Annotated in this window: 61 protein-coding genes and 4 tRNA genes (1 of these 65 only partly in view); 27 read left to right on the top strand and 38 right to left on the bottom strand. The window is 66.8% G+C overall.

Going from position 1 to position 53,515, the window contains the following annotated elements; genetic code table 11:
- Positions 1-226: the beginning of a phosphohexomutase domain-containing protein gene (locus tag ACRYA2_RS12065; protein ID WP_433628213.1), read on the bottom strand. Its footprint begins 1,133 nt before the window's first position; only the first 226 of its 1,359 coding nucleotides appear in the window; the start codon lies at positions 224-226; the stop codon falls past the left edge of the window.
- A 92-nt stretch (positions 227-318) separates the two neighbouring features.
- On the opposite strand from ACRYA2_RS12065, the gene ACRYA2_RS12060 reads away from it, so the two are divergent.
- Positions 319-450, top strand: a complete 132-nt coding sequence (locus tag ACRYA2_RS12060; protein WP_433628210.1) for a hypothetical protein — start codon at positions 319-321, stop codon at positions 448-450.
- A gap of 153 nt (positions 451-603) precedes the next feature.
- On the opposite strand, the gene ACRYA2_RS12055 is transcribed toward ACRYA2_RS12060, so the two are convergent.
- Complete coding sequence (locus ACRYA2_RS12055) at positions 604-1,077, bottom strand: DUF5793 family protein (protein ID WP_113277417.1); 474 nt, start codon at positions 1,075-1,077, stop codon at positions 604-606.
- 273 nt (positions 1,078-1,350) lie between these two features.
- Here ACRYA2_RS12055 and hisF point away from each other — a divergent pair, with 273 nt between their 5' ends.
- A complete protein-coding gene (hisF, locus tag ACRYA2_RS12050; RefSeq protein ID WP_433628206.1) occupies positions 1,351-2,166 on the top strand; it encodes an imidazole glycerol phosphate synthase subunit HisF in 816 nt (271 codons plus the stop codon).
- Between the two features lie 104 nt (positions 2,167-2,270).
- Here the strand turns inward: hisF and ACRYA2_RS12045 are convergent, their stop codons facing one another.
- From ACRYA2_RS12045 to ACRYA2_RS12030, 4 genes are all read right to left on the bottom strand, one after another.
- Positions 2,271-3,308: a lysylphosphatidylglycerol synthase transmembrane domain-containing protein gene (locus tag ACRYA2_RS12045; RefSeq protein WP_433628203.1), complete on the bottom strand. Its 1,038-nt coding sequence runs from the start codon at positions 3,306-3,308 to the stop codon at positions 2,271-2,273.
- A 155-nt stretch (positions 3,309-3,463) separates the two neighbouring features.
- A complete protein-coding gene (locus tag ACRYA2_RS12040; protein ID WP_113277420.1) occupies positions 3,464-3,745 on the bottom strand; it encodes a DNA-directed RNA polymerase subunit L in 282 nt (93 codons plus the stop codon).
- A gap of 66 nt (positions 3,746-3,811) precedes the next feature.
- Positions 3,812-5,701: a type II secretion system F family protein gene (locus ACRYA2_RS12035; RefSeq protein WP_433628200.1), complete on the bottom strand. Its 1,890-nt coding sequence runs from the start codon at positions 5,699-5,701 to the stop codon at positions 3,812-3,814.
- A gap of 222 nt (positions 5,702-5,923) precedes the next feature.
- Positions 5,924-7,570, bottom strand: coding sequence for a type II/IV secretion system ATPase subunit (locus ACRYA2_RS12030; RefSeq protein WP_433628197.1), 1,647 nt, complete (start codon positions 7,568-7,570; stop codon positions 5,924-5,926).
- A gap of 224 nt (positions 7,571-7,794) precedes the next feature.
- Here ACRYA2_RS12030 and ACRYA2_RS12025 point away from each other — a divergent pair, with 224 nt between their 5' ends.
- Both ACRYA2_RS12025 and ACRYA2_RS12020 read left to right on the top strand, forming a co-directional pair.
- The gene (locus tag ACRYA2_RS12025; protein ID WP_433628194.1) at positions 7,795-9,006 is read left to right on the top strand and encodes an arylsulfotransferase family protein; all 1,212 of its coding nucleotides are present in this window, start codon (positions 7,795-7,797) and stop codon (positions 9,004-9,006) included.
- A 54-nt stretch (positions 9,007-9,060) separates the two neighbouring features.
- On the top strand, positions 9,061-9,660 hold the full coding sequence (locus ACRYA2_RS12020) for a hypothetical protein (RefSeq protein ID WP_433628191.1): 600 nt from the start codon (positions 9,061-9,063) through the stop codon (positions 9,658-9,660).
- Positions 9,661-9,687: 27 nt separating this feature from the next.
- Here ACRYA2_RS12020 and ACRYA2_RS12015 read toward each other — a convergent pair whose 3' ends face one another.
- The 5 genes from ACRYA2_RS12015 to ACRYA2_RS11995 form a co-directional block, all read right to left on the bottom strand.
- Positions 9,688-10,743, bottom strand: coding sequence for an ArsA family ATPase (locus ACRYA2_RS12015; protein WP_433628188.1), 1,056 nt, complete (start codon positions 10,741-10,743; stop codon positions 9,688-9,690).
- Positions 10,744-10,858: 115 nt separating this feature from the next.
- Entirely contained in the window at positions 10,859-12,223 is a 1,365-nt protein-coding gene (thiD, locus tag ACRYA2_RS12010; protein WP_433628185.1) for a bifunctional hydroxymethylpyrimidine kinase/phosphomethylpyrimidine kinase, read from the bottom strand.
- Positions 12,220-13,320, bottom strand: a complete 1,101-nt coding sequence (locus ACRYA2_RS12005) for an AIR synthase family protein (RefSeq protein WP_433628182.1) — start codon at positions 13,318-13,320, stop codon at positions 12,220-12,222. Before ACRYA2_RS12005 ends, thiD begins: the two co-directional genes overlap by 4 nt.
- Positions 13,321-13,472: 152 nt before the next feature.
- On the bottom strand, positions 13,473-14,867 hold the full coding sequence (locus ACRYA2_RS12000; RefSeq protein ID WP_433628180.1) for a GntP family permease: 1,395 nt from the start codon (positions 14,865-14,867) through the stop codon (positions 13,473-13,475).
- 311 nt (positions 14,868-15,178) lie between these two features.
- Positions 15,179-16,234: an AIR synthase family protein gene (locus ACRYA2_RS11995; protein WP_433628177.1), complete on the bottom strand. Its 1,056-nt coding sequence runs from the start codon at positions 16,232-16,234 to the stop codon at positions 15,179-15,181.
- A 122-nt stretch (positions 16,235-16,356) separates the two neighbouring features.
- On the opposite strand from ACRYA2_RS11995, the gene ACRYA2_RS11990 reads away from it, so the two are divergent.
- From ACRYA2_RS11990 to ACRYA2_RS11950, 9 genes are all read left to right on the top strand, one after another.
- On the top strand, positions 16,357-17,130 hold the full coding sequence (locus ACRYA2_RS11990) for an NAD-dependent epimerase/dehydratase family protein (protein WP_433628175.1): 774 nt from the start codon (positions 16,357-16,359) through the stop codon (positions 17,128-17,130).
- A gap of 57 nt (positions 17,131-17,187) precedes the next feature.
- Positions 17,188-17,694, top strand: a complete 507-nt coding sequence (locus ACRYA2_RS11985; protein ID WP_433628173.1) for an LUD domain-containing protein — start codon at positions 17,188-17,190, stop codon at positions 17,692-17,694.
- Positions 17,691-19,907, top strand: coding sequence for an LUD domain-containing protein (locus ACRYA2_RS11980; RefSeq protein WP_433628171.1), 2,217 nt, complete (start codon positions 17,691-17,693; stop codon positions 19,905-19,907). The genes ACRYA2_RS11985 and ACRYA2_RS11980 overlap by 4 nt, the downstream gene beginning before the upstream one ends.
- 154 nt (positions 19,908-20,061) lie before the next feature.
- A complete protein-coding gene (locus ACRYA2_RS11975) occupies positions 20,062-20,805 on the top strand; it encodes a hypothetical protein (RefSeq protein ID WP_433628168.1) in 744 nt (247 codons plus the stop codon).
- A gap of 32 nt (positions 20,806-20,837) precedes the next feature.
- On the top strand, positions 20,838-21,023 hold the full coding sequence (locus ACRYA2_RS11970) for a DUF7333 family protein (RefSeq protein WP_433628166.1): 186 nt from the start codon (positions 20,838-20,840) through the stop codon (positions 21,021-21,023).
- An 87-nt stretch (positions 21,024-21,110) separates the two neighbouring features.
- Positions 21,111-21,764: a class I SAM-dependent methyltransferase gene (locus tag ACRYA2_RS11965; protein WP_433628164.1), complete on the top strand. Its 654-nt coding sequence runs from the start codon at positions 21,111-21,113 to the stop codon at positions 21,762-21,764.
- 61 nt (positions 21,765-21,825) lie between these two features.
- Positions 21,826-21,896 (top strand) — tRNA-Gly (locus ACRYA2_RS11960).
- 274 nt (positions 21,897-22,170) lie between these two features.
- On the top strand, positions 22,171-23,421 hold the full coding sequence (locus ACRYA2_RS11955; protein WP_433628162.1) for an MgtC/SapB family protein: 1,251 nt from the start codon (positions 22,171-22,173) through the stop codon (positions 23,419-23,421).
- A gap of 124 nt (positions 23,422-23,545) precedes the next feature.
- Positions 23,546-24,409, top strand: coding sequence for a mechanosensitive ion channel family protein (locus ACRYA2_RS11950; RefSeq protein ID WP_433628159.1), 864 nt, complete (start codon positions 23,546-23,548; stop codon positions 24,407-24,409).
- Between the two features lie 10 nt (positions 24,410-24,419).
- Here the strand turns inward: ACRYA2_RS11950 and ACRYA2_RS11945 are convergent, their stop codons facing one another.
- A complete protein-coding gene (locus tag ACRYA2_RS11945) occupies positions 24,420-26,669 on the bottom strand; it encodes a DUF2298 domain-containing protein (protein ID WP_433628156.1) in 2,250 nt (749 codons plus the stop codon).
- A gap of 142 nt (positions 26,670-26,811) precedes the next feature.
- Here ACRYA2_RS11945 and ACRYA2_RS11940 point away from each other — a divergent pair.
- The 11 genes from ACRYA2_RS11940 to ACRYA2_RS11890 all read left to right on the top strand — a co-directional run bounded on the left by ACRYA2_RS11940 (position 26,812) and on the right by ACRYA2_RS11890 (position 36,375).
- Positions 26,812-26,886: transfer RNA gene (locus ACRYA2_RS11940), tRNA-Met, on the top strand.
- A 171-nt stretch (positions 26,887-27,057) separates the two neighbouring features.
- Positions 27,058-27,750, top strand: a complete 693-nt coding sequence (locus ACRYA2_RS11935; RefSeq protein WP_433628154.1) for a type 1 glutamine amidotransferase domain-containing protein — start codon at positions 27,058-27,060, stop codon at positions 27,748-27,750.
- A gap of 112 nt (positions 27,751-27,862) precedes the next feature.
- Positions 27,863-28,138: a hypothetical protein gene (locus ACRYA2_RS11930; protein WP_113277438.1), complete on the top strand. Its 276-nt coding sequence runs from the start codon at positions 27,863-27,865 to the stop codon at positions 28,136-28,138.
- Positions 28,139-28,277: 139 nt separating this feature from the next.
- Positions 28,278-30,335, top strand: coding sequence for an ABC transporter substrate-binding protein (locus ACRYA2_RS11925; protein ID WP_433628151.1), 2,058 nt, complete (start codon positions 28,278-28,280; stop codon positions 30,333-30,335).
- Between the two features lie 163 nt (positions 30,336-30,498).
- Positions 30,499-31,488, top strand: coding sequence for an ABC transporter permease (locus ACRYA2_RS11920; protein WP_433628148.1), 990 nt, complete (start codon positions 30,499-30,501; stop codon positions 31,486-31,488).
- Positions 31,489-32,436, top strand: coding sequence for an ABC transporter permease (locus ACRYA2_RS11915; RefSeq protein ID WP_433628145.1), 948 nt, complete (start codon positions 31,489-31,491; stop codon positions 32,434-32,436).
- Positions 32,437-32,438: 2 nt separating this feature from the next.
- Positions 32,439-33,587, top strand: coding sequence for an ABC transporter ATP-binding protein (locus ACRYA2_RS11910; protein ID WP_433628142.1), 1,149 nt, complete (start codon positions 32,439-32,441; stop codon positions 33,585-33,587).
- Complete coding sequence (locus ACRYA2_RS11905; protein ID WP_433628140.1) at positions 33,560-34,933, top strand: ABC transporter ATP-binding protein; 1,374 nt, start codon at positions 33,560-33,562, stop codon at positions 34,931-34,933. The genes ACRYA2_RS11910 and ACRYA2_RS11905 overlap by 28 nt, the downstream gene beginning before the upstream one ends.
- Positions 34,934-35,142: 209 nt before the next feature.
- Complete coding sequence (locus ACRYA2_RS11900; RefSeq protein ID WP_433628137.1) at positions 35,143-35,637, top strand: hypothetical protein; 495 nt, start codon at positions 35,143-35,145, stop codon at positions 35,635-35,637.
- Positions 35,634-36,077, top strand: coding sequence for a hypothetical protein (locus ACRYA2_RS11895; protein ID WP_433628135.1), 444 nt, complete (start codon positions 35,634-35,636; stop codon positions 36,075-36,077). Before ACRYA2_RS11900 ends, ACRYA2_RS11895 begins: the two co-directional genes overlap by 4 nt.
- 40 nt (positions 36,078-36,117) lie before the next feature.
- Positions 36,118-36,375 (top strand): hypothetical protein, encoded by a 258-nt coding sequence (locus ACRYA2_RS11890; protein ID WP_433628134.1) that lies wholly within the window; start codon positions 36,118-36,120, stop codon positions 36,373-36,375.
- Here the strand turns inward: ACRYA2_RS11890 and ACRYA2_RS11885 are convergent.
- From ACRYA2_RS11885 to ACRYA2_RS11780, 22 genes are all read right to left on the bottom strand, one after another.
- Positions 36,372-36,584: a hypothetical protein gene (locus ACRYA2_RS11885; RefSeq protein WP_433628132.1), complete on the bottom strand. Its 213-nt coding sequence runs from the start codon at positions 36,582-36,584 to the stop codon at positions 36,372-36,374. The two genes, ACRYA2_RS11890 and ACRYA2_RS11885, sit on opposite strands and share 4 nt — an antisense overlap.
- 9 nt (positions 36,585-36,593) lie before the next feature.
- Positions 36,594-37,121, bottom strand: a complete 528-nt coding sequence (locus ACRYA2_RS11880; protein WP_433628130.1) for a hypothetical protein — start codon at positions 37,119-37,121, stop codon at positions 36,594-36,596.
- Position 37,122: 1 nt separating this feature from the next.
- Positions 37,123-37,374, bottom strand: coding sequence for a hypothetical protein (locus tag ACRYA2_RS11875; RefSeq protein WP_433628127.1), 252 nt, complete (start codon positions 37,372-37,374; stop codon positions 37,123-37,125).
- A gap of 82 nt (positions 37,375-37,456) precedes the next feature.
- Entirely contained in the window at positions 37,457-37,774 is a 318-nt protein-coding gene (locus tag ACRYA2_RS11870) for a hypothetical protein (RefSeq protein ID WP_433628124.1), read from the bottom strand.
- 3 nt (positions 37,775-37,777) lie between these two features.
- Positions 37,778-38,344, bottom strand: a complete 567-nt coding sequence (hpt, locus tag ACRYA2_RS11865; protein ID WP_433628121.1) for a hypoxanthine/guanine phosphoribosyltransferase — start codon at positions 38,342-38,344, stop codon at positions 37,778-37,780.
- An 80-nt stretch (positions 38,345-38,424) separates the two neighbouring features.
- Complete coding sequence (locus tag ACRYA2_RS11860) at positions 38,425-39,159, bottom strand: isopentenyl phosphate kinase (protein ID WP_433628119.1); 735 nt, start codon at positions 39,157-39,159, stop codon at positions 38,425-38,427.
- A complete protein-coding gene (gene mvk / locus ACRYA2_RS11855; RefSeq protein ID WP_433628116.1) occupies positions 39,156-40,145 on the bottom strand; it encodes a mevalonate kinase in 990 nt (329 codons plus the stop codon). Before mvk ends, ACRYA2_RS11860 begins: the two co-directional genes overlap by 4 nt.
- Positions 40,146-40,248: 103 nt before the next feature.
- A complete protein-coding gene (gene rpsB / locus ACRYA2_RS11850; RefSeq protein WP_433628113.1) occupies positions 40,249-41,037 on the bottom strand; it encodes a 30S ribosomal protein S2 in 789 nt (262 codons plus the stop codon).
- Positions 41,034-42,239: a phosphopyruvate hydratase gene (eno, locus tag ACRYA2_RS11845; protein WP_433628110.1), complete on the bottom strand. Its 1,206-nt coding sequence runs from the start codon at positions 42,237-42,239 to the stop codon at positions 41,034-41,036. The genes rpsB and eno overlap by 4 nt, the downstream gene beginning before the upstream one ends.
- Positions 42,236-42,415, bottom strand: a complete 180-nt coding sequence (locus tag ACRYA2_RS11840; protein WP_113277456.1) for a DNA-directed RNA polymerase subunit K — start codon at positions 42,413-42,415, stop codon at positions 42,236-42,238. The genes eno and ACRYA2_RS11840 overlap by 4 nt, the downstream gene beginning before the upstream one ends.
- Positions 42,415-42,615: a DNA-directed RNA polymerase subunit N gene (locus tag ACRYA2_RS11835; RefSeq protein WP_433628107.1), complete on the bottom strand. Its 201-nt coding sequence runs from the start codon at positions 42,613-42,615 to the stop codon at positions 42,415-42,417. Before ACRYA2_RS11835 ends, ACRYA2_RS11840 begins: the two co-directional genes overlap by 1 nt.
- A gap of 12 nt (positions 42,616-42,627) precedes the next feature.
- Positions 42,628-43,023 (bottom strand): 30S ribosomal protein S9, encoded by a 396-nt coding sequence (locus tag ACRYA2_RS11830; RefSeq protein WP_113277458.1) that lies wholly within the window; start codon positions 43,021-43,023, stop codon positions 42,628-42,630.
- Entirely contained in the window at positions 43,017-43,454 is a 438-nt protein-coding gene (locus ACRYA2_RS11825; RefSeq protein ID WP_113277459.1) for a 50S ribosomal protein L13, read from the bottom strand. The genes ACRYA2_RS11830 and ACRYA2_RS11825 overlap by 7 nt, the downstream gene beginning before the upstream one ends.
- On the bottom strand, positions 43,451-43,804 hold the full coding sequence (locus ACRYA2_RS11820) for a 50S ribosomal protein L18e (RefSeq protein WP_113277460.1): 354 nt from the start codon (positions 43,802-43,804) through the stop codon (positions 43,451-43,453). Before ACRYA2_RS11820 ends, ACRYA2_RS11825 begins: the two co-directional genes overlap by 4 nt.
- Positions 43,805-43,834: 30 nt before the next feature.
- A tRNA-Leu gene (locus ACRYA2_RS11815) sits at positions 43,835-43,919 on the bottom strand.
- 171 nt (positions 43,920-44,090) lie between these two features.
- Positions 44,091-44,837, bottom strand: coding sequence for a DNA-directed RNA polymerase subunit D (locus ACRYA2_RS11810; protein WP_433628103.1), 747 nt, complete (start codon positions 44,835-44,837; stop codon positions 44,091-44,093).
- A 3-nt stretch (positions 44,838-44,840) separates the two neighbouring features.
- Entirely contained in the window at positions 44,841-45,230 is a 390-nt protein-coding gene (locus ACRYA2_RS11805) for a 30S ribosomal protein S11 (protein WP_113277462.1), read from the bottom strand.
- Positions 45,227-45,748, bottom strand: coding sequence for a 30S ribosomal protein S4 (locus tag ACRYA2_RS11800; RefSeq protein ID WP_433628099.1), 522 nt, complete (start codon positions 45,746-45,748; stop codon positions 45,227-45,229). The genes ACRYA2_RS11805 and ACRYA2_RS11800 overlap by 4 nt, the downstream gene beginning before the upstream one ends.
- Positions 45,748-46,263 (bottom strand): 30S ribosomal protein S13, encoded by a 516-nt coding sequence (locus ACRYA2_RS11795; protein ID WP_113277464.1) that lies wholly within the window; start codon positions 46,261-46,263, stop codon positions 45,748-45,750. The genes ACRYA2_RS11800 and ACRYA2_RS11795 overlap by 1 nt, the downstream gene beginning before the upstream one ends.
- Positions 46,264-46,290: 27 nt before the next feature.
- Positions 46,291-46,375, bottom strand: a tRNA-Ser gene (locus tag ACRYA2_RS11790).
- A 149-nt stretch (positions 46,376-46,524) separates the two neighbouring features.
- A complete protein-coding gene (locus tag ACRYA2_RS11785; RefSeq protein WP_433628096.1) occupies positions 46,525-47,406 on the bottom strand; it encodes a mechanosensitive ion channel family protein in 882 nt (293 codons plus the stop codon).
- Entirely contained in the window at positions 47,406-47,651 is a 246-nt protein-coding gene (locus tag ACRYA2_RS11780; protein ID WP_113277466.1) for a YhbY family RNA-binding protein, read from the bottom strand. The genes ACRYA2_RS11785 and ACRYA2_RS11780 overlap by 1 nt, the downstream gene beginning before the upstream one ends.
- An 84-nt stretch (positions 47,652-47,735) precedes the next feature.
- Between ACRYA2_RS11780 and ACRYA2_RS11775 the strand changes: the two genes are divergently transcribed.
- The gene (locus ACRYA2_RS11775) at positions 47,736-48,221 is read left to right on the top strand and encodes an SRPBCC family protein (protein WP_433628092.1); all 486 of its coding nucleotides are present in this window, start codon (positions 47,736-47,738) and stop codon (positions 48,219-48,221) included.
- 159 nt (positions 48,222-48,380) lie between these two features.
- Here the strand turns inward: ACRYA2_RS11775 and ACRYA2_RS11770 are convergent, their stop codons facing one another.
- Both ACRYA2_RS11770 and ACRYA2_RS11765 read right to left on the bottom strand, forming a co-directional pair.
- Positions 48,381-48,950, bottom strand: coding sequence for a plastocyanin/azurin family copper-binding protein (locus tag ACRYA2_RS11770; protein WP_433628089.1), 570 nt, complete (start codon positions 48,948-48,950; stop codon positions 48,381-48,383).
- 150 nt (positions 48,951-49,100) lie between these two features.
- Complete coding sequence (locus ACRYA2_RS11765) at positions 49,101-50,156, bottom strand: M42 family metallopeptidase (RefSeq protein ID WP_433628086.1); 1,056 nt, start codon at positions 50,154-50,156, stop codon at positions 49,101-49,103.
- A gap of 113 nt (positions 50,157-50,269) precedes the next feature.
- Here ACRYA2_RS11765 and ACRYA2_RS11760 point away from each other — a divergent pair, with 113 nt between their 5' ends.
- Positions 50,270-50,527, top strand: a complete 258-nt coding sequence (locus tag ACRYA2_RS11760) for an MTH865 family protein (protein ID WP_433628082.1) — start codon at positions 50,270-50,272, stop codon at positions 50,525-50,527.
- On the opposite strand, the gene ACRYA2_RS11755 is transcribed toward ACRYA2_RS11760, so the two are convergent.
- The gene (locus ACRYA2_RS11755) at positions 50,528-50,770 is read right to left on the bottom strand and encodes a hypothetical protein (RefSeq protein WP_433628080.1); all 243 of its coding nucleotides are present in this window, start codon (positions 50,768-50,770) and stop codon (positions 50,528-50,530) included.
- A gap of 91 nt (positions 50,771-50,861) precedes the next feature.
- Positions 50,862-51,923, bottom strand: a complete 1,062-nt coding sequence (gene pdhA / locus ACRYA2_RS11750) for a pyruvate dehydrogenase (acetyl-transferring) E1 component subunit alpha (protein ID WP_433628077.1) — start codon at positions 51,921-51,923, stop codon at positions 50,862-50,864.
- A gap of 212 nt (positions 51,924-52,135) precedes the next feature.
- Between pdhA and ACRYA2_RS11745 the strand changes: the two genes are divergently transcribed.
- Positions 52,136-53,446, top strand: coding sequence for a M20/M25/M40 family metallo-hydrolase (locus tag ACRYA2_RS11745; RefSeq protein WP_433628074.1), 1,311 nt, complete (start codon positions 52,136-52,138; stop codon positions 53,444-53,446).
- Positions 53,447-53,515 lie beyond the last annotated feature (69 nt).

Below are 53,515 nucleotides of genomic sequence, written 5' to 3'. Positions count from 1 at the left end.
CGAGCGCCGGCGTCGGGAGCTGCCCGGCGCGACGGACGTCAGCCCCCGCGCTCTCCAGGCCCGCCTCCATCGCGGCGGCGAGCGCTGCTCCCGTCTCGCGCCCGTCCCGGGCCAGCACGAACTCCGCGCCCGACTCCCCCGCGGCGCGTCCGACGGCGAGTGCGAGTTCGGGCGTCACTCGCTCGACAACGTCTCCGCGGATACCCGCGGTTCCGAAGAGGTCCATATTCGAGAGTTCTACCCGGGACACTTAGGTCCCCTCGATTCTTCGCCGACTGTCTCACAAAAGATAAGCCCCGGTCCTGCGTAGGCGGGGATATGAGCCTGCCAAGCCTGACGACACCGCAAGGCGCGTTCGACTACCTGATCGGCCTCATCATCTTCCTCGCCGGAGTCGGCACCCTGTACATGGTCGCCATCGCGTTCGGCGTCATCAATCCGCTGTTCTGAGAGCGACGGCGACCGGTCGTGGTGCGTCGAATCGCCGCATTTCGTCGGAACTACCGCTCGACAGTACGTTCCTCGGTGAGACGACGTCGACTCGCGAACTTCCGTGCCGACGCCTCGAAGTGAGAAGAGCGAACGATGGAGCGTGCTGTCCGCTCAGAGTTCGACGCCGCTGGGGATGAGACTGTGCTGGCGGAGGAGGTTCCCTTCGTCGTTGTAGACGAGGAACGTACTCTTGTCGTACTCGACCTCGTCGTCGCCGTTGATGGCGATTTCGACGTGATAGCGGCCGTCGGTGTCGCTCGTCTTCTGTCCGTAGGTGCGGGCGGCACGGATGAACTTGAGGACGTCCTCGGCCTCTTCGTTCAGTTCGAGGATGAAATCGCCCGTCGTCCGGTTCGTGACGCTGACCACTCCGGTCGCGTCCGGTTCGTCCACGCTCTCCTGGAGACGAAAGGTGACGTCGGTCTCGTCAGCGGTGAGCAAGTCGCCGTCGGGACCGGAGAGGCGCTCGCGAAGGGTCGAGGACGGCCCCTCGAAATCGATGATTACCGTCGGCTTGCTGGGGGAACCGTCCTCGTCGACCCAATCGATGTTTTCGACGTCCAGTGTGAAGTAGTCGCGCCTCATTCCGTGCTACCGTCTACGTTCTCGCGTGTCATGAACGTAACGCCACGGTACGAGACGAGAGACTTTTCCGACCGGGTCCTCCGGGCCGACGACGTATCACCGAACTGTCGTCTCGCGGTTCCGGCGACCCCCCGCGTGCGGGGTCCGGAACCACCGTCGGACTCACCGCGGAACGGACCGTCCTCGCGTCGGGCCGACACGTCCGGGCGTCGCGGCAAGCGTCCGTCCAATCAGACGGCTTTTGACGACAGGTCACCAAGGTTCGGTCACCGAATGACCCTCACGAAGCGCATCATCCCGTGCATCGACGTGGACGTGGACGAGAACGGCGACGCGGCGGTGTACACGGGCGTCAACTTCGAAAACCTGCGGCACACGGGCGACCCCGTGGAGATGGCCCGCGAGTACAACGAGGCGGGGGCAGACGAGTTCGTCTTCCTCGACATCACGGCCAGCGCCGAGGGTCGGGAGACGATGCTCGACACCGTCTCGGCGGTCGCGGACGAGGTGTTCATCCCCCTGACGGTCGGCGGCGGCATCCGAACGCGCGAGGACATCAAGGAAACGCTGCGGGCCGGCGCGGACAAGGTCTCCATCAACACCGGCGCGCTGGAGCGCCCCGAACTCATCACGGAAGGCGCGGCGGCGTTCGGCAGCCAGTGCATCGTCATCAGCATCGACGCCAAACGCCGCTTCGGCGAGGGCGGCGAACACTACGCCCAGGTCGACGGCGAGTCCTGCTGGTTCGAGTGCACCGTCAAGGGCGGCCGCGAGGGGACCGGCGTCGACGTGGTCGAGTGGGCGCAGGAGGCCGAGCGCCGCGGTGCGGGGGAACTGTTCGTCAACTCCATCGACGCCGACGGAACCGAGGAGGGCTACGACATCCCACTGACGAAGGCGGTCTGCGACGCCGTCTCGACGCCGGTCATTGCCTCCTCCGGCTGTGGCGGCCCCGAGGACATGCACGAGGTGTTCACCGACGCGGGCGCGGACGCCGCGCTCGCGGCCTCCATCTTCCACTTCGACGAGTACACCATCCGCGAGGTCAAGGAGTACCTCGACGAGCAGGGACTGCCCATCCGGCTGTAATCCTTCGACAGGTAACTGAAGCCAAAATTTCGAACGACTCTTGATTTTTCGTACGTCTGATGTAGACGAGCAGTAACGTTCCGTTGAAACCGGGCGTTTCGCTCTCACGCGCGATACGTCTCGTACAGCGCAGCGAGTCCGCCGGCGGCGAGCACGAACCAGTAGCTCGCGACGCGGTAGACGAGCGCGATGACGCCTGCAGTGCCCCAGGAGACGGCGGCTCCGCCGGCAGTCAGGGCGACGATCAGCGCCACGACGGCGAACTCGACGCCGCCGAGACCGCCCGGGGTCGGGGTGAGTCCGGCGACGGTGCTCGCGGGAACGACGAAGAAGACGACGAAGGGGTCCAGGTGAACCCCGAACGTGAGGCCGGCGAAGTACAATGGCAGCGCGAAGAAGAGCCAGCCGAGGAACGCGTACGGGAGCGTTCGCTTGACGGCGTCCGGATGGGTCGCTATCTCCTCGACGCCCTGGAAGAACTCCCGGACGCGGCCGCGAATCGAGGTCACCTCGACGCGGGAGGTGCGGGCCGCGACGGGCGAGACGACCGTGACGACGAGCGTCTCGACGAACCCCTGGTTTCGCCAGCCGGCGTACACGAGCGCCGGGACGAGGATTGCCATCCCGGCCAGCCCCCAGACGAGGTACCGCGCCTGGCCGGTGATGTCGCTCCGGAACGCGAGCGCGAGGCCGCCGATAGCGGCGAACGCGAAGAAGGGGACGAGGTTCAGGAGTTCGGCCATCAGCACGCCCGCCAGACTCTCCTCGTAGGTCGCCCGGTCGTCCGTCGAGAGCACGAACGCGACGAACGGGCTGCCGCCCGCCTTCCCGAACGGCGTCACGTAGTCGCCGAACGTCGCCGCGAAGTAGGTGACGACGAGCGACCGCAGCGGGATGTCGATGCCGAACACCGAGAGGATGACGTCCCAGGCCTTCGACCAGAAGACGAGGCTGACGACCGTCGAGGCACAGGCGACGACGACCCACTTCGGGTCCGCGTCGGCGAGCGCGGCCTGGAGTTCGCTCCAGCCGATGACGCGCCCGAACAGGTACAGTATAGCGCCGGCGACGGCGAACCCGACGAGTACCTTCGCGACTGTGCTACGGTCGACCCCCTCGCTACGTTTCTCGGTCGTTGACATGGCTCGTTCGCGCGAAACGGCAGTGGTGGTTCGTAGTTGCAGACCCTGGTAGCCGATAACTGGTGGCAGGTCGCCGGTTCGGCACACCGACCGTTCGCCTTGCGAGGGTACGTCCCGCTGACTGTTGTGTCTGCTGGCGGGCGTCGGCGAGAGAATCAGGCCGCAGTCGCGAACGCGTCGCGGAAGTTGGACGTCTTCTCCTTGACGCGACCGACGGCGGCTTCGAGCGCGTCGAGGGGGTCGTCGCCGTCCGTCTTGACCGTGAGGATGGGGTCGGTCTGGCCGCCCGACTGCTCGGGGTTCACGTCGTAGGTCGCGGCCGCGACGCTCTCGGTCTCCAGGAGCGCGCCCTTCAGCACGTTCATGAACGTGTGGTCCTCGCCTCCGATCTCTATCTCGAGTTCGGTGTCGGTCTTGTCGATGACCCGCAGTTCCATACTCCCGGATTCGCCACTCTCGCGTTTCAATCTTGCGAAGCGTAGGTTTTCGAACGCACCGACGAGTCACGGCAGTGCCAGGAAGACGACGTAGGCGACGGTCACGAGAACGGCGGCGTGTTTCGCGCCGTCGCGGACGCTCCCCTCGCCCATCTTCCCGGCGACCACGCCCGAGAACAGCCCCTGTATCAGTGCAGTGTGGAAGAAGACGAGGGTGTAAGCGTCGACGGACACCGACGAGACGCCGCCGGTGCCGGGGACCGCGGCCGAAGCGCTCCCCCCGGTTTCGGTCTGCGGGACCTGCTCCAGCGCCGGGATGAGGATGCTGTTCAGCGCCGCGACGATTATCAGGAAGACGAGGAAGGCGAGGTAGACGATGACGAGGTAGGTCAGCATCTCCTGGCGGCGCTGTCGGCGCAGTCGCCGGGTCGCCTGGGCGTCGTCGGCGGCGATGCGGAGCACGCGGCCGATGTCGTCGCTGGCGTGCATTGCGTTCGTCACGAGCGTGACGATTCGCGTGACGGTGGGGCTGTCGATGCGGTCTTCGAAGCGGTAGAGCGCGGTCGCGGCGTCCGTCCCCCACTCGATGTCGCGCCACGTTCGCCGTATCTCCGCGTCGAGCACGCCGAGGTCGCTGTCGGCCACCTGTTCTATGCTCTCGACGACCGTCATCCCGGCCTCGTTGACGCTGGCGAGGCGGTCGAGCAGGTCCGGGGCCGCCGCCTCGATGGACATCAGTCGCCGTCGCCGCAGTTCCTGGACGACGGCGAACGTCGCGAGCACGAACAGCGCCGCCTGGACGACGGCGTCGTCGACGGAGCGGGGGGTGGCGGTGCCGGCCGCGACGGCGGGGCCGACGCGCACGACCAGCGAGACGACCGCCAGCGGCACCGTCGCGTACAGGACGACGAACGGGTCGGCGAGCACGGTCCGGACGGGGTTCTCCAGCCCCGACCGGAGGTCCCGGAAGCGGTCGTACAGCGCCAGTCGTTCGGCGTTGGCGAGCCGGTCGTCCCGGGACGCGCTCGCCGCGACGCCGCCGTCGCCGAGCACGGACCGGGCCGCGTCGGGGTCGCCGGCCCGCCGGACGTCGGCGATGGTCGGGTCGTCGACGTCGCGGTCCCGTCCCCCGGCGGTGAGAGATTCGGTGATGCTGTCGAGGTAGACGACGAAGCCGACGTTGCCCAGCGGCACGAGCAGGTACGTCATCAGGTGCAGGAACTCCAGCGTCTCGGCGATGCCCATCAGGCCGACGATGACCAGCAGGGTGACGAGTAGCAGGGGACCGACGACGAACAGCGAGACGTACCCCTCCGCCAGCGTCGCGAGCAGTTCGAGGAACGCCTCCTGTTCCGCCTCCGCGTCCTCCTGGTACCGCTCGTACTGGTCGTGGAGGTACGAGGGGAGGCTCTGGCCGCTCTGGAGAACGCTCGTGAGGTTCTCGGCGAAATCCTCGAACTTCTCGCTCGGCGACTGCTGGGCCATCTGCTGGATGGCGGTCAGCATGTCCAGTCCGAACAGGTCCATCGCCTTCACCGCGACTTCGACCTCCTCGGCCGCCTCGCCGTACACCGCCCGGTTTCGCGCCAGCGTCCGCAGTATCTCCGGAAACGCCATCCCGCTCCGGGAGAGGGCGTAGACGAACGCGACCGTCCGCGCGAGGCTCGCGTCTATCCGGCGCTCCCGGACGTCCGCGCGGTGGGACAGCGTCGCCCACCGCAGCCAGTAGGTGAGCCCACCGGCGGCGAGGCCGAGCGTCGCGCTGCTGAACAGGAGGGTGACGAACAGCTCCGACATCGACAGCGTCGGTACGGCGTGGAGGTTCGCGAGGAAGCCGAGCCGCGAGGGCAGGGTCTCCCGGAGCGTCGCCGACGAGACGGAGAGGACCGCGAGCACGAGACCGACGAGGTAGACCCCGACGACGCTGCCGGCGACGGCGGCGAGTCCAGCGTACACCCACGTCTTCGAAGCGTACAGCCGGTAGGTCGCCGACGTGCGCGGCCCGGAGCAGGCGCCGTCGACGGGCCCGCCGCCGGCCGCTCTCGCGGACGTACCGGCCGAACACCGAGAGTGAGACGCGCGTGACGACCCGGTTCGCCCTCGTGCTGACCGGCGACAGCGCGACCGGCGCGAGCAGCGCCAGCGCACACAGGAGCGGCAGGAAGTTCAGCAGGGACATCAGTCGAACTCCGAGACGGTCGACTCGATGTCGTCGGACACCCGCTCGACGACGCGCTCGGGGTCGGCGTAGTACTCGTTGACCATCGCGGTGAACCGGCGGTAGTCGGTGACGTCGTTCTCCCGGAGGTACTGGAGGACGAGCTTGCGGTCCCGCAGCTCTTCGAGCAGTTCCGACCGCGACCAGCCGTGACTCTCCCGAATCTCGTCGAGCACCTCGCTGTCGCGCTTGCGGAACGTGTCCTCGCCGGGGTTCCACGAGAACGTCGTCGAGTAGTCCAGGTCGCCCGTCCGCTGGTCGATGCCCTCTATCTCGGCGATCACCTTGTTCCGGCGAACCCGCTCGTCGCCGACGTGGGTGAGCGTCTGGATGGAGAGGATGTCGAGGCTCTGTATCATCGCCCGCGGCACGTTGATGGGGTCGTTCTCCAGGCGGTTGATGACCGTCTGCACGCTGTCCGCGTGCATGGTCGAGTACGTCGTGTGACCGGTGTTCATCGCCTGGAACAGCGTCATCGCCTCCTCGCCGCGCACCTCGCCGACGGCGATGTACTCGGGGCGGTGGCGCAGCGCCGACCGCAGCAGGTCGTACATCGTGATGTCCGCGCCATCGTCGAGGCGGTCCCGGGTGACCGACGAGAGCCAGTTGTCGTGATAGAGGGTCAGCTCGCGGGTGTCCTCGATGGTGAGTATCTTCGAGCGCGGCGGGACGAACATCGAGATGGCGTTCAGGGAAGTGGTCTTGCCGGACGCCGTCCCGCCGGCGAAGATGAGCGACTTGTTGTTCTCGATGGCGAGCCAGAGGTACGCCATCTGATCGAGCGAGAAGGTGCCGTAGTCGACGAGGTCGACCGGCGTGAACGGTTCGTCGGCGTACTTCCGGATGGTGAACGCCGACCCGCGCGGCGTGACCTCCCGGCCGAGCGCGAGTTCCGCCCGAGAACCGTCGGGTAGCGTCGCCTCGACGACGGGCTCGCCGACGCTGACGTGCTGGCCGGACCGCTGGGCGAGTCGCACGACGAGGTTGTCGAGTTCGTCCTCGCCGTAGACGACGTTCGTCTCCACGTCGTCGTACTCGTCGTGGTAGACGAAGATGGGCAGGTCGTACCCGTCGCAGGAGACGTCCTCGATGCGCGGGTCGCACATCAGCGGGTCGAGTTTCCCGTACCCGCGGAAGGCCCGGTAGAGGTAGTAGAACAGCCGGTAGAACGTCGCCATGTCGACCTCCACGCCGTACACCTCGAGCAGTTCGCGCAACTCGTCTTTCAGCACTCCCTCTGGCGGTTCGTCGCCCATCTCGCGGCGGTAGATGAGCGACTGGCGGATGTCGGCGAACAGCTTGTCGAGCAGTTCGCTCTCCAGTTCGTCGAGTTCCGGCTCGACGACGTAGTAGAGGTGTTCGTTCGCCGACGGGTCGTAGTTGACCGAGACGAAGGCGAAGGGGGCGTTCACCCAGTAGCGGTCCACCTCGCGGTAGTCCGACAGCCCCGTGAAGCTGATGAGCGAGCCGTGCTCGTCGGGGTCGTAGTTCTCGACCGATATCGTCGACCCCCGGAGCATCTCGGCGGCGCGGCTGAGCGTCCGCCGGAACTCCCGGATGCGGATAGAGACGTCGTCGGCTAGCTCGTCTATCTGGAGACTCGACATGGGTCGTGTCGTCGTACCGCCGCGGTGCGCCCGGCCGCCGGTCCTCCGGCCGCGACGGCGTTCCTCGTCCCGGCAATTGCAGTCAGGATACTTAAATCAATGGCCGGACAGTTTCACGGAGCGCGGTCGGCCCCGACCGGCACGGTTTAGTTCGGCCCCGCCGTCGATTTTCGCAGATGCTCTCCGGTCTCGACGTCTCCCGCAGGTCCCTCGGAGCTGCGCTGATGACCGGCTCCGTCCTCGTCGTCACTGTCGCGCTCGTCGCCAGCGCGGCCCTGGCCCCTCCCATCGCGTCCACGCCGGCGTCGAACGGTTCGGCGACGACGCTGGTCGGCGTCCAGTCCACGACGACCGACGGCCGAGTCGCCGCGCTCGGCCCCAGGGGCGGGGAACGCTGGTCGTACGCCAACGCCGCGAGCTACCACGACGTAACGCCGCTCCCGAACGGCACCGTGCTGGCGACGTTCGTCGCCCACGACGCCCGGCCTTGCGGCCCCTACGAGGCGCCCTGCTCGCGGACCGGCGTTCGCATCGTCGACCCGAAGCCGGAACCGCACGTCGTCTTCGAGTGGGCGTTCCCCGTCCGGACCAGCAAGAACAGCGAGGTCCACGACGCCGAACTGCTGCCGTCCGGCGAACTGCTCGTCGCGGACATGGACCGCGAGCGCGTGTTCACGGTCGCGCCGAACGGCACCGTCACGTGGCAGTGGTCGGCGAGTTCGTTCTACGACGCGCCGCCCGACCCCACGAAGACCGACTGGCTCCACATCAACGACGTGGACCGCGTGGCGGAGGGCCGATATCTCGTCAGCGTCAGGAACGCGAACCAGCTGGTCGTCGTCGAGCGCGGCGAGGGCGTCGTCGACGTCATCAACGAGGACGGCGACCCGCGCGTGCTGAACAAGCAGCACAACCCCCAGATGCTCGGACCGGACGCCGTCCTGGTCGCGGACAGCGAGAACGACCGCGTGGTCGAACTGCACGAGCGGAACGGCGAGTGGGAGGTTGCCTGGCAGGTCGACTCGGCGGGCGGCGTCCGGTTCGACTGGCCGCGGGACGCCGACCGCCTGCCGAACGGCAACACGCTCGTCACCGACAGCCGGAACAACCGGGTCGTGGAGCTGAACGCCTCCGGCGACGCGGTCTGGAGCGCGCGCGTGCCGACGGTCCCCTACGAGGCCGACCGACCGCCCGGCGAGTACCCTGCAGGCGACCCCTACGAGAGCGACGGCTCGACCGGCGTCGGCGCGGAGGGTGCCGGCTCCGCCGGAGGCCCGCTCGGAAGCGGCGACCTCCCCGTGTTCTCCTACCTCGTCGACAGCGCGCGCCACGTCGTCGCGCTCCCGTACTGGCTCTCGGGGTGGCACCTCGCGCTCGGGTCGGGAGCCTCCGTGGCGTTTCTCGCGGGACTGGTGCTGTTCGTCCGCAGCGAGTGACCGGGGCCGCCCGGTCCCGGTAACCTGATGGTTCCGGGGTTTCCTGTCCGAACTATGACTGGCGGCAGCGACGCGGGTGGCGGAGACGACCCCGACGGAGAGGACGAGAGCGACGTTCACGACGGCGCTGACTGCGGAGAGGGCGACCACGACGCGGGCGTCGAGGAGGGTAGCCACGCCGAGGAGGACGGCCACGGCGACGACGAGGACGCCGGAGGCCACGGCGCGCTCCCGCCGGAGGATCTCCGCTATCCGGAGTTCGTCTTCGAGTCGGGCGACGTCGCGTCGGACGGAGCGTTCGACCTCCGGCGGGATCTCGACCGGGAGGAGATGGCGGACTGGCTCCAGGACCTCGCGGGCGGACTGGCCAGCCACGACGTGGCGGTCGAGTCGCCGGACGGGTACGTCACGTTCGGCGTCGGTGCAGAAGACGTGGCGATGTCGTTCGACCCGGGCGAGGACGTCGGCGAACTGTCGGTGACGTTCTCCCTCCGCGCGAAGCCGATGTTCGTGGCGGACGACCCCGACGGTCGGAAGGTCGGCGCGCGCGGCGGTCGCGGGTTCGTCCCGGTCGAGATGCTGACGGGCGAGCGCGAGACGTTCCGCTGTTACAACTGGATAGACGACCCCGACGCCGAGGGTGACGAGGGCTGACCGGGGAGCCGGCGTCGAAGGTGCGACCTACTCCAGGCAGGCGGCGACGACGCGCAGCATGGCTTCGCCGCGGACCTCCTCGGCGAAGAGGGGGACGCGCTTGATGTCGTGGCCGCGGAACACGTCCTGGGCCTCCCGGAGGGCGGACTGCTGGACCTCCCAGCGCTGCTGGCAGAACTCACAGGCGTCGAGGTTCGGGGTGACGAACTGGTCGGAGTCGACGGCCGGCGTCACGTCCGCGAGGTCCTCCATCACCTTGTTGACGACGACGGTGCCGACCGGGATGTCGAACTCCGAGAGCTGTGCGAGCAGGCGCTTCGACTCGAAGACGCTCATCTCTTCTGGAACCATCACGACCCGGAAGTCGGTCTTGCCGGGGTCGCGCAGGGTGGCTCGCAGGCGTTCGATGCGCTCGCGGAGCACGTCGAGGTCGTCGACGCCCTCCTCGGCACCGTCGTCGTCGCCGCCGAACACGCCCTTCACGCCGTCCATCATGCCCTGGAAGCGCTGGCGAAGGGTGGCGATGCGACCGACCATCGTGTCCATGATCTCGGGGAGTTCGAGCAGCCGGAGGGTGTGGCCCGTCGGCGCGGTGTCGACGACGACGCGGTCGAAGCGGTCGTCGTCCAGGAACTCGAGCAGCTTCTGCATCGCCGCGGCCTCGTCGGCGCCCGGCATCGCGCCGCCGAGCAGCGACGACATCGGCCCCTCTCCGTCCTCGCCGAGCATGGCTCCGAGGCCGCCCAGCGGGTTCTCGCCGCCCTGGCCGAAGACGCCCGCCTGCGCCTCCAGTTCGGCGTCGGGGTCTATCTCGGACCCGAACAGCGGGACGTCCTCGCGGATGCGGGTCGGCTCCGCCGGCACGTCGGTCTCGAAGGTGTCGGACAGCGAGTGGGCGGGGTCGGTCGAGACGACCAGCGTCGCCGTGCCGTCGCGGGCGCTCGCCAGCGCCGTCGCGGCCGCCATCGTCGTCTTCCCCACGCCGCCTTTGCCGCCGTAGAGGACGTACTCCGGCGCGTCGACGCCCGTCGGAACCGCCGCCTCGTCGATGCTCTCGACAGTCTCCACGTCCAGTTCGGTCATGCCCCTGGGTTGCCGACGGGCGCTTGTGTACCCGTCGGTCCCGCGTTACGCGGTCGCCGTCGATGACGGGTTCCACCGCCGCCGACGGTGAGCGGCCGCATCGCGCCGGGAGCCGTCACCGTTCGAGCGCGTCGAGCACGGCGAAAGTGCGGTCGCGGAGCGTCGCTCCGTCCGCGGCGAGCAGTTTCACGATGGCCTCCTTGCCGACCTCGCCCCGGTCGACGACGGCGGCGGGCGTCTCGCCTGCCGACTCGAACGCCCGCTTCGCACCCCACTGCATCGTACTGCCTTCCTCGGCCTTCACGCTCTCCGGTTCGGCCGCCCGGTCGAACTCCGCGACCGGACCGTCGAGCGCCGCGAGGGCGGCCTCCACGCTCCCGTCGAACCGGCAGTTCACCGCGAACCGGAGGGTCGGGTCGAACTCGCGTGCGGCGAGCAGGAAGCGCGCGACGTGGCTCGACGCGCCGAAGCGAACGCCCCGGTTCGGCTCGACGCCCGACATGGTGCGGGTGATGCGTCCCTCGACGGCGGCCGTCTCGCCGACGCGCTCCGCGTAGGGGGTCGCGCCGACGACGTTCATCCCGACCTCCGGGACGAGGGGGCTCACGTCGCGCTCGACGAACGCCCGGACGACGGACTCGACGGCCTCCTGGGTCGGCTGGCGGTCCGCCCGTTCCCGGAGCGCGACCAGGTGGTGGACCGCGCCCGGCCCCTCCCCCACGTCCAGCGAGTAGCGCACCGCCCGCTCCATGAACGCCGTGCTCGCTTCCACCGCGTCCCGGAGGTCGTCGCCCCGGGCGAGTCGGGCCGCGACGGCGCTGGCGAGCGTGCATCCCGACCCGTGAGTCGCCTCGGTGTCGATTCGGGGATGCTCGAAGGTCACCGCGTCGTCGCCGGCCACGAGCACGTCCCGGACCGTCTCGCCGCCGACGTGGCCGCCCTTCACGAGCGCGGCGTCCGCACCCATCTCGACCAGTTTCTCGCCGGCCTCGCGGGCGCTCTCCTCGTCGGAGGGTTCGACGCCCGTCAGCACCGCGGCCTCGTCGGCGTTCGGCGTCACGAGCGCGGCGCGGGCGACCAGGTCCTCGTAGGCGTCCTCGCCGTCGGGGCTGAGCAGGCGGTCCCCGGACGCCGCGACCATCACGGGGTCGACGACGACCGGCGCGTCCAGTCCGGCGACCCGCTCCGCCACCGCCTCGACGACCGGTGCTTCCGCGAGCATCCCCGTCTTCGCGGCGCGCACGTCGAAGTCGTCGGTGACCGCGTCGTACTGCGCCTCGATCTCCTCGACGGGGAGCGTGAACGCGCGCTCGACACCCCGGGTGTTCTGGGCGGTGACGCTGGTGACGACGCTGGTCCCGAACGCGCCGTGGGCCTCCATCGTCTTCAGGTCGGCCTGGACGCCCGCACCCCCGCCGGAGTCGCTGCCGGCGACGGTCAGCGCGACCGGGCGTTCGACCGGCGCTGCCTCCCGGGTCATGCGTCCAGCCTCCCCATGTACTCCTCGAACGTCCCCCAGAACGGGTCCTCTTCGGGGTGTTCGACGCGGTCGCCGTCGACGTAGACGCCCTCGCCCTCGGCGACTTCGCCAACGTCGGCGGCCGGAATCCCGGCGTCGGACAGCGCCGCCAGCACGTCGGCCGCGTCCTCCGGCGCGACCGTGGCGAGGAGGGTACCTTCGCTGATGGCCGACCACGGGTCGACGTCGAAGAACTCGCAGGCTTCGCGCACCCCCGGCTGCACCGGAATCGCGTCGCGGTCGACGTCGAGGCGGACGCCCGCGGCGCGGGCCATCTCGACGAGCGCGCCGTGGACGCCCCCCTCCGTCGCGTCGTGCATCGCCGACACCTCACCCGCCCGGGCCGCCACGAGCGCGTCCTCGACCGGACTCATGTCGTAGAACCGCTTCTGGGCCGCCTCGACGGTCGCTTCCGGGAGGTCCAGCAGTTCCTCGAACTGGATGGAGAGCAGTCCGGTCGTCTCGATGGCTGGTCCCTTCGTGATAAGGAGGCGGTCGCCGGGGCGAGCGCCGTCCGGCCGCACGACGTCGTCGAGGTCTCCCACGGCCATCGCGGTCGCGCCGCCGACCATCGGGTACGTACACCCGGCGTAGCGGGCGGTGTGACCCGTGACGACGCTCACGCCGAGGTCGCGGGCCTCCGCGTCGAAGGTCTCCCAGACGGTGGCGAACTCCTCGTCGGTTATCTCCGGCGGCAGGTTGAGGTCCACCGCGAGGTGCGTGGGCGCGAGGCCGCTGACCGCCACGTCGCTCATCAGTATGTGGAACGCGAACCACGCCGCACGTTCGAACCCCAGCGACGGCATGACGAACACGGGGTCGGACGCCAGCACGAGCGCCTGTCGGTCCGTGTCGGCGCCGTCGGACTCGGCCCGACCGGCCGCCCCGAGGTCGCTGACGCCGTCAGACTCGGTCTGACGAGCCATCGCCCCGAGGTCGATGACCCCGAAGTCGACGCCGTGCTGGGGCCCCAGCGCCACGTCCGCGCGCTCGGCCCCGAGGTTCGGGTAGATGTACTCCTCGAAGAACTCGCGGTCCACCTTGCCGAGGTCAGCCATACCCGGAGGTACAATCGAGTGGTATTTGTCGATGTTGGTCGTGGGACGGCGAGAACGGACTCGGCCGTCGACGGACGCGACGAACCGTCCTCCCGAAAAAGGACCGCTCTTCGCCCCCGCGAACAGGGGGGCTCGTTCTTCCCGAGCTCCTATTAGAATGTTTTCATTATGGTCGCGAGGGTCATCGTAACGGTGATGCCCGTGACGGAGATGATGGTCGTCAGGGCGGTCCACGTCATCAGCGTCTCCTCCTGGGTCAGACCGCCGATCTCCTTGACCAGCCAGAAACCGCTGTCGTTGTACCACGAGAAGATGTTACCGCCCGCGCCGATCGCCATCACCATGAACGCCGGGTGGACGGACAGTTCCGGCACCTGGGGCGCAATGATGCCGGCGGTGGTGAGCATGGCGGCCGTCGCCGACCCCTGGGCGATGCGGACGATGGCGGCGATCAACCACGCGCTGAGCAGGAGCGGGATGCCGACCTCCGCCATCGCGCCGGTGATGTAGTCGCCGATACCGGAGGCGGCGAGCAGCGCACCGAACGCGCCGCCGGCCGCGGTGATCGCTGCGATGTTTCCGCCGCTCTTCAGGGCCTCGGTCATCTCCTCGGTCCACTCCTCCTGCGTCATGTCGTTGTGCTGGTAGAACGTCCACGCGGCCGCCAGTGCGGCGATGGTCAGCGCGACGTTCTTGTCGCCGATGAAGGCGACGTACGGCCTGAGCGCCGACAGCGCCGGGACGACTTCCTGGAAGGTGTCGACGACGGTGAAGGAGGCGACCAGCACGACGGCGAGGACGACCGGTGCAGCAGATTCGAGGACGCCCGGCAGGTCGCTCGTGTCGCGGTCTGCGAGCTCCTCCAGTTCCTCGGTGGACGTGGCCATCGCGTCACGGAGTGGAATGTCCAACCGACTGTTCAGCCAGCGTCCGTACACGATACCGGCCACGAGCGCCGCCGGGATAGCCGTCGCGACACCGAGCAGAATAGTCATGCCGAGATTGACGCCGATCTTGTCAGCGACGGCGAGCGGTCCGGGCGTCGGTGGCACGAACACGTGCGTCGTCGCCGCACCTGCGCCGACGACGACGATGAAGAGCGTGTAGTCGCGGCCGACGCGTGCCCGCATCGAGCGCGCCAGCGGCGCCATCAGGTAGAAGACGCTGTCGAAGAACACCGGAATCGACAGCACGGAACTGCTCCCCCACAACGCGTAATCGGAGTTGCCCTTGCCGAGGATGTTCTGGAACCAGCGGACGATTCGTTGCGCCGCGCCGCTCTCGAGCATTCCCTTCCCGATGACCGCGGCCATCAGGATCGGTATCCCGATGCCGGCCATCCCTTCGCCGAACGCCGTCGCGACCGCATCTGCGGCCTGCGACGCGCTGAAATCCGGCACGAACACCGTATTTATCGCTCCGACGAAGAACGCCGAGATTATCAATCCGACGAACGCCGGCAGGTCCAACACGACCAGCAGCAGTATCACTACCGCCAATGCGAGTACGAACGTCACCAGCGGACTGTGTGCGAATTCGATTGCCATTGTTTTACAAACGCCTACCCCAGGCTTACCGAAACTAAGCTTAAATATTTAATGTTTATTCGTAGTTTCTACTATGATTATACGGTATAGTACGGTGAAAGACGATGATATAAATATCCATTAAAGTATATTGGCTAGTATTTTTCAGCAGTCGAGTGCCTCCAACGCGGGTTACATAACTGTGGGTCCGCCAGTTCGTACGGAAGTCGGTGAAAGAAGTGTTCGTGCGGAGTTCGGTGAGAAGAGACGGGAGACGGGCGAGTATCGAACGCTCGAACGGACGGCGACGGTCGAAGCGACCGCCGTGCGTCTCACCCCTGACGTGACATGAACTCGGCGAAGACTTCCCAGGAGGGGTCGACTTCGGGGTGTTCGACGCGGTCGCCGTCGACGTAGACCCCTTCGCCCTCGCCGACCTCGCCGATGTCGGCGGCCGGAATCCCGGCGTCGGACAGCGCCGCCAGCACGTCGGCCGCGTCCTCCGGCGCGACCGTCGCCAGTAGCGTCCCCTCGCTCGTCGACGCCCAGGGATCGATGTCGAAGAACCTGCAGGCTTCGAACACTCCGGGGAGGACGGGAATCGCGTCGCGGTCGACGTCGAGGCGGACGCCCGCGGCGCGGGCCATCTCGACGAGCGCGCCGTGGATGCCCCCCTCCGTCGCGTCGTGCATCGCCGACACCTCACCCGCCGCAGCGGCGACCAGGGCGTCCTCGACCGGACTCATGTCGTAGAACCGCTCCTTCGCGGTCTCGACGGTCTCCGCGGGGAGGTCGACCTGGTCCTCGAACAGGGTGACCATGAACCCCGCCGCCTCGACCGCCGGTCCCTTCGTGACCAGGACGCGGTCGCCGGGGCGAGCGCCGTCCGGCCGCACGAGGTCGTCCGCGTTACCGACCGCGAGCGTCGTCGCACCGCCGACCCAGGGATACCGACAGTCGGCGTAGCGGGCGGTGTGGCCCGTGACGACGCTCACGTCGAACCGTCGGATCTCCCGGTCGAAGGTCTCCCAGACGGTGGCGAACTCCTCGTCGGTTATCTCCGGCGGCAGGTTGAGGTCCACCGCGAGGTGCGTGGGCGCGAGGCCGCTGACCGCCACGTCGCTCAGGACGACGTGGACCGCGAACCAGGCCGCGCGCTCGAAGCCGAGGCCGGGGGTCAGCGAGAGCGGGTCGGTCGCCAGCGCGACGACCGGACCGCCCTGGTCGGTGGCACCGTCCGACTCGGCCCGACCGGCCGTCCCGAGGTCGATGACCCCGAAGTCGACGCCGTGCTGGGGCCCCAGCGCCACGTCCGCGCGCTCGGCCCCGAGGTTCGGGTAGATGTACTCCTCGAAGAACTCGCGGTCCACCTTGCCCAGGTCGGCCATACCCGGGGTATCTCCGGGGCGTACTAAGCGGTGGTGGTTCCTCCCGGTCCTGGGAGGTATCGACCTCCCGTCGGCCGGGGCCGGCCACGAACTATACGGCCCGAGAGCGTCCACACCCACCCATGGCGAGGATAGCAGTCACCGGCGCGGCGGGCAACGTCGGACGGCAGGCGCTCCGGGCGCTCGACGACCACGAGGTGACGCCACTGGTCCACCACGAACAGGAGGACATCGACGGCGTCGTCACCGACGTGACCGACTACGAGTCGCTCGCGGACGCGTTCGCCGGCCACGACGTCGTCGTCCACCTCGCGGCGAACCCATCGCCGGAGGCCGACTGGAGCAGCGTCGTCGACGTGAACATCGAGGGCACGCACAACGTCTACGAGGCGGCCCGGGAGCAGGACGTCGACCGCGTGGTCTTCGCCTCCTCGAACCACGCGGTCGGGATGTACAACGCCGACGACCCGATGGAGACCGAGTCGATGACCACTGGGTTCGCCGCCCCCGTCGACCCCGACGACCCGCCGCGCGCCGACTCCTTCTACGGCGTGAGCAAGGTGACCGGCGAGGCCGTCGGCAACCTGTACGCCGACCGTCACGGCATCGAGGTCGTGAACCTCCGCATCGGTTGGCTGTTGGACGAGGAGGAACTCGCCGAGGAGCAGGACGCCGACCCCGGCCACGCCCGGTTCGCGCGGGCGATGTGGCTCAGCCCCCGGGACTGCCGGAACGTCGTCGAGGCCGCCGCGACCGCCGACCTCCCCGAGACGAGCGTCACCGCCCACGCCATCTCGCGCAACCACGACCGATTCCTCGCCCTGTCGTGGACAGAGCAGGCGCTAGGCTACCGACCGCGCGACGACGCCAGCGAAGTGCTCGCCGACGACTCCTGAGCGCCGGGCGACTGCCGCCGGCGAAACAACGATGTGGTACGAATACGCAGGGAAAGCATGGACACTGAAGTCGTCGCCGAGTTCGAGTCGTCGCTCCGTCGACTCGACGTCGGTCGGACGAAGACCACGACCGACGAGTTCGACGACGCGCTGGCGGACGTCGTCTCCCGACCGGCGGTCGGCGCACCGCTCCCGTTCGACCGCGTCTCGCTGCCGGACGAAGTGACAGTCTCTCCGACGCCCGCCGAACTGGAGGCGTCCGCGACGGGCGTCACCGCGGCGAATTTCGCCATCGCCTCGTACGGGAGCGTCGTCATCCGGGCCACGCCGGAGGGAACGGAACCAGTTAGCCTCTTCCCGGACCGGCACGTCGCCGTGGTCCGCAAGAGCGACATCGTGCCGGGGATGACCGAAGCGTTCGAGCGACTCGGCGAGGATATCCGGGCCGGGCGGGACAGTGCCGTCATCGCCACGGGGCCAAGCGCGACCGCCGACATGGGCTCGCTCGTCCGCGGTGCACACGGACCGAAGGACGTCCAGGTCGTCGTTCTCACCGACCGATGAGTTCGAAATCGCGCGAAGCCAAGGCGGAGAAGATTCGCCGCCTCATGGCGTCGGAGGGCGACGCCGTCGGCGAGAACACCCGCGGGTTCAACCAGGGTCGCTACGAGGCGGTCGCCCGCCTCGACGACTACGAGGAGCTGAAAGACGAGGCGCGCGCCATCAAGGAGGACGCCATCGAGCGCCTGCCCGACCTCGTCGAGCAACTGCGCGAGACCGTCGAGGCGAACGGTGGAACCGTGTACCTCGCCGACGACGCGGCGGACGCGAACCGGTACATCGCCGACCTCGCCGACGAGCAGGACACCGACACCGTCGTCAAGAGCAAGTCGATGACCTCCGAGGAGATCGAGGTCAACGACAGCCTCGAAGCGACGGGGGTGGACGTCGTCGAGACGGACCTCGGGGAGTGGGTGCTCCAGGTCGCCGACGACGCCCCCTCTCATCTCGTCGCGCCGGCCATCCACAAGTCCCGGGAGGGCATCGCGGAACTGTTCAACGAGCAGTTCGACCCGGAGGAGCCGCTGGAGACGGCAGAAGAGCTGACGGCGTTCGCCCGCGAGCGACTCGGCGAACGAATCGAGGACGCCGACGTGGGGATGACGGGCGCGAACTTCGTCACGGCCGACACGGGGACCATCGCGCTGGTCACCAGCGAGGGGAACGCGCGCAAGTCCACCGTCGTCCCGGATACCCACGTCGCCGTCGCAGGCGTCGAGAAGATAGTTCCGAGCGTCGAGGACCTCCAGCCGTTCGTCGAACTCATCGGTCGCTCGGGGACGGGGCAGGACATCACCTCGTACATCTCCCTGTTCACGCCGCCGGTCGACTCGCCGACCGTCGACTTCGACGACCGCGACGACCCCGGGTTCGGCCACGGCGACGACGACGGCGCGGCCGACCGCGAGTTCCACCTCGTGCTCGTCGACAACGGCCGGATGGACATGCGCGAGGACGACCAGCTCCGGGAGACGCTGTACTGCATCCGGTGTTCCGCCTGCGCGAACTCGTGTGCGAACTTCCAGCACGTCGGCGGTCACGCGTTCGGCGGCGAGACGTACACCGGCGGCATCGCCACCGGCTGGGAGGCCGGCGTCGAGGGACTGGACAGCGCCGCCGAGTTCAACGACCTCTGTACGGGCTGTTCGCGGTGCGTGAACGCCTGCCCGGTGAAGATAGACGTCCCCTGGATAAACACCGTCGTCCGGGACCGGGTCAACCGCGGCGAGGACGGCGAACTGGACTGGCTGGTCGAAGGGTTGACGCCGGACGAGGAACCCGGCGGCGTCGACCTCCAGAAGCGCCTGTTCGGCAACTTCGAGACGCTGGCGGAACTGGGCAGCGCGTTCGCCCCCGTCTCGAACTGGCTGGCCGACACCGGGCCGGCCCGCACCCTGCTGGAACGCGCGGTGGGCGTCGACCGGCGGCGCGACCTCCCCCGGTTCCGGCGCGAGACCCTCGTCGACTGGTTCGAGGACCGCGACGCCGAGGTGCGGAACCCGACCCGCGAGGCCGTCCTCTACCCCGACGTCTACACGAACCACGTCCAGGTCGAACGCGGAAAAGCCGCCGTCCGGGCGCTCGAAGCGCTCGACGTCCGGGTCCGGATTCCCGACGTGCGCTCCAGCGGGCGCGCCCCGCTCTCGCAGGGGATGATAGCGACCGCCGAGGAGCACGCCCACGACGTGTACGCGGCCCTCGCGGAACACGTCGACGCGGGCCGCGACGTCGTCGTCGTCGAACCGAGCGACCTCGCCATGTTCGACCGCGAGTACGAGAAGTTCCTCCCCGAGCGCTCCTACGAACGCCTCTCGGGCAACAGCTACGAGGTCGTGGAGTACGTCTTCGGCCTGCTGGACGAGGGGGCCGACCCCGGAGCGCTCTCGTCCGGCGACGGCGAGGAGGTCGCGTACCACAGCCACTGCCAGCAGCGGACGATGGGCCTGGACGCCCACACCGTCGCCGTGCTCGAAGACCTGGGATACGACGTGCTCCTCTCGGAGGTCGAGTGTTGCGGCATGGCCGGGAGCTTCGGCTACAAGCAGGAGTACTACGAGCTGAGCGTGGACGTCGGCGACGACCTCCGCGAGCAGTTCACAACGCCCGACGCCAGCGGCCGAACCGTCGTCGCGAGCGGAACGTCCTGTCTCGAACAGCTCGACGCCCTGCTCCGGCGACCGACGCGCCATCCGGTCGAACTCGTCGCTCCGGAGTGACGGCCGTGTCAGCGCCCGGCGAAGAAGCGGCCCGGACGTTTTCGAACTGTCCGCGACCCGGTGGAGGCGGCTATCCCCTCGAGGCCACCCCGTTATCGTCGAACCGCGATACCAAGGGGAACATTCATATCACCCCCTCGACTGGAATCAGAGTATGGCACGCGGGACGAGTCAGGGAGGCCTCGTGGGCGCGATCCGATACGACCTGCGTCGACTGCACGACGGGTGGATGGCGCTGTACTTTCCCCGACAGCGGACGGGCGAGCACTCGGTCCTCGGCAAGTGGACGCCACAGAGCACGGCCGGGACGGTCGCCTACCGCTCACTAAGGGCGCTCGGCGCGCTGGTCGTCGGCCTGCTGTACCCGTTCGTCCTCCTCGGGTTCGCGATACGCTACCAGACCCGGCGCATCGACCGCACCGCGGCGAGCCTCGGCGTCCTCGGCGTCGTCGTCCTCTCGCTGGTCGTCTGGGGCGCCCTGACCGCCGTCGCGTGGCGGCGCTTCTCCGACGCGGGGGTCATCGCCGTCGCCGCGTCCGGGGGCGTCGCGACCGTCGCGGCAGTGCTGTCCTACCTCACCAGTCGGTTCGGCGGTCGGTTCACGACCGTGCTCTTCGCGTACCCGTTCGGTATGACGGCCATCTTCCTCCCGCCGGTCGTCGCCGCGCTGTACTCGCCGGCCCTCTCGGCGGTCGTCTTCCCGAACAGCGAGTCCATCGCGGTGTGGCTCCTCGACAACGTCCTCACGTACCGGAACGTCGACGAGTATCTCCGGTCGCGTTACGACCTCGAAGGACTGGCGTACGTGGGAATGTGGTTCGGTATCGCCGTCCCGGTCGGCTGGGTCGTCGGCCTCTTCGTCTCGCTGGCGAATCTCGTTCGCCCGAAATCGGAGTAACCCTTAATCCGGTTCCGTCCTACCGTCCCCGCATGGAGTTCGACACCGCAACGACGGCGGTCGGCTTTCTCGTCCTGTTCGGTATCATCGCGGTCGGGACGTTGATGAGTCCGATGACGACCAGTACGGTGATGATGGTGCTCGGCGGCCTGGCCGTGTTCGGCCTTCTGACCCTGCTGCTCGGCGTGAAACACGGCGAGTACCGTGCGGCGCGCTGACCCACCGGCCGCCGACCCCGACGCCCGTTCTCGAACCGCCTCCGCGCTTCGACATCTCTTTGCCCCCGGACGCGCGAGTACCGTCCGATGACGGACCGCGACGGCCGTGACGCCCGCGACGTGCGCGAGACGTACGACCGCATCGCGGACCACTTCGCGAAGACGCGCGAGTACCCCTGGCCGGAGGTCGAGTCCTTTCTCGCCGACCGGGACGCCGACGTGGCGCTCGACGTCGGCTGTGCGAACGGACGCCACGCCGAACTGCTGGCCGAGCGCGCCGGGACCGTCGTCGGTATCGACGTGAGCCGCGAGTTACTGGCGGAGGCGCGGGCGCGCGCCACCGAGCGGGCGTTCGACCTCGAGTTGGTACAGGGGGACGCTGCGGCGCTCCCCGTCGCCGACGCAACGGTCGGGCTGGCGGTGTACGTCGCGACGCTCCACCACCTGCCGACTCGCGAGGCTCGCGTCGCCAGCCTGGACGAACTAGCGCGGGTGCTCGGCCCCGGCGGCGCGGCGCTCGTCAGCGCCTGGAGCACGGCCCACGACCGCTTCGACCGCGAGGAGGGGTTCGACACCCGGGTCGACTGGACGCTCCCCGGCGGTGAGACGGTCCCCCGGTTCTACCACATCTACTCGCCGGACGAGTTCCGGGCGGACGTGGACGCCAGCGCGCTGGTCCCCGCCGAGGTGTTCGTCTCCAGCGGGAACTGCTACGCCGTCGTCCGCGCCGAGAAACAGTAACACCCTTAAGCCGGGGACCGCAACGTCGGAGTGCGAATCGAGCGAGCGAAGTGAGCGAAACGCGCCGATGGTCTAGTGGTAGGACCTGAGCCTTCCAAGCTCATGGCCCGGGTTCAAATCCCGGTCGGCGCACTTCTGCGACGAACGGACGTGAGGAGCGAGCGCCTCGGAAGGATTCGAACCCTGCCAGTCGCAACGCGAGCGAAGCGAGTGTCCGTCTGGCTCCGGTTCAATCCCGGTCGGCGCATTCTGGGAGAACCCCGTTCGTAGTTCTGGCGCTCGGTTCCACGCGACGGATTGCCGCACGCTACCGTTCACCGTCGGAGCGAAGGAACGGAGGGTTCTCGAAGGCCACGGGGTTCCACGACCGAAGGTTGACAACCGAGAACGGGGAAGTCTGGACGAGATGGTTGGCCCGGCTACCGATTCGCTACTCGCGCTCGTCTTCCGCGTCTTCGTTGCGTTCGGTATCGGTGCGCTCGTCGGGCTAGAGCGAGAACAGAGCGAATCGGGCGGCACGTTCGCTGGAAGTCGTACGTTCCCGCTGTTCGGTCTCTTCGGTGCACTCGTCCAGGCGTTCTTCCCGGCGATGCTACCCGTCGCACTGATCGCCCTCACTATCCCGCTGACCGTCGCGTACGGAGGGAAAATCCTGGTCGAACGCGACATCGGACTCACGACGCTGACTGCAGCCCTCCTCACCGTCCTCCTCGGTGCGTTGACGACCCATTCGGAGCGCGGGACCGTACTCGCTATCGTCGTCGGCGGCGTCGTCACGATCCTCCTCTCCGCCAAGCGGACCATTCACGGGTTCGTCGGCCGAATCGACGAGGACGAACGCCGTGCGTCCATCAAATTCATCCTCGTCGTGGTGGTCGTCCTTCCGCTCCTGCCCGACAGGGAACTCGACGCCCTGTACGGGCTCAACCCGCAGTTCGTCTGGCTCATGGTGGTGTTCGTCACCGGGCTGAGTTTCGTCGCCTACGCCTCGAGTCGCGTCGTCGGGGCCAGGCGAGGAATCGCCCTGACCGGCGTACTGGGCGGGTTCGTCTCGTCGACGGCGACCACGGTCTCGATGGCCGAACGGGCGACGGAAGACCCGCCGCTCTACGGGATTTGTACGTTCTCGACGGTCGTGGCGGCGACCGTGATGTTTCCGCGAGCGCTCGTCGAGATAGCCGTCGTCAATCCAGCACTGTTGCCCTACGCCGTCGTCCCGCTCGGGGCGATGACGGTCACAGGAGCACTCGCCGCCGGCGTCGTGTACTGGCGGTCGACCAGGGAGGACGAGGTCGAAGCCGACATCAGGAATCCGTTCCGACTACGACCGGCGCTGTTCTTCGGTGCCGTCTTCGCCGTGGTCCTCCTCGTGTCCGAGTCCGCCAACTCGTGGTTAGGCGCGTCGGGCGTGTACGCGACGGCATTCGTCTCCGGTCTCGCCGACGTGGACGCGATCACGCTCACGCTGAGCACGCTCGCAGCCGACGGCGCGATTCCTCCGGAGGTCGCGACGACCGGTATCGTCATCGGTGCCATCGCGAACACCCTCGTGAAGGTCGGGCTCGCGTGGCTTTTGGGGACGCGACGACTCGGGCGACTGGTGACGGCAGGACTCGGAATCGTCTCGGTCGTCGGCGTGGTGTTCGTCGCGATGTGAGTGGCCGTCGAACGTCGTGACCCTCCGCGTGACAACGTTCGACGCTTCGGCACCGTTGAGTCGCGTCACGTCGGCGTTCGGGCACAGCCTTCACTACGGTACGGCCAGTAGCAATCGGACCACGATGCCCGTTCAGGAATTTCTCGACGAGTTGTTCGTCGACTCGGCGCGCCTCCTTCGCTCGGCGCTCAAGTTCGGAATCGGCTTCCTGGTCGTGTACGTCGTCGGCCGGGTGGTCGTCCGACCGGGCGTCGAGCGAGTGCTGGCGCTCCGGAAGATCGAACCGACGCTCGAACGGGCGCTACAGAAGGTCGTGGGACTGGCGGTCGTCCTCCTCGCGGTCATCGTCGGACTGGCGTTCGCCGGGTTCACTCGATTCCTAAGCGCGTCGGCGACGATAGTCGCGGCGGTCACGCTCGCGGTCGGCATCGCGGCCCAGGACCTGATAGGGAACCTGGTCAGCGGCGTGTTCATCGTCGGCGACAACCGGTTCAACATCGGCGACTGGATAGAGTGGGACGACAGGGCGGGAACCATCGACGACATCGGGTTCCGAACCACGCAGATTCGAACCGCCGACAACGGCATCGTCACCGTCCCCAACTCCGAACTGACCTCGACGGCGGTGACGAACACCGTCCTCGCGGACAGTCGTCGACTCACGTACTCCGTCGAGATCGGCTACGGCGACGACATCGAAGCGGCGAGCGAAATCCTGCGCGACTGCGCCGACGAGCGCTCCGCCGTTCTCGCGGACCCCGCACCCGAGATACGGCTGACGAACCTCGGGGACTCGGGCATCGAGCTGATGGCTATCTTCTGGATTTCCGACCCGGACGAGGCCGACGTTCTCGAACTCCGCTCGGAGTACGGCCGCGACGTCAAAGAGCGGTTCGACGCCGCGGGCGTGGAACTGAGCCCGCCGTCCCAGCACGACCTCTCCGGACGGGTACAGGTAGACGGCGCGTCGTCGGAGTACGGACGGTAGTATCCGCGGCTCACCCGCGGTCGCTGGCGTCCTCGATGGCCGACTGGTTCACCGCGTAGATGCGGACCGCGTCGAAGTGGTCGACCTTCCGGACGTGGGGGTACTTCTCGAAGTTGGTGTTCCCGTACCGGTCGCGCTCGCGCGGGCCGAGGTAGACGTAGCGCACGTCGTAGCGGTCGAGCAGACGCTTGCGCGTCTCCCAGCCGGCGGTGTACATCAACTCCACGTCTCGCTTGCGCTCGCGGTAGGCGTCCCGGCCGCGATAGATGCCTTCCTGGTACCAGCCGACGACCGTCGGAAGTCCGGTCAGCGAGGCGACGGGACTCCCCCACTGGTAGGGTTTGCCCGGCGCGGAGACGATGTGCGGTCGCCCCTCGCGCGCGTCCATCCACGCGATGGCCTCCGCCTCGGTGGGATGGTGCGTCCAGACGAACGCCTTCCCGTCGAGCGTCGGGTCGTCGGCGCGGTTGCGCTCCGAGCCGACGTGCTGGCCGAGGGCGAACGCGCCGTACACCGAGGTGGTGAGCAGGAGGACGACCGCGAGCACCGCACTGACCTGCCGGCGGGACGCCGGGACGGCGGGGACCGACCACTTCGGCCCGCGGGCGGAGAGGAGGCGGGCGAGCGCGATTCCGGCGGCGGTCCCCCAGAGCACCCACACCTGCATGTACACCTTGAACACCGTGTTGAACCGGCTCGCGACGGCGTTGTCCTTCACAAAGACGAACTCGACGAGGAGCACCAGCCCCGCGCCGCCGACTATCAGGACCGTCTCGAAGTCGAGGTCGGCCCCGGAGCGCAACAGCGCCCACCCGCCGACCAGCAGCGGACCGACGAGGACGACGGCGGCGACGTTCCCCTGCCAGCCGACGACGAGGAGCGCCGCGCCCGCGACGCCGACCGCCGTGGCTCTCTCCGTCACGGGACGTTTCGCGTGCGAACCGAGATACAGCGCGAACACGGCGAGGAACGCGCCGTGGACGACGAGCAGTCCCACGAAGCTGCTCCGGTCCGGCAGGAACCCGATGCCGCGGGAACTCGCCGCTCCCAGCAGGATGTTCACCACGAACGGGCCCGCCCAGACGAGCGCCAGCGCACCGACGACCGCGGTGACCGCCGCGGCGCTCGCGGTCCGGTCGAGTTCCCGTCCCAGCCGGTCGTCCGACTCCGGTGCGGAACGGCCCGGGACGAGCGTTCGCGGGTGTCCGTCCGCGAACGTCAGCGCGAGCCACGTGACGCCGAGCGTCGTCGGAAAGCTCCAGAAGCTGATGGTGGCGACGAGACCGCACGCGACGGGGAGCGCCCCGAAGACGAGCGCGCGCCGACGGCGGCGGTTCTCGGGGGGCGTCCGGTAGACCGCGTACGCCAGCGCGGCGACGACGAGCAGGAACGGCTGGCTCGTCATGTGGGCGTGGAGGTCGCCGTTGACGTACGCGAACAGCGGAAACTCGTTGATGGTGCCGGGGATGACGCGGCTGGCGTCCCAGTAGTGAAACTCCTTCGGGGCGAGCGCGAGCGGTTCGTCCATCTCCAGCGCGCCGGCGACGGAGGCAGCCAGCGATTCGGGGAGGACGTTCGCGACGAGTCGGGTCACCGTGAACAGGTTGCTGGCGAACGCGACGAAGAACGCGGCGAGGCCGCCCGCGAGCCGAGGAGACGCACCGCGACGGTCGGCGACGGCACCGGCGAGGCCGTAGACCGTCACGACGAGCATCCCGTAGAACCCCGCCAGCGCGAGGTTGAAGGCGAATCGCGGGGCCGTCGCGGTCAGCTTCGTGAGCACCGTCGCCATGAGGATACCGCCGTAGTAGTACAGGACCGGTTCGCCGGCCCACCACATGTCCTCCGGCGGGAGCGCCGGCGCGCGCATGAGCGACTTCATCAGTCCGAAATCGAGGAACTTCTCGCCGCCGCCGGGGACGATACCCGGGTCGACGGCCCGCACCGCGACGAGGAAGAGAAACGCCAGCGTGAACACGGCCATCGACTCGGCGTAGGCTCCGACGTCGAGGTCGTAGTCGCGTGCGAGGAACACCGACACGGCGGCGAAGACGGCGAACGCGACGGCGACGGTCAGTGTGGTGAACGCGACCTGTCCGAGCCAGTAGGTGAGAAGCGTCACGAAGCCCAGCGCGACGGGGAGCGCGTAGGTCGCCCCCCGGCCGGGGAAGCGAGCGAAGAGCGCGGCAGCGACCGGCAGTCCGACGAACGCGAGGACGTAGTAAGCCGCCAGCCACAGAGCGACGAGCGCGTACTCCATTCTGTTGGGCGTGGAGCGCCCGAGCGGTAAACGTCTTTGGGTCGTGAAACGTTACAGCGAAGTGACGAGCGGACAGGGAGATGAATTCCCACGCGGTCTTCGAATCACAACCCTTAACTGCAAAACCGCGCTACCGTGTAGTAGCGGGATGGGATAGCCAGGAGATTCCGGCGGGCTCATAACCCGCAGATCGGTAGTTCAAATCTACCTCCCGCTACTCCTGCCGCGAACGTTTTCACGCTCTCGAAACTTCCCCCGTTACTCGTCCCTGCGTATCGGCTCGAAACCTCGTTACCCGTTCTCGTCCGGCGGTTCGGACGGTACCCGGTTGCGAGCGACGCGACTGCGGCCACGCGCCTTATTGACTGTGATGGAGTAGCCAGAAGCGATGACATCCGTACTGTTCGTCGTGAGCGAGGAAGGGTACTGGGGAGAGGAGTGCGTCGACCCGCTGGAGACGCTGTCGGAGGAGGACGTCGACGTAACGGTGGCGACGCCCACCGGGGAGAAGCCGGTCCTCGACGAACGCTCCGTCGACCCCGACAGCGTCGGCGAGGAGACGGCCGAGCGGGTCCGCGACGTTCACGAGAACGACCAGCGGTTGCAGAACCCGACACAGATTGCGAGGACGTCCGCGGACATGTACGACGCGGTCGTGTTCCCCGGCGGTCACGGCACGGTGTGGGACATCAACCAGGACCGTCACGCCCGTCGACTGCTCCGGAACGTCGTCGAGCGCGACGACGGCAAGGCGCTCGTCATCTGTCACGCCGTCGGTCTGCTCGCGTTCGCCCGCGATAGCGACGGCGAGTTCCTGGTCGACGACCGCGACGTCACGGGATTCCCCAACGAGTGGGAAGCGGACATCGTCGACGAGAACGACATGATGCCCGACGGGCGGAAGCTCCCGTACTACGTCGAAGACGAGGTGAAGGCGGCGGGCGGGAACTGGGACGCGGAACTCGACGCCGACACGAGCGTGCGGATGGACGGCGACCTCCTGACGGGCCGCGGTCCGGAGTCGTCGCACGATGCAGCGGTGACGCTACTCGAAGCGCTCGGCGTTCAGACGCCCGCGTAGACCCGGGACGCCGCCCGGACCTCCGTCGAATCGCAGACGAGGGCGGCCGTCGTCGGAGGGAAGCGTTTGATTTATTCGATTGGTCCTCTCACGGACGAGAGAGGTATCCACAGTGCTAGGAACTCGCGGCGTGCTCGCGATACTGGCCGGCATCGCGATGACGTTCGGCGTCGTCGCGCTACGCACCGGACGAAAACCGCTCGGACTGTGGCTGTTGACGGCGGGGTTCGGGACCGCGAGCCTGTGGTCGGGGCTGAGCATCTTCTGGGCGAGGAACAACGCGAGCATGCTGTCCGCTGAGTCGCACCTCATGCTGGGAACGATGGCTGGCGCTGGGACCATCTACTACGGCGTCCTGGCTCGGGAAGCGGTTAGCGAAAGGGAATAACGCTTCGCACGAGAGGACGGCTCGTTTCGAGTACGCACTCGAAATTGGTCTATATCTACTCTCGTCTTCTATGAAGCCACGAAAATAAAAACCTTCTGTCAATCAGTAGTTTTAAATACATCTTGGCCAAGTCTTTGGTATGCCACGGCGACGCAATGGAAGTGGTGCAGACGACAGCCGACGGAAGTTCCTGAAGGCGAGCGGTGCTGGTGCGGTGGCGCTCTCGCTCGCTGGTTGTTCCGGTAACAACAATAACAACAACGACAACAACGGGACCGACGGTACCAGTAACAGTCCGGGCGGGACCAAGACGACGGAAGTGTCCGGGTACGACATCGGTCCAGACCAGATCGAGGCCGGCGGTACGCTTCGGTACGGGATGCACACGCCGCCGGACAGCCCGAACTACATGCTCGCAGGCAGCGTGTACTCGGCGGTCGCCCTGGACCCGGTGTACGACTTCGGTCTGACCCAGGACCCGGTCACCTTCGAGTACAAGCCGGGCGTGTTCACCGACTGGACGGCGAAGAACACCGACAAGGAGAACCCGGACATCTACGCCAACGTTCGGAAGGACGGCCTGGAGTGGAACGACGGCGAGAAGTGGAAGCCCATCGAGGACACCCTGTTCTCCTACCAGTTCCAGCTCGACAACCAGCCGGGCGAGTGGTCCGTCTGGAACTACTTCAGCAAGGTCGAAGAGGCCAGCAACGACTGGGACCTCCACATCAAGATGGCCGGGAAGATCGGAACGTGGGAGTCCTCCATCCTCGCCGGCGCCCCCATCATCCCGAAGCACGTCTGGTCGAACGTCGACTACCAGAAGTACAACCCGGTCGAAGAGCAGGACGAGGGTCCCGTCGGGACCGGTCCGGCCAAACTGGTCAAGTACAAGCCGGACACGGCGATGCAGCTCCAGACGCGACGCGACTACGTCGAGAACACGTACGCCCTCAACAGCCTCGAATGGCAGAAGAACCACGACGCGGTCATCCACGGCGGTCCCTTCCTCGACAAGGTGAACTTCAAGGTGTACGGCGGGAAGACCCCGATGACCCAGGCCTACCTGAACGGTGAGGTCGACACCCACTACGGGAGCCTCAGCGTGGAGAAGATACCGAAGGCCCGGAACAAGTCCGGTATGGGTCTCGTGAAAGGGTTCGACAGCGGGTTCACCTACCTCGGGTACAACTGTCGTCGCCAGCCACTCGACGACGTGGCGCTCCGCCAGGCGATGGCGTTCCTCTTCGACGACAAGTTCTGGGTGCAGAAACAGAAGACCAACTTCGTCATCAAGGGCGACTACGCACAGGCACCCGGATACAAGGCCGTCCGTCCGGAATCGGTCTGGGACGGCAAACTGCTCGAAGCTCCCGAGACGGAGGCGTTCAACTTCCGCAGAAAGCAGGGTAAAGAGCCCGACCTGCAGGGCATCCGGAACTTCCTGACGAACGGAAACGTCATCAGCGGCTCCGGCGACTACGTCGGACAGCAGTTCCCCGGCACGTTCTCGGGCGTCGAGGCGAGCAGGTCGAGCGCCAAGCACAACTACAGCTTCGGCTCGCCCCAGACCCAGGTCATCAGGGACCAGCAGGGAGCCGACAAGGAGATTCGCGTGAACGGCCAGACCATCCCGGAGATGATGGACGGCGACGCGATCACCGTCCTCATCGACCCGCCGGGCGAGAAGCCCAAGGAGGCGAAGGCCATCAACCAGTGGGTCACGAACCTCAAGAAGGTCGGTATTCCGGCCAAGACCAAGCCGATCGCCTTCAACACGATGAAGGCGAAGGCGTACGTTCAGGAGGACTTCGACATCTACCCGATGGGCTGGGGCGGCACCAGTCCGCTCGGGACGTCGATGCGCGTGTTCTTCCACTCGGAGAACGCCGGTGGCGACACCGAGAAGACCGCCTACAACTCCACCGGCTACGGCGTCTCCGGCGGCAGCGCCGACGACCTGCTCGACTCCGCGCAGAAGGAGATGGAACCGAAAAAGCGTAACAAGAAGTGGGCGAAGGCCATCGAGAAGGTCTACCTGGACCAGCCGTACATGGTCTGGGACTACGCGAAGTACCGCTGGCCGATGAACACCAAGAAGTTCGACGGCTACATCGAGGGCATCGTCGACCCCGGCTACGCGACCTGGGGAGACCAGTTCAACAACATCTACCTGAAGAAGAACGTGAAGAAGTAACGTCGCCGTTTTCGCTCGGCGTTCGTCTTTTTTCGCCCGATTGCGGCTGGTGACACTGCGAGAGAATCACTACATTGATAACGAATGTGTACCATGCACGTCATGGACACTCAAAAGTAAGCGATATGGAAATCAAGACAATGGAACTAATCGACGCCGAACCATGACACGTATTAGCGCACGGTATTTAGGAAAGCGGCTGGTCGTCTCCTACCTGACCCTGCTCGTGATCATGACGATCCTGTTCGTGCTCATCAGGAGCATGCCGGGGTCGATAATCACGAACATGATTACGCCCGAGATGGAACCCGCCCAAATCGACCGGCTACGGGAGCAGTGGGGACTCAACGAACCACTGTGGCGGCAGTACATCGAGTTCATGATTAACTACCAGACCGGGGACTTCGGACGGTCGCACATATACAAACAGTCGGTCTGGAGCGTCATCGTCCGGCGGTTCCCGCGGACGATCATCCTGTTCGGCGCGGGGTTTGTCATCGCGTACACCGTCGGTCCGCTCGTGGGCATGTATCTCGGCTGGTGGCGTGGGACCTTCAAGGACAAGAGCGTCTTCGCCACCGGTCTGACGATGTACTCCATGCCGGCGTTCTGGATCGCGTGGCTGTTCATCTGGCTGTTCAAGTTCGAACTGGGGTGGCTCAAGAGCACGTACATGCTCGACCAGTTCCCCAACTTCGAGTGGACGGCGGTAACAGCGATGACGAACATCTTGCACCACATCGCGTTACCGCTCTTGAGCATCTCGTTCGTCGGCTGGGTCGGCGCGATGCTGATCATGCGACCGTCGATGAACAACGTCACCAGCCAGGATTACGTGTTCCTGGCGCAGGCGAAAGGGCTCAGCGAACGGACGGTGATGATGAAACACGCGGCCCGGAACGCGCTCATTCCGGTAACGACGCAGGCCATCGTCGGTCTGGCGTTCCTCATCGACGGCAGCGTCCTCATCGAACAGGTCTTCAGCTGGCCCGGTATCGGACAGCTGATCGTCAGTGCCGTCTTCCGGCAGGACTACGCCGTCGCACAGGCGGCGTTCTTCATGCTGGCCGTGCTTATCGTCGCCGCCCGCCTGCTGACCGACATCGTCTACACGTATCTGGATCCGCGGATCAAGTTCGGGGAGGAATCATAGATGTCAACGCAATCCGAGCAGGCTTCGAGCTTCAGTTCGATAAAGGAACGCTGGGAACCGCGCATAGAACGATTCCGCCGAGGATGGGACCGGTACACCCGTCACAAGATGGGCGTCATCGGGCTGGCCATCATGGTGATGTACATCCTCTGGGCGCTGTTCCCGTCCGTCTTCGCCCCCCACCGGCCCGAGTGGCAGGCGTACATCGGGTACACCAACGGATACATGCCGTCCGACGCAGTGCTGCCCCACCCGCCGGCGTTCGGGGACCCGTTCTTCGCTCCGCTCGGGACGAACGAGGCCGGACAGGGGGTCTTCACGCTCATCGTGTACGCCACCAAGGACGCGCTGTACATCGGGTTCGCGGCGGGCCTGCTCTCCAGTCTGGTCGGCGTCCCGCTCGGACTCATCAGCGGATTCTACGGCGACACCTGGATCGACGAGGCGATCCAGCGCATCGTCGACGTGATGTACGGCATGCCGTTCCTGCCGTTCCTCATCGTCCTGGTCGCCATCCGGGGCATCAGTACGACCAACATCATCCTCGGCATCGCCATCACCTCCTGGCTGAACAACTGCATCCTCATTCGCGGAGAGACGCTCTCGCTGAAGGAACGGGCCTACGTCGAGTCCGCGCAGGTCGCGGGCGCGAGCGACACGCGCATCGTGTTCAGACACATCATGCCGAACGTCGTGCCGCTGGCGTTCGTCTACCTCGCCCAGGACGCGGCAGCGGCGATCATCGCGCAGGCGTCGCTGGCGTACCTCGGACTCGCCGATTTCACCAAGATTTCCTGGGGTACCATGATCGAGAGCGTCAAGGCACACAACATGATCTACTCCGCGCCGTGGTGGCTCATCCCGCCGGGGCTGGCGATTACGGCCCTCGCAGCGGCGTTCTACTTCATCGGGTTCTCTATCGAGGACGTCGTCAACCCACAGGACTAACCATGACACTGCTAGAGGTAAACGACCTTCACGTTCGGTACGACGCGGGCGAAAAACAGGTCCACGCCGTCGACGGCGTCGAGTTCGGCGTCGATTACGGCGAGACGTACGGTCTCGTCGGCGAGTCGGGGTGTGGAAAGACCACGCTGGCGAAATCGCTGATGCATCTCCTCGACTCGAACGGGTACGTCGAGAGCGGCGAGATATGGTTCGACGCGACGCTTCCGCAGTGGGAGAACGACCGCGGCGAACCCCGTCAGGAGATAATCGACGGCGACCGGTATCCGGTGCGCGAGGACGGGATGACCGACCTCGCCAAACTCGACGACCAGCAGATACGCGACCTCCGGTGGCGGAACATCGCGTTAATTCCCCAGAGCGCGATGAACGCCCTCAACCCGGTGTACAAGGTCGGCGACCAGATAGTCGAAGCCATCCTGCGACACGAACCGGAGACGACGCGCGAGGCGGCCGACGCCCGGGCGCGCGACCTGCTCGAACGGGTCGGCATCGAACCCGAGCGCGCGGACGACTACGCCCACCAGTTCAGCGGCGGCATGAAACAGCGGGCCGTCATCGCCATGTCGATGGCGTGCAATCCGGACCTGCTCATCGCGGACGAGCCGACGACCGCGCTGGACGTCATCATCCAGGACCGCATCCTCGAAGAGCTCGAGGAACTGCAGGAGGAGTTCGGCGTCTCCATCCTCGTCGTCAGCCACGACATCAGCGTCATGGCCGAGATCTGTGACAAGCTCGCCGTGATGTACGGGGGGAAGATAATGGAGAGCGGTCCGAAGGAGGCGGTGCTGGACGAGACTGCGAACCCCTACACGCTGGGGCTGAAGAACTCCTTCCCGACCGTGGCGGAGGCGGACCAGGACCTCATCTCGATTCCGGGGACGCCGCCGACGCTGCTCGACCCGAGCGACGGCTGCCGGTTCGCGAACCGGTGTCCGTTCGTCGTCGACGAGTGCCACACGGCCCATCCACCGATGTACGACGTCGAGCGGGCCGAAGCCGGGAGACGCAGCGAATCGGACGAAGTACGCGCGCATCGCTCGGCCTGCTACCGGGTCGACGAACTCGACGAGATGCGAGCTGACGCAGGAAAGGAGGAAACATGGGAACGAGTGACTCAGAGCCACTGATAGAAGTCGAGAACGTTTCGAAGCTGTTCGGCCTGTCCCAGGGCGTCGTCGACCAACTGCTCGGCCGCGAGCCGAATCCCGTCCGGGCGGTCGAGGACGTCGACCTCACCATCAACGAGGGAGACATCATGGGCATCGCCGGCGAGTCCGGGTGTGGGAAGACCACCCTCGGCAAACTGCTGGTGAAACTGTACGAACCCACGAAGGGGTCGGTGCGGTTCGACGGTCGGGACATCACGGAGCTGTCGAGCGAAGACGAGAATGTGTTCCGCCAGCGGGTCCAGATGATATTCCAGGACCCCTTCGAGAGCCTGAACCCACGGATGACGGTGTTCCAGTCGGTAGTCGAACCCCTGAAGATCAACGACATCGGCGACTCCTACCAGGACCGCCGGGAGCGCGTCATCGAGGTGCTCAACGACGTGGGGCTCGCACCGGCGGAGGCGTACTTGAACGAGTTCCCGAAGGAGCTGTCGGGCGGCGAGCGCCAGCGCGTCGCCATCGCCCGGGCGCTCGTCGTCAACCCGGACTTCGTCGTCTGTGACGAACCGGTCTCGATGCTCGACGTGTCCATCCGGGCGGGCGTACTGAACCTGATGAAGGAACTCCAGGACGAGTACGGCCTGACCTACGTGTTCATCAGCCACGACCTCTCGCTCATCCGGTACATGTGCAACCGGACGGCCATCATGTACCTCGGCGACATCATCGAGCAGGGACCGACCGACGACGTGGTGACGAACCCGAAGCACCCCTACACGGAGGCGCTGTTCGACGCCGTCCCGGAGGTCGACGCGTACGCGGAGCGCCAGCGGGCGAACGTCACCGGGGAGGTCCCCGACCCGCGGAACCCGCCGAGCGGCTGTCGGTTCCACCCGCGGTGTGCGAAGATAATCCCGCCGGACGACTGGACCGGGAGCCAGGAGGCGTTCCGCCGCGCGTTCCAGTTCAAGCGCCAGGTCCAGACCGGACAGCTCACGGTCGAGGACGTCGACCCCGACCCCGAGACGGCCGACCAGCGGACGGTCGTCGACGAGTTGCTCGCACACGGTCTCGCGCTGGAGGTCCCCGAGGAACACCGCGTCGCGACGGAGACGTCGACGACCATCGACGTGGACAGCCTCGAACTCCCCCGACGGGCCGAGAACGCGCTCCGGTCGGCTGCCCGCGACCTCGTCGAGGGGAACGACGAGGACGCAGGACAACAGCTCGACCGCGAGTTCCAGACGATCTGCGAACAGGAACACCCGGACCTCCGAGAGGCGGGCACCCAGCGCACCGCCTGCCACCTCTACGGTGAGTCCGCGTCGAGCGCCGAGCGCGTAGCCCCCGACCCGTCCGACTGACGGCTTCCCGGAATTTTTCGGCGGACGAAACGTTGGGACGCCGCGCGCCCGACGGAGTTTCTCCCGACGTCCGTTGTCGCCGCCAGATTCGACCCGACGGTCCCGAACTCGATGGCGACGGTAGCGGACTCTCCCTCGCCCGGTTGCGGCGGACGAATCGCCCGAAGGAAAGCCTTACCTTGTTGATAGACAAACGTTGGCTCGCCCCTATGTCAGCGAGCACTGCCCGTTCGGTCCTCCGCCCCGAGCGACCTCTCCTCGTTTTCGTCTTCGTCCTCGTGAGCCTCGTCACGGTCTGGTTGTTCGTGCCGACCATGCTGGGCCACGCAGCGGTGATGAACGCGGACAACGTCGACGTGACCGCGACCGACGCTCGGGTCACCGACGACGGTCGGACGCTCGCCGTCGCGTTCCAGATTCACAATCCGACCCACCGCGCTATCAGCGTCTCGACCGCCCTGGTGCACGTCTACGACGGCGACACGCGCGTCTCCGACGGAACGACGACGCCGTTCCAGCGGACGGTCGTTCCCGCCGGCGAAACGAGGACCGTCACCCTCGGAATCGGCATCCAGGACGGATACGAAGAGCGCGTCCGGCAGGATACCGACGACCGCGGATTCCGGTACAGCGGTAAGCTCCGCGGAACCATCGCCGACCGAACGGTCGACGTCTACGTCGACAGTGGTGAGGGGAAACGATGACCGAGAGCGCGACCGAGTGGTCGGGAGAGCACCCCGGTCGGCGGTCCTGGAGCGTCGCCGCCAGCCTGCTGAAAGGCGTCGGGACGGGCCTCGTCGCCGGGATGGCGTCGTTCGTCTACAACATGTCCGACCTGATGGCCGTGAACGTCGACCCGACGCTGCTTCTCGTCATCACGATGCTGTCCGGCGTGTTCGCCCACCTCCTGTCGAAGACCTTGCGCGAGAGCATCCGCGTCGGCCTCGTCGGCTACTTCTCCGGCGGAGCCACCATCGTCGCGGCGTGGATCGCCCCCCTGTGGATGGTGCCGTACTCGTCGGGCGCCCGTGAGATACTGCTCCCGAAGCTCGCCGGCGAGGCCGTGACTGCGGCGTTCCTCGTCTTCACCGCGACGTTCTTCGGTGCGTACCTCGCCGCGGTCATCGTCGAAGCGTACCTGTGAGACCGTGAACGTTTTATTTCGGTCCTGCTAGGCTTCCCTCGTGGCGAAAGACACTCCCCGGCGCGAGCGGTCGGTTCGCGAGCGCGGCACGTACGCGAATCACGGTGACGACCCGACGCTCGCCAGTTACGTCTCTTCGCTGTTCTACGTCCTCTCGGTCCCAACGTTGATTCTGGCGGCGTACGGCGGACACTGGTACGGTCTCTACGGAGAGACGACCATCGTCCCCGTGTTCGGCGGCCTGCTCGTCGCGAGCATCGCGGCGGCGTTCGTGGTGATGCACCTGCTCACGCGCTAAAAGGAGCTACTGCGGAGCGTGGCGTAGAAGACGACTAACATCGCCGCGACGAGGAGCACGAACTCCAGCCGCGTCGGCGAACCCGTTCCGCCCTGGAGGAACATCGCGAGGCTTCCGCCTCCGAAGAGGACGGCGACGACGAACAGTATCACGGTTCGGGTCGACTCGTCTGCGAGCCACTCGTACAGTCGCCGACGGAAATCCTCCATGCTAAGAACTCAGTACAGAATCTCTTCCCAGACGCACTCGACGGGGTCGACCGCGAGCCGCTGGGCGAGGGCGAACGTCGTCAGCGCCAGTTTCGCGTCGGCGGTGAACGACGTGTGCTCGTCGCGCCACTCGGCGACGCTCGCGCCGAGGCGGACGTGCGTGTCGTAGACGGTCATGAGCCACTCGTCGGGAATCTCTGCTTGGTCGCCCCGGTGGGTGGCTCGCAGGAGGTATTTGAACGTGTCGTCGGTTCGCCAGCTGATGTCCCCACCGGCTTCGTACTCCGGGAACTGGGGCGTTCCGAAAAGCTGGACGAGTCGGTACAGCGCGACCCCGATGTTTTCGCTCTCGCTGGCGTCGGGCCGGCCACTCAACTGGGCGACGACGTTCAGGTCCTTGCGCTCGCGAACCTCGTCTTCGACGAGCACCTCGCCGTCCGCGCGGCGGGACCGGATCTCCTCGCGCGCCACCGGTTCGACGACGATATCCTGGAGCGCGTCCCGGTCGGGAGCGTCGGGGTGGTTCCGTACGTCCATGTCAGTAGGCGAAGTAGTTGAATCCGCGCCAGCCGACGTAGCCGACAAGCAGCGAGAGAAGGCCAGTTCCGATGACGATGAAGGACTCGGTCGGGGTTATCGCCGACTTTTGCAGCGCGTTCATGTCGAAGTACAGCGTGATGCCGAACATCACGAAGATGTATCCGACGACGATACCCAGAATCGCGACGATTATCGACGCGAACCCTATCGGACCCCGTAGCCGTTTCGGAACGGAGTTTCGAAGCGCCATGGTTTGTGGTACAATGGTGCAAGCTTAAAACTTCTGCAACGTTCCCCGGACGACGGTCGGTCTGCGACCGTCGGCAGCGGTCTCACTCCTCGTCTCGTCGCTGCAGGTTGTCGAGACCCTCGTCGTCCAGCGGCGACATCCGTTCGTCGAACTCCGCCTCGGACCCGCCGGACTCGTCCCGGCCGGAGAAGTACTCCTCGACGAACGCGTCGTTGTGCGCCTTGAGCCGATAGCCGACCCCGATGAGCGCGAGACCGGGGAAAAACCGGAGGACGGCTCCGGGCGACGTGACGCCGTACTGCTGCGTGACGATGGACCCGTGGAGCGCGTCGCCGACGAGAAGCGCGCCGGCGACGAGCGTCGTCGTCGAGAGCATCGCCAGGAACTGTCTCGACAGCATCGTTCAGCCGTCGCCCTGGTCGTCCACGATGACGACCTCGCCGTCGACCACGTCGACGTTGACGAGCGTCTTCACGTCGTAGTCGGAGTCGTCGAGTTCGTTCTCGCCGACCTTCTTGATGACGGCGACGATGTCGACCACGTCGGCGCCGATGTACTCCAGTGCCTCGGTGACGGCCTTCATCGTTCCGCCGGTGCTGAGCACGTCGTCGAGCACGAGCACGCGGTCGCCCTCGTTGACGTTGTTGATGTACATCTCGTTCTCGGAGTAGCCGGTCTGCTGGGAGAGCGCCACCTCGCCCTCCAGTCCGTACTTTCGCTTGCGGATGACGACCAGCGGGATGTCGGTCATCAGCGAGACGGCGGTGGAGATGTGGATGCCCATCGCCGCGGGCGTCACTATCTTGTCGACGTTCTCCAGGTCGACCTTGCGGATGATCTTGATGACTATCTCGCGCAGGAGACTGGGTTCGAGAACGGGGATTCCGTCGCTGATAGGATGGACGAAGTAGTGGTAGCCGTCTTTCTCGATGATGGGAGCTTCGAGCAGGGACTGCTTCAGTTGGTCCATGTTGGGGGTATTCGACCCACAGGAAAAAGATGCCGGTATCGCGATTCACCCACCGTCGCCGGCGTCGCCCTCTCGACGGGTCAGCCCTCGACGCGCGTCCCCGGCGATTCGCCCGAGAGGAACGCGTCGAGGTCGTCCGGGCCGAAGATAGCGGCCGGCGTCTCTAGCGCGAGCAGCGCCCGTACCTTCCCGGCCATGCCGCCGGTCACGTCCGTCACGTCGCTGTCGCCGAGCACGTCGGCGACCTCGTCGTAGTCGTCGATGCTCGGGACGACGGCATCGTCCGCGTCGAGCACGCCAGGCACCGTCGAGCAGAACCCGACGCGGTCGGCGTCGAGCCGTCGGGCGAGCGAGACGGAGAGTTCGTCGCCGCTGACGACGGTGACTCCCTCGCCCGCGTGGGCGACCACGTCGCCGTGGAGCACGGGAACGAACCCCTCGTCGAGCATCGTCGCGACCTGTCCGGTGGGGAGCGTGAGCGTGCCGTCGACGTCACGGTGGGCCGCCGAGAGGGGATGCACCGGCACCGCCGGCACCCCTCGGTCGTGCAGGCGCGCGAGCACGAACTCGTTCAGCGTCTTCATCGCGCCGTGGACGTCGACCACGGCCCCCGCGTCACTGCTCCCCTCGGTCTTCGAGACGCCGTGCTGGCTGGCGTGGTGGTGGCCGAAGCTTCCGCCGCCGTGGACGACGACGAGGTCGGCGAGGTCGGCGTCCGCGATGGCGTCCGCCGCGCGGTCCAGCGCCTCGCCGTCCAGAGTGTCCGCCCGGTCCTTCTCGGTGATGACGCTGCCGCCGAGCTTGAGGACGTTCATGGTCCCTCCGCGCGCACGCCCTCCGTGTCGAGTTCGGCGCGGAACGCCTCCTCGCAGCCGGGCGTGAACTGCAGCGCCGTCTTCGTCTCGTCCGTCGGGTCGAGCGCGACGATGCATCCGCCACCGCCCGCCCCCGTTAGCTTCGCGCCGAGCGCGCCGGCGTCGCGGGCCGCCCAGACCATGTTGTCCAGCGAGCGCGACGAGACGCCGAGCGCCTCCAGCAGGCCGTGGTTGAAGCTCATCAGGCGACCGAGCTCCTCGAGGTCGCCGACCGCGAGCACGTCCTCGCCGCGGCGCACGACGTCACCGATGCTCTCGACCGTGTCGGCGGCGAAGTCGTACTCCTCACGGAGCGCGCGCACGCCGGCGACGAGCTCGCCGGTGTCGCCCGCGCCACCGTCGAAGCCGACGACGATGGGAAGGTCGGGAGCCTCGATGGCCCGGCAGTCGTCGCCCTCGACGCGGACCGCGCCGCCCGTCGCGGAGCAGAACGTGTCGGCGCGGGACGCCTCGCCGTCCTGGACCGCGAGCTCCGCCCGGTAGGCGCGGTCGGCCAACTCCGTCGCGGGAAGCTCCACGCCGAGTTCGCGCGTCGCCGCGTCGATGCCGGCGACGGTCACCGCCGCCGAAGAGCCGAGTCCCGCGCCGAGCGGGATGGCGCTCTCGATGGTGATGTCGAAGCCGGCGTCGGGAGCGTCAGCCACCTCTCGTGCCTGCGATACCGCGGCGTCGACGTACCCCACCCCCGCCCGCACCAGCGACTCCGACGCGTCCACGTCCGGCGTCGCATCGGCGTCGCTACTGTACTCGACCGTGAAGCCGTCGAGGCTCAGGTCCTCGGCGTGGACGCGCAGTCGGTCGTCGTCGCGCTGTTCGACCGACACCGTCGCCCGGCGTTCGATGGCACAGGGGACCGCGGGCTCGCCGTAGACGACGGCGTGTTCCCCGAAGAGGTACACCTTCCCCGGGGCGCTGGAGACTGTCATGTCCTACTCTCGGTGAGCCGGGGGTATCACTTTTTTCGAACGACTCGCGGTCGACTACCGTTTCGCCGTCGTGAGAAAATCGAAAACAGCCCGAATACAGGCGTTAAATCCCGCTCTCGAAGTCGTCGAGCGAGTAGGCGGGTTCGGCTCCGCGGCGGTCGAGCGTCTCGTTGGCCAGCAGCCAGTAGACGACCGACAGCGCCTTGCGCCCCTTGTTGTTCGTCGGGACGACGAGGTCGACGTTGCTCGTGTTGTTGTTGGAGTCGCACATCGCGATGACAGGGATGCCGACCGTGATGGCCTCCTTGACCGCCTGGGCGTCGCCGATGGGGTCGGTAACGACCAGGACGTCCGGCTCGATGTAGCCGTCGTACTTCGGGTTCGTCAGCGTGCCGGGGATGAACCGGCCCGTGCGAGCGCGCGCGCCGACCGCGTCAGCGAACTTCTCCGCCGGGAAGCGACCGTACTGGCGCGAACTCGTGACGAGGATCTGCTCGGGGTCGTAGTTCGCCAGGAAGTCGGCCGCCGTGCGGATGCGGCCGTCCGTCCGGCTCACGTCGAGGACGTAGAGGCCGTCGGTCCGGACGCGGTGGATGAACCGCTCCATGTCCTGGGTCTTCTGCTGGGTGCCGATGTGGACACCGGCGCCGAGGTAGTCCTCGACGGGGATGAGGAGGTCGGCCTCCTCGTCGCCGAGCACGTCCTCGTCCAGTCGGGGGCCGTCGTCGGCCTCTTCTGTCTCGGTCTCTTCGTCCGCCTGCGCGCCGACGTCCTCGTCGGGGTCGACTTCGGGCTCCGCGCCCGACTCGCCCGTAGGCTCGGCGTCGATCTCCTCCTCGGCGGCGTCGAGATCGTCCGATTCGTCTACCTGTTCGGATTCGTTGTCGCTCATAATCGTGATGCGTTCTGCTCGATGCGGATGAGTTCGTTCAGTTTGGCTGTTCGTTCACCGCCGACCGCACCCGTCTTGATGAACGGCGCGTCGGTGGCGACGGCGAGGTGTGCGATGGTCGTGTCCTCCGTCTCGCCGCTGCGATGGGAGATGACCGGGTCGTACCCGTTCTCGACCGCGAGTTCGACGGCGTCGACGGCGTCCGACAGCGTCCCGATCTGGTTCGGCTTGATCAGGATGGAGTTGGCCGCGCCCTGCTCGATGCCGTCCGAGAGGCGCTCGGTGTTGGTGACGAACAGGTCGTCGCCGCAGATCAGCGTCCGGTCGCCCACCCGGTCGGTGAGTTCGGCGAACCCCTCGTAGTCGTTCTCGTCGAGGGGGTCCTCGACGTACGCGAGGTCGTACTCGTCGACCAGGTCGGCGACGTACTCGATCTGCTCGTCGGTCGAGCGCGTCTCGCCGTCGTAGTGGTACTCGCCGTCCTCGTAGAGTTCCGCGGCGGCCACGTCGAGGCCGAACCGGATGTCGAAGCCGAACTCCTCGGAGACGGCGTCGACGGCCTCCTCCATCAGTTCGAACGCGTCGGCGTCGTCGATGGACGGTGCCCACGCGCCTTCGTCGCCCTTGCCGGCGGCGACGCCGCGCTCGTCCAGGAGGTCCGCGACCTTCTGGTGAACCGCGGCGTTGGCGAACACGGCGTCCTTGACGTTCGGTGCGCCGACCGGCGCGGCGAGGAACTCCTGGATGGACGTCGCGTCCGCCGCGTGCTCGCCACCGCCGATGACGTTGCCGAGCGGGACGGGGAAGTTCTCGCCCCGGAACGCGCCGCCGAGGTGCTGGTACAGCGGTGCACCGAGCACGTCGGCGGCCGCCTTCGCTGCCGCCATGCTGATGGCGACGGCGCTGTTCGCGCCGATCTCGGAGAAGTTGTCCGTTCCGTCGGCCGCGCGCAGGGTGCGGTCCACGTCGCGCTGGTCGCCGACGTACACCGTCCCTTCGAGTCGCGGCACCGCGCGTTCGCGCGCGGCGGCGATGGCCTCGTCGGGGTCGAGTTCGATGGCCTCGTACTCGCCCGTGCTGGCACCGCTCGGTGCGGCCGCGCGGCCGAACCCGCCGCTCTGGGTGACGACGTCGGCCTCGACGGTCGCGTTGCCACGCGAGTCGAGCACCTGCCGGAGACGGACGCTCTCGACGAGGGTCATTTCCCCTCCCGCCGCACGGTGAACGGTAGGACGCCGGCGTCGTACTCCTCGGCCGCGATGAGGATGGGCTGTGACTCGTCCGTGTCGATGAGCACCGGTGCGCCGTACGACACTTGCAGGGCTCGTGCCCCGATGATGCGTGCCTTCTCGTACCGGGAGTAACGTTGCTGGGCCATCACTGATAGGGTGCCACGATGTCGACGAGGTCCTTGTGCGAGACGAGCATCCGCCGACAGCACTGGCGCTCGACGCCGAGGTCGTCGAGTACCTTCTCGGGGTCCTCGTTGCCTTCCTTCGTCTCGGCGCGCGCCTTGTACTCCTGCCAGTGTTCACCGACGACCTTGCCGCACGTGAAACACCGAACTGGTACCATCATGTTTGAATCACCTTAGCGGTAGGACTTCTGGTAGCGGGCCCGAGCGCCGGGACCGCCCCACTTCTTGGGTTCGGACTGGCGAACGTCGTTCACCAGCAGCGACCGGTCGAACTCCATGAACGCGTCGCGGAGTTCGGCGTCGCCGGAGTGCTGGACGATACCGCGGGCGATGGCGGTCCGGACCGCGTCGGCCTGACCGCTGATGCCGCCACCGGAGACGTCGACGTCGACGTCGACGCTCTCGCGCTCGTCTTCGGCGATGCGGAACGGTTCCAGCATCTTCAGGCGGGCCATCTCCGGTTCGACCAGTTCCACTGGCTGGGAGTTGATGCGCACCCGACCCTCGCCCTCGGTAACCGTCGCGCGGGCGATGGCCGTCTTCTTCTTGCCGCTCGTGTTCGTTACCATGTGACGTTAGCACCCAGGTTTTCGCTGACTTCGCCCAGCTGGACGAAGCGGATGTTCGAGAGTCGGTCCAGCGACGTGTCGTCGAGGACGTCGGCGTCCTCGTCGAACGGATTGCCGACGTAGACCCGGACGTTCTCGAAGGCCTCTCGCCCGCGGTCCTGCTTGTACGGAAGCATGCCGCGAATCGAGCGCTTGAAGATCATGTCCGGTCGCTTCGGGTAGTACGGTCCGCTGTCGGAGCCGAGGTCGACTCGCTTGCGGAACGTGGACATCACGTCTTCTTCGCTGCCCGTGATGACCGCGTCCTCGGCGTTGACGACGGCGACCTTCTGGCCGTCCATCGCCTTCTGTGCGACCTGACTCGCCACGCGTCCGAGAATGCAGTCCCGGGCGTCGACGACGACGTCCGCGTCGAATTCCGCGATACTCATCGAATCACCCGTACGTTCGCACCGCTGGGGTTCTGTTCGACTGCCTGTTCGAGTTCGATGGGCTCACCGTTCGCCTGCTCGATCTTCGTCTCCGCGCTCGAAGAGAAGTCGACCGCGGCGACCGTGACGTCCTTCTGGAGCGCACCGCTTCCGAGAACCTTGCCGGGCACGACGACGGTCTCGTCCTCCTGGGCGTATCGCTCGATGCGGCCCAGGTTGACCTCTGCGTGCGTGCTCCGTGGTTTCTCGAGGCGCTCTGCAACGTCGCTCCACACGTCGGCCTCCGAATCGCGGGAAACCGACTTGAGTTCGGCGATAAGACTAGTGAGCCTCGGATTCGTCTTGCTCATGCTACTTCCTCCTTGTAATAAGAGCTGAAGTGCAGGGAGCAGGATTTGAACCTGCGGACTCCTACGAGACAGCGCCCTGAACGCTGCGCCGTTGGCCTGACTTGGCTATCCCTGCACGCTGAGAACACGTGCGCACCCTCGCGGGTATCACACTGTTGCAGGCGACCCTTCAAACCACTTTCGGTCTGCCGATTTCCGCCGTCGAGAGTTCCGGTCCGACGACGGTCGGCAGTTGCCACTTCGCGAGTGGCGGACGCGTCAGGGAGGTTCGAAGGGCCAGTCATTGCTATAGTTGAATTGCTTCTTCCAGTTCGTCTGCGCGCGCTTCTATCGTGTCGACCGCTTCCAGCACGAGGTCCTCGATGGACAGCGACCCGTCCGTCTCGACGTCGAACACGAACGCGCTCGGCACGTCGTGGACCTCGACCTCCTTGCCGGGATACCGGTTCGTGAGGTCGTGGTCGAACTCCTCCGTCGGGACGAGCTCGCCGTCGTCTTCGATGACGCCGCGAAGAATTTGGGTCTGCTCTTCCTCGTACTCCTCGCGGTCGCCGACGACTTCGACGCGCTGCAGGTGGCGGTAGCCGACCGCGATGCCACCCTGGTGCTTGGCGTGGTCCTTGCCGGTCGAGAGCACGGCGTCGGCCTCGAGCTCGAGGCGCTGGTCGTCCTTGAGGTCGATGATGGGGACGTTGTCGTCCGCGGGCTGGACCATCTCGTCGGAACTGATGAGATCGCCCGAGAACGCGGTGCCCGGCCCCGACACGTCGAGACTCAGGGTCACCGTGTCACCCTCCTCGAACTCGCCGACCGGCGTGGTCAGCGGCACGAGACCGAGGCGGAGTCCGATCTGCTCGTCGAACATGACCGACGAGTTCTCGATGACCCGGATGGTGTCGATGGCCATCGTCGGCACGTCCGCGATGATCGCCCGCCGGATGCCGTTGGCGAACGCCGGCGAGACGTTGCGGACGAGGAACCGCGCCTCGCGGTCGCCGCGGTCGATGAACTCTACGTCGAAGTCTTCGCTCATGGGTTAGAACCCACTACCTTTCGGTGCGCGGGTGCCGTCGTGCGGAATCGGGGTCACGTCCTCGATGCGACCGATCTCCAGGCCGGCGCGCGCCAGCGCCCGGATGGTCGCCTGCGCGCCCGGACCGGGGTTCTGTTGCTGGTTCCCGCCAGGGCCTCGCACGCGAACGTGGACGCCGTCGATGCCGGCGGCCTGGACCTCTTCGGCGACCGTCTCGGCCATCTGCATGGCCGCGTACGGCGAGGACTCGTCGCGGTTCTGCTTGACGACCGTCCCGCCGGAGGACTTCGCGATGGTCTCTGCACCGGTGAGGTCCGTGACGGTGATGATGGTGTTGTTGAACGATGCGTGCACGTGGGCGATGCCCCACTTCTCGTCGTCGTTTGCGCTCATTCGTTATCCCCCGCGCGTTCGGGATGGAGTTCGTCCGAAAGCGGGCTGTTCTCGTCGAACTCGACGGTCGCTTCCTCGTCGACTTCGACCTTGTAGGAGGGTATCGACACGCGACGGCCGTCCACGCGGACGTGGCCGTGCGTGATGAACTGTCGCGCCTGCTCGGGCGTGTTCGCCAGACCCTTGCGGTAGGCGACCGTCTGGAGGCGACGCTCGAGCACGTCGGTGAGCTCCAGCAGCAGCACGTCGCCGAGCTCGTCGCCCTCGTCGAGGACGCCGATGCGCTTCAGCCGGGAGACGAACTCCTCGCCTTCGCCGGACTCCTCGCCGGTCATGCCGCCGAGCAGCTGACGGGCCTCGCGTCGGTAGTTACGGAGCTGACTCTGGGACCGCCAGAGCTCCTCCTTGTTCGAGAGCCCGTAGCGGTCCATCAGGCTCTGCTCCTCGGCGATGCGCTCGCCCTGGAACGGGTGGTTCGGCGTCTCGTAGAACTTCGTGTTCTCGCCAGGTAGCGACATTACTCCTCACCAGCCTCCTCTTCGGCGGCCTGTTCTTCCTTGATCTCTTCGACGTTCACGCCGATGGTCCCCTCGGTACGACCCGTGGACTTGGTTCGCTGACCGCGAACCTTCTGCCCGCGCTTGTGGCGAGCGCCCTTGTACGAGTCGATCATCTTCATCCGGTTGATGTCCTGCCGACGCGTCATCTGCAGGTCGTTACCGGTCTCGTGGGTGGTCTCACCGGAGAAGTACCCGTTGCGGTGGTTCGCGAGCCACTCGGGAATTTCGTCGGCGTACGTCTCGACGGCCTCGACGACGCGTTCGATCTCCTCGTCGTCGAGTCGACCGAACGTCGCCATCCGGTCGATGTCCGCCTTGTCGGCGATGATTCTTGCGGTCCGACGACCGATCCCGTTCATCTCGCTCAGGGATCGCTCCACCGTCTTCGTCCCATCGAGGTCGGTCTGCCCGATGCGGACGAAGTATCGGAGGTCGTCGTCGTCCTCCTCGTCCTGTGGTTGTTCCGTACTCATGGTTGGTCTTTTCGAGCGATGTCGGAGCGTCGAGGGAGGGATTCGAACCCTCGAGGCTTGACGCCACAGAGTTAGCAACCCTGCGCCGTGGGCCAGACTAGGCTACCTCGACACACACTTACGTTCGCCCTCTCGGACTCGGGACGTCACGTCCCTACAGTTCACTGCACTCGTACGTTGGACGAGGGGTTATTTAAGCCCAACGAATCCACTGGAGTAGAACGTCTCCCCGTACCCCGATGGCCGGCGTCTCGACCGGAATCAGTCCCCGCTGACCTCGGCGAGGTTCGCGGCGTCGGTCACCTCGATGCCGCCGGCCAGCGTCCGGTGGGGGTAGGGGATGTCGATGCCCTCCTCGTCGAAGCGTCGCTTGACTGCCGAGACGTACTCCGCGCGCGTCCGGACGAAGTCGCTCCGCGCGGGGTCTGCGATCCAGAACCGCGACCGGAGCCCGACCGCGGAGTCGCCCAGTTCGGTCAATCGCACCGACGGTTCGGGGTCGTTCAGGACCTCGGGGTGCTCTCGCGCCTCGTCGACGATTACCTCCGTCGCGCGCTCGACGTCGTCGTCGTAGCCGATGCCGAAGTCGAAGGTCACCCGGAGCCTGTCGTACGCCACCGGGTTCTTGATGACGCCGTCCGTGAGCACGGAGTTCGGCACGGTCAGCAGTTCGTTGTCGAACGTCCGCACCCGGGTCACCCGGAGGCTGATGTCCTCGACGATGCCCTTGTAGTTCCCGTCGTCCCACTCTATCCAGTCGCCGATCTTGAACGGCTTGTCCGTGAAGATGAACACGCCGGCGACGAAGTTGGCGATGATGTCCTGAAGTGCGAAGCCGACGGCCAGCGTCGCGGCCGCGGCGACGGTGGCGAGCGCCGTGAGGATGTTGCCGTAGTCCGCGAAGCCGAAGGCGAGCGCGACGGCCGCGAACAGGACGCCGAAGTGAGCGAGCTTCGCCAGCGGCTTCGTCACGCTCTGGTCGTAGTCCCGGCTGTCGAGGACGCGTCGCACGACCGGCAGCACGGCCAGCCGACCGACGAGATACAGCGCGACGAACGAGCCGACGAAGTACAGCGACTGCGTGACCGCTATCGCGTACTCGGTTTCTAGAACCCTGTCGAGGAACGGCAGGGGGGTCACCATCAGTGGTACACTGCGGTGTTCCCCCGCGTCTCCACGAGGTCGGCGCCGACGCGCTCGGCGAGGTCCGCGGCGAGTTCGTCCGTCGACGTGCCGCCGCGCGCCGCCCGGAGGAACTTCACCTTCACGAGTTCGCGGTCGGACAGCTGGTCGTCGAGTTCGCCGGTCACTGATTCGAGGCCGCTCTTACCGACCCAGACGGTCACGTCGAGGTCGTGTGCCTTCTTCCGGAGATCCTGGTCGGTCATGACGAACGGACCTTGGCGGCGGTCCCGTTTAAAAGTTCTACTCCCGACGAAGGGCCTTTACTCCGCGCGCCCCACGCTCGAACGATGGCCACGTATCAACGGGAGGTCCGGGTCGACGCACCGCTCGACGAGGTCTGGGCGTTCCACTCCACGATAGACGGCCTGGAGGCGCTCACGCCCGGCTGGATGAACCTCCGCGTCGAGGCGATACGGGGACCGGACGGCGACCCCGACCCCGAGGTGCTCTCCCCCGGCACCAGAATTAGGCTCGCGGCGCGGCCGTTCGGCGTCGGCCCGCCCCAGCGGTGGGTGTCGGAGATAACGCGCCGGGACCGCGAGGACGGCGCGGCCGTCTTCGAGGACGTGATGCACGACGGTCCGTTCGAGACGTGGCGACACACCCACCAGTTCTTCGCCGCAGACGGCGGAACGCGGGTGCGAGACCGCGTGGAGTACGAGTTCCCGGGCGGTCCGGTCGGCCGGGCGGTCGGCCCGCTCGGATGGGTGGGCTTCGAGCCGATGTTCCGGTACCGCCACCGGAAGACGAAGGAACTGCTCGAACGACGCTGAGCGACCGCGTCGGAGCCACGAGGGCGGAGACTGCGAGGCTACCGGAACGCGGAGGTCAGGTGTGTCGGACCGCAGTCGTCTCGGGGTCGAAACGGCAACTGCCGGGAAGCGAGAACCGACGACGGGTTCGCGACGCCGGGATGGACGACGCCGAGTCGGTTACTCGTACTCGCCGAGCTCGCCGTAGTCGCCGCCGAACTTCATGAAGAAGTACGCCAGTCCGAGCGTGGTCATCAGCGCGCCGGAGGTGGCGACGCCGAGCGTCTTCGCACCCTTGGGCACCGCCGGCTTGGAGGACCCGCTCGAAGAGGCCCCGCCCTCCTGGACCGTGACGGTACCTGTCATCCCCATCGCCTTGTGAGGGGCACAGTAGTACTCGTAGGAACCAGTGGACTCGAACGTGTGCTCGTGGGTGTGGCCCTTGTCGTACAGCTTCGACTCGCCACCCTTCGTCCCCTCCCAGTTGGAGCCGTCGGGCTGGTTCTCGACGACGATGTTGTGGCCGCTGCCTTCCCAGACCCACTTCACCGTCGTGCCGGGCGCGACGGTGACTTCGTCCGGATCGAACTTGTTGTCGACGACCTTCACCGTCTTCGTGCCGCCACCGCCGCTTTCGCCGCCGCCTTCCTCGGCGCTCACGCCCCCGGCCGCGCCGGTAGCCGCCGCACCGGCCGTCCCGAGCATGAACCCGCGTCGCGTCACCGAACCAGTCGTTTCCCCATCTGTCATGGCCGGGGCTTTGGACCGACGGTTACTGAATACTTTGGTTTGCACCCACCGTCTTGCTTCGTCGGATGCGCTCCTGTCCGTCGCACACTACTCGAAACGCTGGGCCGAAAACGTATCCGCGCTCCCTGCGGTCATTCGCCGGACGGCGCGCTACAGCCGGTAGTCGTGCTCGCCGGTCTCCGTGTCGAGGAACGCTGCGAGCAGGTCGATGGCTGCCGCGACGTCGTCGCCGTGGACGCTCTCGGTGACGGTGTGGAGGTAGCGCGTCGGAACCGAGATGGCACCGACGGGCTTCGCGCCGTGAGTGTTCTGGAATCCGGCGGTGTCCGTACCGCCGGAGGGGAGAATCTCGGTCTGGTGTGGAATCTCGCGTCGCTCGGCGACCGACCGCATCCGGCGGTGGACCTTCGGCGTCGTCACGACGCTGCCGTCCTTGAGCTTCACCGCGGCACCCTCGCCGAGTTCGGTCACGTAGTCGGCCTCCTTCTCCACCGCGGGCACGTCCTGGGCCACTGTCACGTCGAGCGCGACGGCGAGGTCCGGGTCGAGGTCGACGCCGAGCGCGGACGCACCACGGATGCCGAGTTCTTCCTGGACGGTCGCACAGAAGTGGACCGTCACGTCGGGATCGTCGACGCGCTTCGCGGCTTCCAGCATCGCGAACAGGCAGACGCGGTCGTCGAGCGCCTTGCCCGTGACGTGCTCGCCGACCCGGGTCGTCGTCTGCTCCATCGTAACGAGGTCCCCGACGGCGACGCGCTCGTTCGCTTCCTCGGCGGGCAGTCCGAGGTCGACGTGAACGTCCTCGACGCCCCGTTCGTCCTCGTCGTCGTCCAGCAGGTGCGGCGGCGCCGAGCCGATGACGCCCGTCAGGTCGTCCGCCTCGGCGTGGACCGTGACGCGCTGTGCTTTCAGGACCCGCAGGTCCCATCCGCCGAGAGCGTCGAGCGCGAGGAACCCGTCCTCGTCGACGTGCCGGACCATGAACCCTATCTCGTCCATGTGCGCCGCGACGGCGACCTCGTAGTCGGCGTCGCCTTGGACCGTCCCGACGACGTTGCCCATCGCGTCCGTTCGCACTTCGTCCACTATCCCGTCGAACTCCCGCCGAACGACCGCACGCACGCGGTCCTCGTACCCCGGCGCGCCGCTCGTCTCGGTGAGTTCCCGAAGCAGGTCGTAGTCGAACGCGAACTCGTTCGTCATCCCCAGGTCATCTGGTGGCGAGTGGCATAAACCCACGCGAACCGGGGTAAACTCACAACTCATTCAGTGTTGTTCCGGAACGTTTTTGCCACGTAATCACGCAATTGCCTTACATGGTAGACAAGGAAGCCGAATTCCGACAGCAGTTCCACGACGCGTTCGAGGGCGCGGACTACCCCGTCAGCAACCCCATGGACCTCGTACCGGCGCTCCCGAACGGACCCGGAACCCAGTTCGAGGCCGGCGACACGAGTTTCACGGCGATGGAACTGTCGACGAAGATGTCCGATGCACAGGACTTCCCCTACGACGACGTCGACACGCTCGTCGACGACCTCATCGAGGGGCTCAGAGAAAAGGACATGCTGTAGTCAGTCGTCGTCCTCTTCTTCGGTCGGCATCGCGACGAGCAGTACCTCCCAGACGTCGTGTTGTTCGTTGAATCGGCTGTTCAGAACGCGGTCTTCCTCTCCGATGGGAATCGGTTGCTGGGGCCGAGACAGTTCGAGCCACGTCAGCGTCGGTTCCGTTATCTCCATCTCGGCGATGTCCTCGGAGGGTATCGGCTCCGCTCCCGACTCCTCTACTCCCATCTGTGGATCGTGACGTTCCATGATGAACCCCACAGTCGGTTCTACAGCGGCTCACATAACTATGCTGGCGCGAACGCCGACTCGGACCGTGGCGGACCGCCCGCCGGCGGTCTCAGCGCTCGACCTGCGGGTCGTCGGGCACCGTCTCGCGCTGGTCGGGATGGCGGGGATGTTCGTCGGCGTAGACGTGGTCGAACATCGCGTCGGTGTCGAAGCCGTCGTGAGCCTCCGCGGCCTCGACCGCTTCGGCGACCCGGGCCTCGCAGTCCTCGCGGAGGGCCGCTTCGTCTTCGTCGGTCCAGCCGTGCTCGGCCTCGAGGAACTCCCGGGTGCGCTCGATGGGGTCTTTCTCGACCCACTCCTCGACCTCGGCCTCCTCGCGGTACTTCGAGGGGTCGTCGGTCGTCGTGTGTGCGCCCTGCCGGTAGGTGACCGCCTCGATGAGCACCGGTTCGCCCCGGCGTGCGCGTTCGAGCGCCTCGGTGACCGCGCGGTAGACGGCGAACACGTCGTTGCCGTCGATGCGCATCCCGTCGAAGCCGTAGGCGTCGGCCTTCTGCGCGATGGTCGCGCTCGCCGTCTGTCGCTCGCGCGGGACCGAGATGGCGTACTGGTTGTTCTGGCAGAAGAAGACGACGGGCGCGTCGAACACGCCTGCGAAGTTCATCGCCTCGTGGAAGTCGCCCTCGCTGGTCGCGCCGTCGCCGAAACTCGCCAGCGCGGCCGCGTCGTCGCCGTCGTAGTCCGCCGCCATCCCGACGCCGACGGCGTGCGGAAGCTGGGTGGCGATGGGAATGGTGGGAGTGAACGTCCGCAGTCCGTCGGGGTCCTCGCGGTCGACGTAGTTGCCCGCACCGAGCAGGTGCAGGAGGACGTCGCGCATCGAGTGTCCCCGCGTGAGATACATCGCGTGGTCGCGGTACGTCGGGAAGCAGTAATCGTCGGTCGAGAGCGCGTAGGCCGCTCCGACCTGCGCCGCCTCCTGCCCTTTGAGGGGTGCGTACGTCCCGATGCGTCCCTGGCGGTGTAGCGACACGGCCTTCTCGTCGAACGTCCGTGCGAGCACCTGGAGGCGGTAGACGTTCCGCGCGTCCTCTGCCGACAGTTCGACCTCGCCGTCGACGGTTCCGTCCGGTGCGACGACCTGCGTCACGTCAGGAGCCTGTGAAGCCATTCTTGGGAAACACCGACTGTCTATCGATAGAACACGCTCTTTCGTTATAAAACATCGCCGAGGTCCGTATATATCTCTGAATCACAATGGAGTATTTGTACCCCGACGACGACATTTCGAATCCTCCCCCAGTACGAACCGTCTTTTTCGACGATTCTTCGGGATGTTCCGATTCGAAACACTTAGGCGACGACCCGGAGACACGATGGCGTATGACACAGTGGATCGGGACGACGTTCGAAAGCGACGCCGGGTGGAACCACCTCGAAACGCTCGTCGACGTCGGCGACCGGATGGCCGGCAGCGAGGGCGAACGACGGGCGGCGGAGGCGACGCGAGACGCGCTCGCGGAGGTCGGCGCACGCGACGCTCGCATCGAGGAGTTTGACGTGCAGGGGTGGACGCGGGGCGGTAGCGAGATCCGCGCGGGCGAAACGAGCCAGGACTGTATCGCGCTCCCCCGGAGTCCGGACGCGTCCGCGACCGGGGAACTCGTCGACCTGGGGTACGGCCTGCCCTCGGACTTCGAGGACGCCGACGTGGAGGGGAAGGTCGTGATGGTTGCGACGAACGTCCCCGACTACTTCGACCGGTTCGTCCACCGACGCGAGAAGTACTACTACGCCGTCGAGGGGGGTGCGGCCGCGTTCGTGTTCAAGAACCACGTCGAGGGCTGTCTCCCGCCGACGGGCAGCGTCGGCACCGCGGACGACCCCATCGGTGACGTCCCCGCGGTCGGGGTGAGCAAGGAGGTCGGCGCGCGCCTCTCCCGGCGCTGGGAGGGCGAGACGGTCACCGTCGCGGTCGACGCGGACGTCCACGACGCGACGAGCGGGAACGTCCACGCCGAACTCGGTCCCGACACCGACGAGGAACTGCTCGTCACCAGCCACGTCGACGCCCACGACATCGCCGAGGGAGCGATGGACAACGGCGCCGGAACAGCGATGGTCGTCGAGATGGCGCGGGCGCTCGCGGACCGCGAGGACGAACTCGACGCGCGCGTCCACTTCGTCGCGTTCGGCGCGGAGGAGGTCGGCCTCGAAGGGTCCGGACACATGGCTGATCGGGCGAACTTCGACGACGTCAAGGCCATCGTGAACAACGACGGCGTCGTCCGCGGACGCACGCTCTTGTTCTACACCCACGGGTTCGACGCGCTCGACGAGGCGGCCCACGCCGTCGCCGACCGCTTCGACCATCCCGTGAAGACCATCCCGGAGCAGGGACCGCACAGCGACCACTGGCCGTTCGTCGAGTGGGGCGTGCCGGGCTACCACGTCATGAGCGAGACCGGCGACGAGGGTCGCGGCTGGGGGCACACCCACGCCGACACGCTGGACAAACTCGAGGTCCGGGACCTCCGCGAGCAGGCCATCCTCCTGACGGAACTGACGGTCCACCTCGCCAGCGACGAGTTCTCGGTCGCACACAAGGCGCCCGAAGAGATCGCCGAAGCGCTGGAAGCAGAGAACAAAGCGAAGGGTATGAAGATAACCGGCGACTGGCCCTACGACGAATAGGCGTCCGTCGCCGTCTAGCCCGCCGGAAACCCCCGCGACACTGCGCGAGTCTCGGAGGGAACGGACGTC

The sequence above is a fragment of the Halomicrococcus pelagicus genome, from assembly GCF_050954125.1.
The sequence above is the reverse complement of the archived record's forward strand: the minus strand, read 5'-3'. Positions and strand labels throughout refer to the sequence as shown.

Excerpts from the sequence above, each read along its gene's own strand:
- ACRYA2_RS11915 (WP_433628145.1), top strand. The coding sequence starts at position 31,489 with ATGTCAACGCAATCCGAGCAGGCTTCGAGCTTCAGTTCGATAAAGGAA.
- ACRYA2_RS11830 (WP_113277458.1), bottom strand. The coding sequence starts at position 43,023 with ATGGTAACGAACACGAGCGGCAAGAAGAAGACGGCCATCGCCCGCGCG.
- ACRYA2_RS12020 (WP_433628191.1), top strand. The coding sequence starts at position 9,061 with ATGACTGGCGGCAGCGACGCGGGTGGCGGAGACGACCCCGACGGAGAG.
- ACRYA2_RS11775 (WP_433628092.1), top strand. The coding sequence starts at position 47,736 with ATGGCCACGTATCAACGGGAGGTCCGGGTCGACGCACCGCTCGACGAG.
- ACRYA2_RS11980 (WP_433628171.1), top strand. The coding sequence starts at position 17,691 with ATGAGTTCGAAATCGCGCGAAGCCAAGGCGGAGAAGATTCGCCGCCTC.
- mvk (WP_433628116.1), bottom strand. The coding sequence starts at position 40,145 with ATGACAGTCTCCAGCGCCCCGGGGAAGGTGTACCTCTTCGGGGAACAC.
- ACRYA2_RS11920 (WP_433628148.1), top strand. The coding sequence starts at position 30,499 with ATGACACGTATTAGCGCACGGTATTTAGGAAAGCGGCTGGTCGTCTCC.
- ACRYA2_RS11785 (WP_433628096.1), bottom strand. The coding sequence starts at position 47,406 with ATGGTGACCCCCCTGCCGTTCCTCGACAGGGTTCTAGAAACCGAGTAC.
- ACRYA2_RS12005 (WP_433628182.1), bottom strand. The coding sequence starts at position 13,320 with ATGGCTGACCTCGGCAAGGTGGACCGCGAGTTCTTCGAGGAGTACATC.
- ACRYA2_RS11795 (WP_113277464.1), bottom strand. The coding sequence starts at position 46,263 with ATGAGTACGGAACAACCACAGGACGAGGAGGACGACGACGACCTCCGA.
- thiD (WP_433628185.1), bottom strand. The coding sequence starts at position 12,223 with ATGACCCGGGAGGCAGCGCCGGTCGAACGCCCGGTCGCGCTGACCGTC.
- ACRYA2_RS11925 (WP_433628151.1), top strand. The coding sequence starts at position 28,278 with ATGCCACGGCGACGCAATGGAAGTGGTGCAGACGACAGCCGACGGAAG.
- ACRYA2_RS11840 (WP_113277456.1), bottom strand. The coding sequence starts at position 42,415 with ATGGCCCAGCAACGTTACTCCCGGTACGAGAAGGCACGCATCATCGGG.
- ACRYA2_RS11820 (WP_113277460.1), bottom strand. The coding sequence starts at position 43,804 with ATGAGCAAGACGAATCCGAGGCTCACTAGTCTTATCGCCGAACTCAAG.
- ACRYA2_RS11970 (WP_433628166.1), top strand. The coding sequence starts at position 20,838 with ATGGAGTTCGACACCGCAACGACGGCGGTCGGCTTTCTCGTCCTGTTC.
- ACRYA2_RS11885 (WP_433628132.1), bottom strand. The coding sequence starts at position 36,584 with ATGGAGGATTTCCGTCGGCGACTGTACGAGTGGCTCGCAGACGAGTCG.
- ACRYA2_RS12025 (WP_433628194.1), top strand. The coding sequence starts at position 7,795 with ATGACCGGCTCCGTCCTCGTCGTCACTGTCGCGCTCGTCGCCAGCGCG.
- ACRYA2_RS11950 (WP_433628159.1), top strand. The coding sequence starts at position 23,546 with ATGCCCGTTCAGGAATTTCTCGACGAGTTGTTCGTCGACTCGGCGCGC.
- ACRYA2_RS11805 (WP_113277462.1), bottom strand. The coding sequence starts at position 45,230 with ATGAGCGCAAACGACGACGAGAAGTGGGGCATCGCCCACGTGCACGCA.
- ACRYA2_RS11825 (WP_113277459.1), bottom strand. The coding sequence starts at position 43,454 with ATGAGTATCGCGGAATTCGACGCGGACGTCGTCGTCGACGCCCGGGAC.
- ACRYA2_RS11870 (WP_433628124.1), bottom strand. The coding sequence starts at position 37,774 with ATGCTGTCGAGACAGTTCCTGGCGATGCTCTCGACGACGACGCTCGTC.
- ACRYA2_RS11990 (WP_433628175.1), top strand. The coding sequence starts at position 16,357 with ATGGCGAGGATAGCAGTCACCGGCGCGGCGGGCAACGTCGGACGGCAG.
- ACRYA2_RS11770 (WP_433628089.1), bottom strand. The coding sequence starts at position 48,950 with ATGACAGATGGGGAAACGACTGGTTCGGTGACGCGACGCGGGTTCATG.
- ACRYA2_RS12015 (WP_433628188.1), bottom strand. The coding sequence starts at position 10,743 with ATGACCGAACTGGACGTGGAGACTGTCGAGAGCATCGACGAGGCGGCG.
- ACRYA2_RS11875 (WP_433628127.1), bottom strand. The coding sequence starts at position 37,374 with ATGGCGCTTCGAAACTCCGTTCCGAAACGGCTACGGGGTCCGATAGGG.
- ACRYA2_RS11905 (WP_433628140.1), top strand. The coding sequence starts at position 33,560 with ATGGGAACGAGTGACTCAGAGCCACTGATAGAAGTCGAGAACGTTTCG.
- pdhA (WP_433628077.1), bottom strand. The coding sequence starts at position 51,923 with ATGGCTTCACAGGCTCCTGACGTGACGCAGGTCGTCGCACCGGACGGA.
- ACRYA2_RS11900 (WP_433628137.1), top strand. The coding sequence starts at position 35,143 with ATGTCAGCGAGCACTGCCCGTTCGGTCCTCCGCCCCGAGCGACCTCTC.
- ACRYA2_RS11760 (WP_433628082.1), top strand. The coding sequence starts at position 50,270 with ATGGTAGACAAGGAAGCCGAATTCCGACAGCAGTTCCACGACGCGTTC.
- ACRYA2_RS11800 (WP_433628099.1), bottom strand. The coding sequence starts at position 45,748 with ATGTCGCTACCTGGCGAGAACACGAAGTTCTACGAGACGCCGAACCAC.
- ACRYA2_RS12000 (WP_433628180.1), bottom strand. The coding sequence starts at position 14,867 with ATGGCAATCGAATTCGCACACAGTCCGCTGGTGACGTTCGTACTCGCA.
- hpt (WP_433628121.1), bottom strand. The coding sequence starts at position 38,344 with ATGGACCAACTGAAGCAGTCCCTGCTCGAAGCTCCCATCATCGAGAAA.
- ACRYA2_RS11965 (WP_433628164.1), top strand. The coding sequence starts at position 21,111 with ATGACGGACCGCGACGGCCGTGACGCCCGCGACGTGCGCGAGACGTAC.
- ACRYA2_RS11880 (WP_433628130.1), bottom strand. The coding sequence starts at position 37,121 with ATGGACGTACGGAACCACCCCGACGCTCCCGACCGGGACGCGCTCCAG.
- ACRYA2_RS11985 (WP_433628173.1), top strand. The coding sequence starts at position 17,188 with ATGGACACTGAAGTCGTCGCCGAGTTCGAGTCGTCGCTCCGTCGACTC.
- ACRYA2_RS11835 (WP_433628107.1), bottom strand. The coding sequence starts at position 42,615 with ATGATGGTACCAGTTCGGTGTTTCACGTGCGGCAAGGTCGTCGGTGAA.
- ACRYA2_RS11945 (WP_433628156.1), bottom strand. The coding sequence starts at position 26,669 with ATGGAGTACGCGCTCGTCGCTCTGTGGCTGGCGGCTTACTACGTCCTC.
- ACRYA2_RS11995 (WP_433628177.1), bottom strand. The coding sequence starts at position 16,234 with ATGGCCGACCTGGGCAAGGTGGACCGCGAGTTCTTCGAGGAGTACATC.
- ACRYA2_RS12055 (WP_113277417.1), bottom strand. The coding sequence starts at position 1,077 with ATGAGGCGCGACTACTTCACACTGGACGTCGAAAACATCGATTGGGTC.
- ACRYA2_RS11745 (WP_433628074.1), top strand. The coding sequence starts at position 52,136 with ATGACACAGTGGATCGGGACGACGTTCGAAAGCGACGCCGGGTGGAAC.
- ACRYA2_RS11955 (WP_433628162.1), top strand. The coding sequence starts at position 22,171 with ATGGTTGGCCCGGCTACCGATTCGCTACTCGCGCTCGTCTTCCGCGTC.
- ACRYA2_RS11860 (WP_433628119.1), bottom strand. The coding sequence starts at position 39,159 with ATGAACGTCCTCAAGCTCGGCGGCAGCGTCATCACCGAGAAGGACCGG.
- rpsB (WP_433628113.1), bottom strand. The coding sequence starts at position 41,037 with ATGAGCGACAACGAATCCGAACAGGTAGACGAATCGGACGATCTCGAC.
- hisF (WP_433628206.1), top strand. The coding sequence starts at position 1,351 with ATGACCCTCACGAAGCGCATCATCCCGTGCATCGACGTGGACGTGGAC.
- ACRYA2_RS11755 (WP_433628080.1), bottom strand. The coding sequence starts at position 50,770 with ATGGAACGTCACGATCCACAGATGGGAGTAGAGGAGTCGGGAGCGGAG.
- ACRYA2_RS11780 (WP_113277466.1), bottom strand. The coding sequence starts at position 47,651 with ATGACCGACCAGGATCTCCGGAAGAAGGCACACGACCTCGACGTGACC.
- ACRYA2_RS11975 (WP_433628168.1), top strand. The coding sequence starts at position 20,062 with ATGGCACGCGGGACGAGTCAGGGAGGCCTCGTGGGCGCGATCCGATAC.
- ACRYA2_RS12040 (WP_113277420.1), bottom strand. The coding sequence starts at position 3,745 with ATGGAACTGCGGGTCATCGACAAGACCGACACCGAACTCGAGATAGAG.
- eno (WP_433628110.1), bottom strand. The coding sequence starts at position 42,239 with ATGACCCTCGTCGAGAGCGTCCGTCTCCGGCAGGTGCTCGACTCGCGT.
- ACRYA2_RS11765 (WP_433628086.1), bottom strand. The coding sequence starts at position 50,156 with ATGACGAACGAGTTCGCGTTCGACTACGACCTGCTTCGGGAACTCACC.
- ACRYA2_RS12045 (WP_433628203.1), bottom strand. The coding sequence starts at position 3,308 with ATGTCAACGACCGAGAAACGTAGCGAGGGGGTCGACCGTAGCACAGTC.
- ACRYA2_RS11910 (WP_433628142.1), top strand. The coding sequence starts at position 32,439 with ATGACACTGCTAGAGGTAAACGACCTTCACGTTCGGTACGACGCGGGC.
- ACRYA2_RS11810 (WP_433628103.1), bottom strand. The coding sequence starts at position 44,837 with ATGAGCGAAGACTTCGACGTAGAGTTCATCGACCGCGGCGACCGCGAG.
- ACRYA2_RS12030 (WP_433628197.1), bottom strand. The coding sequence starts at position 7,570 with ATGTCGAGTCTCCAGATAGACGAGCTAGCCGACGACGTCTCTATCCGC.
- ACRYA2_RS12060 (WP_433628210.1), top strand. The coding sequence starts at position 319 with ATGAGCCTGCCAAGCCTGACGACACCGCAAGGCGCGTTCGACTACCTG.
- ACRYA2_RS11935 (WP_433628154.1), top strand. The coding sequence starts at position 27,058 with ATGACATCCGTACTGTTCGTCGTGAGCGAGGAAGGGTACTGGGGAGAG.
- ACRYA2_RS11895 (WP_433628135.1), top strand. The coding sequence starts at position 35,634 with ATGACCGAGAGCGCGACCGAGTGGTCGGGAGAGCACCCCGGTCGGCGG.